The organism is Lysinibacillus sp. C5.1 (genome assembly GCF_016350185.1).
Lineage (GTDB): Bacteria > Bacillota > Bacilli > Bacillales_A > Planococcaceae > Lysinibacillus > Lysinibacillus sphaericus.
In genome coordinates this window covers 2,431,586-2,489,256 of the sequence record NZ_CP066226.1, presented here as the reverse complement: position 1 = coordinate 2,489,256, position 57,671 = coordinate 2,431,586, and the positions used below count along the sequence as shown (strand labels likewise).

Sequence of the window (57,671 nt, the reverse complement as noted above, 5' to 3'; positions counted from 1 at the left end):
TTTTTCCTTTGAGAGATAAGAGTGAACGTGATAATTATCCTTCTCATTCTTGCTCTTATGGAATGAGGGGGATTTTTTAATTTACATAGAGAGAAAAAAATGAAAGAAAAGGGGACAACAATATGCCAATTAATATTCCGAAAAACTTACCAGCTGGAGAACATTTACGTGAGGAAAAAATATTCGTCATGGAAGAAGATCGTGCCAAAACACAACAAATTCGTCCGTTAAATATTTTAATATTTAATTTAATGCCGGAAAAAGAGAAAACAGAATTACAATTACTTCGATTGCTTGGAAATACGCCATTACAAGTCAATATAACATTTTTAAATACGGCAACACACGAGTCTAAAAATGTTAGTAAATCGCATTTACAACTCTTTTATTCAACATTTAATGAGATACGCCATCGTCGCTTTGACGGGATGATTATTACGGGTGCACCAGTGGAAAAAATGGCATTTGAAGAAGTGAATTATTGGGAAGAAATCTCAGAGATAATGGATTGGTCTGCTAAGAATGTCACATCTGTCTTGCATATCTGTTGGGGTGCACAGGCTGCCTTATATCATCACTATGGCATCGGAAAATTTGAATTACCAGAAAAGTGTTCGGGTGTATATTCACATGTGATTACGGATTTAACGGTCGATTTAGTAAGAGGATTTAGTGATTTATTTACAGCACCACATTCGCGGTATACTTCTGTTTCAATCGAAGAAGTACGCAATCATCCGAAATTACGTTTACTATCGTATTCAGAAGATGCAGGCGTTTTTATTGTCCAATCAAAAGATAATAAAAATATTATGATTACTGGGCACTTAGAATACGATGCGACAACACTAGCCGATGAATATAGTCGCGATGTGGCAAAAGGAATCGACATTGCAGTGCCTGTTAACTATTTCCCGAATGATGACCCAGCTAAAGAACCTATTAATACATGGCGAGCACATACCCATTTATTATTCTCCAATTGGCTAAACTACTATGTTTATCAAGAAACGCCGTATGAATGGGATTTTGTTGATGAAATTGAATACCATATCTAATTTGTCGCTTTCCATTTGCTTTTGTGAAGATTTAAAAAATCCAATTTCTCAATCGAAATACTGAGAAATTGGATTTTTTATGGTGTTTCACTTGAGTTCAATGTACTTTGGTCAGTTTGTTGATTTGAACAATCACCAGCTGTTTTGCTTTTTATCTTTCGCATTTTTGCAATGACAAGTAATAATAAGGCTAACAAGACAGTGAATAAGCCTGAATATAGCGGCCAAATTTTTTGATTATAATTATTAGAATGCACAATATTCGGATGAACAATTTGAGACAACGCAATCATGCACATTCCTAATGGCAAAATCAATGGTCGTGGATCTTTAATATTTAGGATTTGTGCTATACCTATTACAGAAGCATAAAAATAGAGAAAAGTTCGAATATAGATGGAGATAATCCACATGACAGCCATAACAATTTCAACACGTTGAAAGAAATTGCCTATAGAAATCCGTTGAGCCAGTGCATAGCTAGGAAATGACTCAATGGAAGTATTCGTTGGACCAATTACGAGTGTTGAGAGGGCGATAATGATAATTAATACAATTCCTCCGCAGAGCGTGCCGAAATAAAATCCTTTTTGTGCTGCTTTCGGTATATTAACAGCAGAAGGGAAAATCATAAGTAACATAACGAGCGGGAATGAAAAAATACTCATAAATTTAAGAATACCGGTTATTAAAGATGTTGTCTTTGTTTCAAAAATAGGTTGGATATTTTCAATATTAATTTGAGGCGAAATACAAACAAGAAATACAATAAATATAAATAGAAATATAGGAAATAGGATTTCTGCTGACCGTGCAAACACTTCAATGCCTAGAAACGATGCAAAAACAAGAATAATGGTAAATAATACAGCAAAGGACAAAGTAGGTGTCTCGGGCATTACTTCTGTTTGCATAAAGATGCCAATAAAATATAACAATTCACTAGCTGAAAAAAATGCGAGAGTGATAAACCCTAGAGAGGTCAAAGTTCCAAAAAATTTACCTAAAATTTTTCCATTTGCTTCGACAAACGTAAGGTGCGGTGTTTGAGTTCCAAGGCTTGTATACAATTTTACAATTAAAGAGCTTAATAAGACGCCAATAGTTGCGCCAATCCATGCATCTTGATGAAGCTGCTTTGTAATGCTCGCTGGCACAATTAATATGGCCGTCCCGATAGAATGGAGAAGGGTAATGATTGTAAATTGTCTGGCACTAAGTAATTGTTTTTCCATTAGTCACTACCCTTTCTAGTCATTCTTATTAAAAAAATGATAATAACATTTTCCTAATAGGTGTAAAAATAAATGTAATAAAATCTAATGGGCTAGGGATATTTATTTTTAAACCAATGGCGATATTTAAAATGGCGCCTATAAACAATAAAATAGAAAAGGCGAATATTGTTTTTTTTTCGCCTTTTTTCAACAATGGGGGAATCATAATATAAGCAATCATCAACGAAACAAGTATGACGATCATGCTAATGAACATCGTGAGTTACTCCTTTGAATTGTACAATAATGAGTTTTGGATTGTTCCTAATCCTTGAGTTGTGACCTGTACATCGATCGTAACAGGTACAGTTGGATAAAGTGTTGACCATTCTTTATGAATCTTTTCCCACTTTTTCGGATCGCTGCGATGGAGTGCCTCGCTAAAACCTAATAAATCGAGCTTATAATTTTTCTGAATAATAGCTAAAGTTTTTTCTGTATGTGCTTTTATCTTTTCTGCTGTCTTTTTGTCGATCTGTTGAATGGTGTGGTTTTGGGTTAAATTAATGGCACAATTCACTTCACCAATATTTTGCGTAACATCAATTTTTATCGTGATGTGCGGCGTACCATTTTTGAAAGTCCCTTTAATTTTGGAGGACGAACTCGTAATTTCAGTGGATAACTCTCCACCTTTAGGGCACGCGAGAACTTCTACTGTACTTTTAATTTTGTTATTCAAGTAATTAAAATAAATACTGTCATCTTCTGATAATAACCCGACTAATTTATCCTCTTTAAACATAGCGATACCCGCATATTTTAAAATAACAGGTGTTTTAATTCTTTCTACATTGGTTTGGTCAATCCCTAATTGCAAATCTCCTTGTATCTCAACTGCTGATAAAACGGCACTTTTTTCTTTACCACTAAGGGTGTTGAGCAATTCATCTGTGCGAACAGATAAGGTTGAGCCCCATGATTTTTCCGACACCTTGATCGAATTTAATAATTTATTGGCGGGCATTTTTTCAATGGGTGTTAAGACATTCAGCACTTCTTTTGCCGCTGTTTTATGAGATACTACAAGATCAAAGTCGTTTCTAAATTCATGATCTCTTGCAATAAAATCTAGTGGTTCGTTTAAGCCTGCCTCTGCTAATTCTTCACCTATTACGACAATTTGCAAATGAGCAAAATAAGGTTTCCGAGGTGTTAACGTTGTCATTCTTCTAATGGCCTCAAACACACTTTTTCCTTTAGCATGGTAGGTAACAACGGGTGCGCGTCCACTGGATGGTTGCTTTGAAGAAATTTGACTCGGATCTACTACTTGAATGGAAACTTCAAAATCCTCATCGACCTTATCGATACCTAGTGCCACGACGATTGCTAATTCGTTTAATTCTCGCTTACTCCAGCAACCACTCAATAATAAAGTGAGGATTAAGAATAACAAAATCATCTTTCTGTTTGACATGATGGATTCCTCATTTGCACTTTAATGTTTAGTTCTTTTTTTCGTGATATTGTTGTTCTCGAACATTATTTTTTTGACTAACCAGTCGGGGTCTTGTCAATAACTTTCTGCGTGGGAACAAGACCATCGCATCTTTTTGGTCTTTTACAATTAATGGCCCGAATGGACTCATATATGGAACACCAAAAGATCTTAAACTACATAAATGAAGGATAATCATCATAATGCCGAACATCACCCCAAATAAACCAAAAATCGCAGCTAATATCATAAGAGGGAAGCGTAGGACACGAATCGTATTTGATAAGCTGTAAGAAGGAAACAGGAAACTACAAATGGCTGTTAATGCCACGATAATGACCATCACCGCGGATACTACGCCAGCTTCCACGGCAGCTTGTCCTATTACTAACGTACCGACAATGGATACGGCTGGACCAATCGTTCTTGGCATCCGTAGACCTGCCTCTCGCAATATTTCAAAGGCAACTTCCATAATTAGTGCTTCAACGACGGCGGGGAAGGGCACGCCTTCTCGCTGTGAAGCGATACTAATAAGCATTGGCGTCGGAAGCATTTCTTGATGAAAGGTCGTAATAGCCACATATAAAGAAGGCATAATTAATGCAAGCGAAATACCAAAAAAACGTAAAAGGCGGATTAGGGAACTAATAATCCAATTTTGGTAATAATCTTCTGCAGCCTGTAAAAAGGATGTAAATACGACAGGGACGGTTAACACAAGAGGTGTTCCATCCACTAATATCGCAATTCGACCTTCTAATAATTCACCGGCAATAACATCTGGCCGTTCTGTATTATAAATCATTGGAAATATGGAATATTTCGAGTCCTGAATAAAATCCTCAATATAGCCGGTTTCTAATACACCATCAATTTTAATTCGATCTAGTCGGTCAAGCACCTCTTGTACAATTTTGTCATTGGCTATGCCATTGATATACATAACAGCTACATCTGTTTGGGTTACCTCTCCTATGACCCGAGATTTTATCCAAAGATTAGGGCTTTTTATTTTGCGACGAATGAGTGCTGTGTTGGTCCGCAATGTTTCAGTAAAAGATTCGCGGGGCCCTCTAATCACAGATTCTGTTTGTGGCTCGGTGACGGCTCGATCTTTTGCGTTTTTAGTATCTGTTCCAATTGCCACGGATTGCCCTGCTAATAAAATGACGGTCTCACCATTTAAAATGGACGTAAATAATGCGGTAAAATCAAAAAGATCTTTTACATCACCTACCGCTAAACAATGTTTTTTCATATAGTCATTTATGTTGTCAATTTTATTTTCCGGTTCGTTGTCAATTTCAAGCAGTAGATTTTCAAGTATAAAATCCGTAATAACAGTTTTGTCAGAAATACCATCAATGTTGATAATGGCGATAGCTAAACAATCAAGTTTGTCGATAATAATTTCACGAATAATCACATCATTACTATGACCAAGTGCTTCTTTGATTGTAAAAATATTTTCTGAAAGCGAAGTGTGCAGTAAATTCGATAATGGCTGTTGGGAGGTATTGTTGTTTTCTGAAACGGGCATTTATATTCCTCCTCAGAGTATAGATTGACTAGTATGAGGATGGTCAATTTTGCGGAGAGCTAAACCAAAACGAGTTAACTTAAGATGGTTTAGTTTTGAAAAAAAAACAGCATTTCCTTTCAATAGCGAAAGGAAATACTGTGTTATTTTTTATAGTCATACTTTAATTCGTGAAGTTGTTCGTCTACATCAACGTGTAAGGTATAATCGTTAAAAAACCATAAATCTTTTTCGTCAATATAGTATGTGACATCGTCTACTACAGTTTGAACGCCTATCTCAATTGGTTCTTCACGTGTCATCCCTAGGGAAAAACCTTCATGAAATGGACTTGAGCCACCATATCTAGCATAAAAGCGAATTGAATCACCTTTTTCGACTTCCATTTCATTTTTAAACCATTGTAAAGCTTGCGCTGTCAGTGCGATATTCATGCGAGAACTCCTTTCATTTTTAAAGCCATTTAACTTTTGGCTCCGTGCCATTTTTAATGCGCGAAATATTTGCTCGGTGTCGATAAATGATAAAGGTAAATAAAAAGGCTACTAAAATCCCTAATGCAAAGTCGCCTGTCACAAAATAATAGATTATCGAATAAATTAATGCGACGAGTGCCGCAATCATGGATGTGAGGCTGACAATTTTCGTGAGCTTTAATGTTACGATAAAAGTGATGAATAGTAAAATGAATAAAGGCCAAGAATAGCCTAGAAGGACGCCAGCTGAAGTAGCAACCGCTTTACCGCCACGGAAATTTGCAAAGATTGGGAACATATGTCCAATGACCGCAACAAGCCCTAAAATAAGTGAGTGGATCGTGACATCAGCAAATACTGGTAGCGTCACTAGTAACACGGCTGCTGTTCCTTTTAAAACATCCATCACCGTCACCACTAAACCCGCTTTTTTTCCTAATATACGGAAAGTATTGGTAGCCCCTAAATTGCCACTACCATGCTCGCGAATATCTGTTTTGTAAAATATTTTGCCAATCCATAACCCAGAAGGTATAGAGCCGATGAGATAGGCACATAAAATAATAAGTCCGTTTAACATAGGTGGACTCCTTTCATCCAAATAATAACACTTGGTACTAATAGTTTGTAACAAGTATTTTACACTTTTTCTCTTTAATCTACAATGATATGAAGGAGATTTCATCATGAGCCTTGAATTCAATACAAAAGGAAATAGTACTTCATGATTTCAAAAGTCACAGGCTTATGATAGCTTATGTACGGTTATTCGGAACTAGTATTGTATTAATACCTAAGTGCTTTCTTAAAATATAGGTAAAATGGCAATTTTGTCAATCATACATTCCTTTGGTAGAATAGAAGTCTATCTTTAATTTCTCTTGTGAAGCTATTAAAAATCATCACTCAACAGAAAACGCCTACCGATGATGTTTTGGTAGGCTGTAATGTTAAGTAATTAGAAGGCGTTCAATGCTCGCTTTAGTGAAGATAGCGCCTCTACAGTTGTCGTGGATTTTTGTTTGGTCGTACAAGGCAGTAAGCTTAAAATAAGTGCCGTCATTCATGACAGCAGCCTGCCCTTGATTGGCCTCTAAACAAAGTTCATAGAAGCAATTACGTTGTAGCGTAATTAAAAAAATATATATCTGTCACTAGCTATTGACAGGAAATGCTATTATTATTAGGATGAGAACGTAATCAGAACATGCGTTTGTTTTTTGGAGGGGAATCTTTTGGCGAATAAACAGTCACCTAGCGTCTATAATGATGACGCAATTCAAGTATTAGAAGGATTAGAAGCGGTACGAAAGCGACCCGGCATGTATATCGGTTCCACAGATGGCAGAGGACTTCATCACCTTGTATATGAAATCGTAGATAATGCGGTGGATGAAGCACTTGCTGGCTTTGGTTCTCATATCATTGTCACAATTCATAAAGATCAAAGTTTAAGCGTTCGCGATTTTGGACGTGGAATGCCAACAGGTATGCATAAAATGGGCAAACCTACCCCTGAAATTATTTTCACAGTCTTACATGCAGGTGGTAAATTTGGACAAGGCGGCTATAAAACGAGTGGCGGCTTACACGGTGTTGGCTCATCCGTTGTTAATGCCTTATCGACATTTTTAGAAGTGACGATTCATCGCGATGGCAAAAAATATAAACAGCGTTTTGAAAACGGTGGACATCCTGTGACGACTTTAGAAGAAATCGGACAGACAAAGCAAACAGGCACACTTGTACATTTCCTGCCAGATGACACGATCTTTTCCGTCACAAAATTTAATTATGATACACTGGCAGAACGTTTACGTGAGTCTGCATTTTTATTAAAAGGATTAAAAATTGAGTTAATTGATCAACGCGAGGAAGGCAAAGGTGATGTTTTCTTTTACGAAAACGGCATTGAAGCTTTCGTTGCGTATTTGAATGAGGAAAAAGATGTTCTTCATCCTGTCAAATATGTAGAGGGTGAGCAAGACGATATCGAAGTTGAATTTGCCTTCCAATTCAACGATGGTTATTCAGAAACAATCTTATCGTTTGTAAACAACGTCCGTACACGTGATGGTGGTACGCATGAAACCGGTGCAAAAGCTGCCTTGACAAGAGTTTTCAATGAATATGCACGGAAAATAGGATTACTAAAAGATAAAGATAAAAATCTTGAAGGGACAGATATTCGCGAAGGTTTAGCAGCAATTGTTTCTGTCCGTATTCCTGAACATTTACTACAATTTGAGGGGCAAACGAAAGGAAAGCTCGGTACAAGTGAAGCGCGTTCGGTAGTCGATAGTGTTGTCTCTGAACAAGTTTTATATGTGCTAGAAGAAAATGCGGAATTGTCTGCATCGCTTGTGCGAAAAGCGATTCGTGCGCAACAAGTACGTGAAGCGGCGCGAAAAGCACGCGAAGATGCTCGTAACGGGAAGAAAAGTAAAAAAGGAAGTACGATTCTTTCAGGAAAGCTAACACCTGCACAATCTCGCAATGCTGCGAAAAACGAATTATATTTAGTCGAAGGTGATTCTGCTGGCGGTTCAGCGAAACAAGGGCGAGATCGTACGTTTCAGGCGATTTTACCGTTGCGCGGTAAAGTCATTAATACCGAAAAAGCGAAGCTCCAAGATATTATGAAAAACGAGGAGATTTCCACAATTATTCATGCTATTGGTGCAGGAGTTGGAGCGGATTTCTCAGTAGAAGATTCAGCCTACGATAAAGTTGTCATTATGACCGATGCTGATACGGATGGCGCACATATTCAGGTGCTCCTATTAACATTCTTCTATCGTTATATGCGCCCATTAATTGAGGCTGGTAAAGTATTTATTGCGTTACCACCACTTTATAAAGTATCAAAGGGTGTAGGGAAAAAAGAGGTCATTGAATATGCTTGGACCGAAAATGATTTACAAAAAGCCATTAAAAAAGTGGGGAAAGGCTATATCCTACAACGTTATAAAGGACTTGGTGAGATGAATGCTGACCAACTGTGGGATACAACGATGAACCCTGAGACACGGACGTTAATTCGTGTCACGATTGAAGATGGGGCACGTGCTGAGCGTCGCGTGACAACGTTAATGGGCGATAAGGTAGAGCCGCGCCGTAAATGGATCGAAGCAAATGTTAACTTCGGCATGGAGGATGATTCGAATATTTTAGACAATGAATTCATCCAACAAGAGGAGGACCAAGCATGAGTAGTACGGAAAAGTTTCAAGATTTACCATTAGAAGAAGTAATGGGAGACCGTTTTGGTCGTTATAGTAAGTATATTATTCAAGACCGAGCGTTGCCAGATGCGCGCGACGGTCTTAAACCTGTACAGCGACGTATTTTATTTGCGATGTATACAGAAGGCAATACGAACGATAAACCGTTCCGTAAGTCTGCCAAAACGGTCGGGAATGTAATCGGTAACTATCATCCACACGGTGATAGTTCGGTATATGAAGCGATGGTGCGAATGAGTCAAGATTGGAAAGCGCGCCATATGCTGATTGAAATGCACGGAAATAATGGTTCTGTTGATGGAGATCCACCTGCTGCGATGCGTTATACAGAAGCAAGATTGTCAGCAATTGCAGCTGAAATGTTACGTGATATCGGTAAAAAGACAGTGGAGTTTGTACCGAATTTTGATGATCAGGATATGGAGCCAACAGTATTGCCTGCTCGCTTCCCGAATTTGCTTGTCAACGGGTCGACAGGAATATCTGCTGGTTATGCCACAGATATTCCCCCACATGCACTTGATGAGGTGTTAGATGCCGTTTTAATGCGTTTAGATCAACCGAATTCGACTGTCGATGAGCTAATGACGGTGATTAAAGGCCCTGACTTCCCAACAGGAGGGATTATTCAAGGTGTCGATGGTATTAAAAAGGCATATGAAACTGGACGCGGTAAAATTATTGTTCGAGCTCAAGCAGCCATTGAACCATTAAAAGGTGGGAAAGAGCAAATCGTTATTACAGAGTTACCTTATGATGTGAATAAGGCAAATCTTGTAAAGAAAATTGATGAACAACGCGTCGATAAACGCCTGGAAGGCATTGCAGAAATTCGAGATGAATCAGACCGTACTGGTTTACGCGTCGTGATTGAGTTAAAAAAAGACGTGCCAGCACAGGGCATTTTAAATTACTTATTTAAAACTACTGATTTGCAAGTAGCCTATAACTTTAATATGATTGCGATCCATAATCGTCGTCCAACGATGATGACATTGCCACTGCTACTTGATGCGTACATAGCCCATCAAAAAGAAGTGGTGACAAACCGCTCCATTTATGATTTACAAAAGGCAAAAGACCGTTCTCATATTGTTGATGGCTTGATTAAAGCACTGTCGATTTTAGATGAAGTAATTGCAACAATTCGTTCATCGAATGATAAGCGCGACGCAAAAACAAATTTACAGGTGAAATTTGACTTTACTGAAGTGCAATCGGAGGCGATTGTGAGCTTACAATTATACCGTTTAACGAATACGGATATTACAGAGCTACGTCGTGAACAAGATGAGTTAAATGCACTGATTGCGAAACTAGAAGGTATTTTGCATAGCGGGGCGAAACTTGTACGTGTCATTAAACAAGAATTACTCGACATTAAAAAACGTTTTTCTGAACCACGCCGTTCGAAAATCGAACAAGAGATTGAAGAAATTAAAATTACGTTAGACGTGCTTGTTCCAAGTGAGGATGTTGTGGTCACAGTGACGAAGGATGGCTATATTAAGCGTACATCCACACGTTCGCATGCAGCATCTAATGGACAAGATTTTGCCATGAAAGACTCCGATTATTTACTGTATGAGGCAACGTTAAATACCCAGCATCATCTGTTGTTGTTCACAAATCGTGGGAATTATATTTATCAGCCTGTACATGAATTGCCGGATATTCGTTGGAAAGATCTTGGTCAGCATATCTCAAGTATTGTGCCAACAGGGGAAGATGAAACAATTATTGCAGTCTATGGTTTTGATTCCTTTGACCAGCCAAACACCTATATTTTAACCGCTACAAAGGAAGGGCAAATTAAGCGCTCGCCACTGCCAGATTATGCAGTAACTCGTTATTCGAAGCCTATTAAGACGATGAATGTCAAATCAGGCGATGAAATGATCATGGCCGATATTGTTTCAGACGAGGCAGAGCTGTTATTGATTACTGATACAGCCTACGCTATCCGCTTCCCAATTGAAGAACTTCCTGTCACAGGTGTTAAAACGGGTGGCGTGAAAGGTATCACGTTAAAAGATGGGGAAGTACTTGTTGGTGTAACAATATTAAAGCCGTCTGATACAGAGTATGTCGTGATTGTTACCCAACGAGGTGCTGTGAAGAAGATGAATGTCGCTGAAGTCGATATGGCAAGTAGAGCAAAACGTGGTTTAAAAGTGTTAACCGAATTAAAAGCCAATCCACATCGTATAGTTGCGGTAGTAAAAGCAAGTGATAAGGAGCAAGTCATTGTTGAAACAGAAAAAGGCGTAAAAGAAATCATTGATGTCAAAGGTTTAACGCGCGCAGATCGCCATTCGAATGGCTCCTTTAAAATAGATATCGCTACAGACGGTACCATTTCTCATGTAATGAAAATGAAAAAAGAAGAGGAATAATTTATTATGCCCATGTTCTTATACAGAACTGGGCTTTTTTCATCTAGCAAAATGCTTTGGAAAACGAATTACTAATTAGAAAGAAGTTTGCTCGCTTATGATAGGCATCGACAGCAAGGCTGATTTTAAAGGTTTAAAAATACGAGCTTGTCATTTGAAGATAGATAGGGGTATAATAATCAACGAAAAGTTCATAAGTTAAGAATGTAGGGGGGCTGGAAGTTGCCAGCTGAGATTGCGTCCGTTCAGATGCTGACCCTTTGAACCTGATTTGGCTCGTACCAGCGTAGGGAACATCTATTCAAAAATATTCGTACACTATTTTTTGATACCGTTTGCAAACGCCTGGGATAATTCCTAGGCGTTTTTTGTTTAAGGATGAAGAATTCCCTTAAGCAGTTAGAAAACAATGAGCATCGTCTGCAAACGGATTAAAAACAGCATACGCTTTTCTTCTGGTGAAACATTCAATCATGAACACTTTCAAATTACTTGCTAGGAGGATATAGCATGAAAAAATGGTTAATCATTATGGTTGCTGCACTAATTACATTAGTTGGATGTAGCGCAAAAGAAGACAAAAAAGAGGAAGCCAGTTCAGAAAAAAAAATATCAGTTGTACTGGACTGGACACCTAATACGAATCATACGGGACTTTATGTGGCGCAAAAGCTTGGCTATTTTAAAGAGCAAGGCTTAGACGTAGAGATTATTTTACCAGGTGATGCAGGTGCTGATCAGCTTGTGGCGTCTGGGAAATCAGAGTTTGGCGTAAGCATCCAAGAAGGCATTACGCAAGCTCGTGTACAAGGTGTACCACTTGTATCGATTGCTGCAATTATTCAACATAATACTTCAGGTTTTGCATCACTTGCTTCAAAAGGCATTACATCACCAAAAGATTACGAAGGAAAAACCTATGGTGGCTGGGGTGCTCCAGTGGAACAAGCTGTTTTACAGTCACTGATGCAAACAGAAAATGCTGATATAAACAAATTAGATATCGTCAATGCGGGAGATATCGACTTTTTCACAATGATGCAAAAGGATATTGATTTTGCGTGGATTTATTATGCTTGGACAGGTATTGAGGCAGAACTTCGTGGGGAAAAGTTAAATATGCAGTATTTAACCGACTATAGTGAGCAGCTTGATTATTACACACCTGTATTGGCAACGAATGAAAAAATGATAAAGGATAATCCTGATGTCGTAAAGGCATTTGTCGCAGCTACTGCTAAAGGCTATGAATATGCGATAGCGCATCCGAGTGAAGCGGCTGATATTTTACTTGAAGCGGTACCTGATTTGGATAAAGAGCTTGTGCATAAAAGTCAGGAATGGTTAGCGGGTAAATATCAAGATGATGCGGCGCAATGGGGAGAACAAAAGTTAGCAGTTTGGGAAAACTATGCGGACTGGATGACACAGAATAACGTTTTAGAAGGCGACTTTAATGCACAACAAGCATTTACAAACGACTTCTTACCAAAGAAAGGAGCAAAATAAATGGCGAATTCATTAATTAGTGTACAAATCATACCTAAAACAGAAAAATATGAGGATGTGATCCCATTTGTAGATGCGGCAATAGCTGTAATCGATGCTTCCGGTGTGCACTATGAGGTGCATCCACTGGAAACAACAATGGAGGGTGAATTATCCACTTTGTTACAAATTATTGAAGAGATGAATAAAAAGATGATTGACTTAGGCGCTATCAATGTTATTACACAAGTGAAAATTTTATATCAGCCAGCTGGTATTACAATGGGAACATTAACGGAGAAATATCGAGGGTGAAACAGGTAATGCTGAAAGGAAGGTCGATTATTTTTATCGCCTTCCTCTTATTCATATGGGAACTTATTATACGTGTAGCTGATATCCCGCATTGGCTATTGCCAGCGCCAAGTGCCATTATGATTGAAGGTATTGAATCGTATTCAACGTTTATTCCCCATGTTTGGGCCACGATTCAGCTAGCATTATTAGGGCTTGCTATTGGTGTGATGTGTGGCTTAAGCGTTGCGGTATTTTTACATCGCTCATCAACCATTAGAGCGTTTGTTTATCCGATTCTTATTGTGTCTCAAAATGTGCCAGTGCTCGTTTTAGCGCCATTATTAATTATTTGGTTTGGCTTTGGCCTGTTACCCAAGCTGATTATTATTTGTCTCGTTTGCTTCTTTCCAATCGTTATCGCGGCGATGGATGGGTTTCGCCAAACCTCTCCTGAGCTCAAACATTATTTTGCAATGATTGGTGCTACGAAGGGGCAAACATTTTGGAAATTAGAATGGCCTTATGCGTATCCATCTATCTTTTCCGGTATTAAGATTGCGGCGACCTATAGTGTGATGGGAGCGGTCATTGCTGAATGGCTTGGTGCAAAAAAGGGAATTGGTGTTTATATGACGCTCGCACAATCATCGTTTCGAACGGATCGCGTCTTTGTAGCGATATTTGCGATTGTCTTATTAAGTTTATTGTTATTTAGTGTGATTCGTTTTGTAGAAAAGCTTGTTGTAAAGGGGAGGGGCGCACATGCTGAACATTCAAGACATATCTAAGTCCTTTGGCTCGCTTGAAGTAGTGTATAATTTATCCTTTACCGTACAGGAAGGTGAATTTGTGGCAATCATTGGTCCTTCAGGTAGCGGAAAAAGCACACTCTTTCAATTGATAGGAGGAATAACGCCTGTCGATCGCGGAGCTATTTTGTTAAATGGAGACAATATTCAACGAAAAACAGGTAGCATTGGCTATATGCCCCAACAACCTTGCTTATTACCGTGGCGGACGATTTTAGAAAATGTCATGATTGTTGAAGAATTGCAGCGTCGTCCGAATAAAGAGCTTGCCAAAGCGTGGCTAGAAAAGGTTGGTCTTGCTTCGTTTGAAAATGCTTATCCGCATGCATTATCAGGAGGCATGCAGCAACGTGTATCATTTTTGCGTGCTATCGTCAGTGGAAAACCGATACTATGCTTAGATGAACCTTTTTCAGCGCTCGATGAGTTTACAAGATTAGAAATGCAGGCATGGTTGTTATCTATTTGGGAGGAGCATAAAAAATCTATCCTATTCGTGACACATAGTATTGAAGAAGCGCTATTTTTAGCGGATCGTATTATTGTATTAACGAAACGTCCAGCGACGGTTAAGGAAGAAATCATTGTGCCGTTTGCACGACCACGTTCCGAGGAAATTCGTCATTCCACTCAATTTACACAGTTAAAACAACAACTTTTTCAGTATTTAAAGGAAGAAAAGGACGATGCATATGTTGATTGATGCACATATTCATTTAGATCAGTATCAAGAAGAAGAATTACCTTTGCTACTTGATGAGGCGCAAACGGTTATAGCGGTCAGTACGGACTTACAATCTTGTGAGAAAACGCTGAAGTTATCGAGAGCCTATGCGAAGGTCAAGGCAGCATATGGTTTTCATCCTGAACAGTCGTTGCCTAATGATAAGGAGAAAGAAGCTTTATTTAATTGGATACGACTGCACGCAAGTGAGATGATTGCTGTTGGAGAGGTTGGTTTACCTTATTATCGAAAACAGACGCATGTATTGGATGAGCGCCCTTATATAGCGTTATTAGAACAATTTATTTTGTTAGCGCAAGAACTTCACAAACCGATAGTGTTACATGCTGTTTATGAGGATGCACTAATCACTTGTGATTTACTTGAGAAACATGGTGTAAAGAAAGCTCATTTTCATTGGTTCAAGGGAAGTGATGAGGCAATTGTGCGCATGATACATAATGGTTATTATATTTCCATTACGCCTGATTGTGGTTATGAAGCGGAAATACAAGATTTGATTACAAAGTATCCATTGGAACTGATGATGGTGGAAACGGATGGACCTTGGCCATTTGAAGGACCTTTTGACAAGGCTCGAACATCGCCGTCTATGATGGCTAAAAGTATTGAAGTCATTGCAATGCTTAAAGGTATAACAACGCAAGAAGCGGCCAATACTTTGACACGAAACACAAAATTATTTTACGATTTATAAAGACACGACAAAAACAGCCACATTTAGAGCGAGTAATCGTCTCCGTGTGGCTGTTTCCTATGTTTTGTTCTATTGTGTTCTAATGTAGCATGCTTCGTTTTTGTCACGCGCTCATGCGTACTAAAAGGGGCAGTTTGACGTTTTTTTTCAACATCCTTACCTTGCGTCCGTTTTAAATGCATACGTTTCTTTTTAGCTTTGGATAGTGCCATGCTAATCCCTCCATTTCACACTACCAATATATTACCGAAAAGAGGGAGAAAAGTAAAACCCCGTAAGCATAAAGTTTACGGGGTTTTAGTGATAGTATTAGTGAGATACGTCTTGAACTGAAATACCAGTGTTTGCTTTTACATCAACTTCACGATATTTCGCATCATCAGATTCTTTAGAAAGTAACGTTCCGATGAAACCACCTAGGAAACCAAGTGGTACAGAAATTATTGCAGGATTCGTTAACATTATTAACGGATTACCTACGAAGATTGCTTTACCTTCAACTGGATTCCAAACGTTTGGAGATACAGCTACAAGTATTAAAGCAGAAATTAAACCTGTTAACATCGCTGTTACTGCACCAGCCGTATTAAAGCGTTTCCAATAAATTGTGTAAATAATTACTGGTAAGTTTGCTGAACCAGCAATACAGAATGCTAGTGATACTAAGAACGCAACGTTTAATGTTTGTGCACCAAGTGCAAGAAGGATTGATACTATAGAGATTGTAATAGAACCGATACGAGCAGCAAGTACTTGCTCTTTTTCTGTAATCTTACCTTTTTTAATAATTTGACCATAAATATCATGTGATAGGGCAGATGCACCTGAAAGTACAAGACCTGCTACTACCGCTAAGATTGTTGCGAATGCTACTGCACAAACGAATGAGAACAGAATGTCGCCACCAAGTGCTTCTGCAAGAAGTGGAGCAGCCATGTTACCAGCCGCGTTTGCAGCGATAATGTCTTCTTTACCAACGAATGCAGCAGCACCGAAGCCTAAGAAGATTGTTAATACATAGAATAGACCTACAATCCAAGTAGCCCAAATAACTGAAGAACGAGCTGTTTTTGCATCTTTTACTGTGAAGAAACGCATTAAGATATGTGGAAGACCTGCAGTACCTAATACAAGGGCAATTAAAACAGAAATTGTATCAATACCGTTTGTATACTTAAGTCCAGGGTTTAAGTATGCCGCACCGCTGTCAGTAGCAGTAGACATTTCTGTAAACATTGTTGAAATACTGAAGCCAAACTCTTTTAATACTAAGAACGAAATAATGACAGTACCTAACATTAATAGACAAGCTTTAATAATTTGTACCCAAGAAGTTGCAGTCATACCACCGAATAAAACATAAGTAGTCATCATAACACCAACGATTAATACTGCAACCCAATAGTCAATTCCTAAAAGTAATTGAATAAGTGCGCCTGCACCAACTAGTTGTGCAATCATGTAGAATAATACAATTGTAATGGTACTTAGAGCTGCTGTACCACGAACTTTAGAATTATTAAAACGTGCTGTAATCATGTCCGCTAATGTAAATTTACCAAGGTTACGTAATGGCTCAGCTACGATATATAGCACCACTAAGTAAGCTACTAAATAACCAATAGAGAAGAAGAATCCATCAAATCCGAATAATGCAACGGCACCAGCGATCCCTAAGAAAGAAGCTGCTGATAAGTAGTCACCAGCAATAGCTAGTCCATTTTGCCAGCCTGTTAAACCACCGCCTGCAGTGTAGAAATCACTTGCAGAAGAAGTACGTTTAGATGCCCACCATGTAATAACTAATGTAAGACCAACAATTGCTACGAAGAAAAATATTGCGATAAAGCTCATAGGCGGCCACCTCCGTTTTCATATTCAGCTATAATTGCTTTTGCTTCTTTGTCATAGCTATTTGCTTTCGCAACATATAGATGACATAAACTCCAAGTCATGATGAATAATCCTGCTGCGTAAATCCATACCCAAGTGACTTCCCCAATAGCCTTTTGGTGTAGGATTGTTGTGTAAGATGTAAGAATAGGTAGCAACATGTAAGCTGCTAAAAAGAATACAGTGATTGACCATAAAAAGGCATTCTTTTTTCTTACAAGTGCTTTAAACGATTCTTGTTTTGCAATTGCATCATAATCAATAACAATGCTTTTGCTTGCTTGATTGTTCGCCATAAACATTCCCCATTTTGTGTTTATTTTTACTGCTTAAATACTATTTTTTGCTACTTTAGTGAATTCACATCTTAATTTTATGAGACAGTTCACGAAATTGCAATACATTTCAGAAAAATTATGTAAAAAAAATTTTCTGAAAAATAGACTTTAAACAGAAAATACATGACAAAGCCTAGAAATTAAAGGGTTTTCGAAAATTCAGATAAATTTATAAGATGATGATATTACTAGGTTCTTGACAAAAAATCAGTTGTAATAACCGAGAAAAAATGCGTTTTTTCTAGAAAAAATAAACACTATTTATCTAGTGAAAATTGGTTATTTTCTTATTTTTGGAAAAAGAATAGTATTGTTCGATAAGTAAAATGTTTAATTTTTTATAATAAAAAAAGAAAAAACCCGACCGAAGTCGAGTCTTTTTTTACTATAAAAAGGGGTCGTTAAAACCTTAATCTGATTAATGGGAAATATCTGAAACAGATACCCCTGTATTTGCTTTTACACGGATTTCTTTGTAAATACGATCCGCCTCAGCCTGAGATACTTTGTTAGATGAAAGAACAGAACCTAAGTAGCCAGCAATAAAGCCAAGAGGAATCGTGATAATTGCTGGAACTGCAAGTGGCACTAGTGGATTTCCAACAAAGATTGCTGCACCTTCAACTGGACTCCAAACGTTCGGACCCATAGCACCTAGAACTAAACATGAAACTAAACCTGTTACCATGGCAGTTACCGCACCAGTTGAATTGAATTTTTTCCAGTAAATTGTATATAAAATAACAGGTAGGTTGGCAGAAGCCCCGATACAAAATGCAAATGATACTAAGAATGAAACGTTTAAACTTTGTGCAAATAATGCAAGGATAATCGATACAATGGCAATAGAAATTGAGCCTGTACGAGCAGCTAAAACTTGTTGCTTTTCAGTTAATTTACCATTTTTAATAATCTCACCATAAATATCATGAGAAATTGCAGATGCACCTGTTAATACTAGTCCTGAAACTACCGCTAAGATTGTTGCAAATGCAACCGCACAAATAAATGACATAAGTACATCGCCGCCAAGGAATTCAGCTAATAGTGGAGCAGCCGTATTTCCAGCTTTACTTTCAGCGATGATTTTATCAAGCCCTACAAAGTGCATAGCGCCAAAACCTAAGAAAATTGTTAATGAGAAGAAAATAGCTGTAATCCAAGTTGTCCAAGAAATAGAAGCACGAGCTGTTTTTGCATCTTTAACAGTAAAGAAGCGCATTAGGATATGTGGTAAACCTGAAGTACCTAATACTAGTGCCATCATCATTGAAACAGAGTCAATTGAACTTGAGTATTTCATACCTGGCACTAAAAACTTATCGCCGTGATCAGTTGAAATCGTATCAAACATTTTCACTAAAGAGAAATCGAATTTCATTAATACCAGTGTTGCTAATAAACCTGTCCCAAATAGTAAAAGTCCAGCTTTAATAATTTGAACCCATGAAGTAGCCGTCATACCACCAAATAATACATAAGTAGTCATCATAACGCCTACAATTAACACCGCAACCCAATACTCAATACCAAATAATAATTTAATAAGAGCACCTGCACCTACTAATTGAGCAATCATATAAAGAATAACGATAATAATTGTGCCTGTAGCAGCTACTCCACGAATACGTTTTTCATTAAAGCGAGCTGTTAACATATCGGCTAATGTATAGCGTCCTAAATTACGCATTGGTTCTGCAATTACATATAGTAAAACTAAGTTCGCAACAACATAACCTACTGAGAAGAAGAAACCATCAAAACCAGTTAATGCGATAGCACCTGAAACCCCTAGAAATGCAGCCGCTGATAAGTAGTCACCAGCAATCGCAAAGCCATTTTGCCATCCTTTTAATCCACCACCGGCAGTATAGAAATCACTGGCAGAAGAAGTACGCTTCGCAGCGATATACGTAACGATTAATGTTAAACCTACGATTCCTAAGAAGAATCCTACTGATACTAAATTCATTTATTTTCCACCTTTCGCTTGATACTCTGCAAGAACTGCAGCTGCAGCTTTATCGAATGAAGAAGCTTTTTTTACATATACTGTACAAAGAACAATTGTCATGATGAAAAGTCCTGCTGAGTAAATCCAAACGCCCGTAATACTACCAATAACTTTTTGTTGTAGTACAGGCTGGAAAGCAAGGATTGGTAGTAAAATATAAAGAATTAAAAACCCTGCTGTGATCGAAAAAAGGAAAGTATTTTTCTTTTTTACGAAGTTGTTGAACGATTCCATAGCTTCAATTGCATTATAGTCAACTGATTGTACGTTTTTGTTCTCAGTAATGTTAGCCATTATTATTCCCCCTAAAGTTATATATTGCTGTTTAAAACGACATATTTCTTTTTGTCTCGTCGTTATATTCACTTATTTTATGAGGAAGAATCCTATAATGCAATACTAAAATTTTAGTTTTTCAAATTTTTAGTCAAATTTAGATAGTCGAAATAAAGTAGAAATAATAAGGATTTAATAGAAATTATCTGTATGAAAGAGAACCCATTTCACTCTTGAAATAGTATTGTTGAAATAGCTTATTGATAATAATTTTGAATGTAAAAGAAAAAATGAACTTAAAAGAGAAATTTAGTGTTTTCCTTATTTTTCTATAAAAGAGAGTCTATAAATGAATAGCAAAAAAACCTTGTTATATAACAATTATATGATGTCTTGGGAAATAAGAAAATTAGTAAAAAAATGCTGAAAAAATTTTTAAAAAAACTTTTAATAATATGGCATAAAATGGGTTTAAAGCTACCAAAAACATACAAATGAAGGAGTTTGACATAAAGAAGGAAAAGATTCAAGACCATTATCTTGTATTTGTAATCTATAATTTATACAATAAAAAACGATGATAAGTTGGAGGGAAGTGTACACTTTGTTAAGAAGGAAATGGATCGTACTAGTTGGATTACTAGTAATAAGTAGTTTATTAACAGCTTGTGGTAGTTATAAATTTGAACCTGAAATGAGTATTGACGTACAAGATTTTTCTTTTACAAATCAAAACAATGAGCAAGTGAACCTTGATAGCTTTAAAGGAAAGCCTTGGTTAGCCATGTTCATATTTACAAATTGCAATTCGATTTGTCCGCCGATGACATATAATATGACAGATGTGCAAAAGTCATTAGAAGATGAAGGCGTAAAGGACTATCAAATCGTAGCATTTAGCGTAGATCCAGAAGTTGACACACCTGAAGTATTAAAAAATTATTTAAAAACGTACTCGGTTGTTGATGATAGCAAATGGCAGCTGCTGACTGGTTATAAGCAAGTATATATTGAGCAATTTGCGCGAAAATCATTTAATTCATTAGTAAAAAATGATCCGAATTCTGATCAAGTAGTACATATGTCGAGTTTTTATTTAGTAAATGCTGATGGTGTTGTCGTAAAAGATTATGATGGCACGACAGATGTACCGGTTGAAACAATCGTAGCAGATATGAAAGCATTGTCTAAAAACTAAATACAACGCAAAATAAACTCAGTTGATTAAACAATTAGCTGAGTTTATTTTTTCTATTAGAAAAGGACATAAAGTCTATAAACCAATAAAATAAACGTATTTGATGATTTATAAATTGTGTTTAGATATTATTTGGATTTTTATATGAAAGTTAATTTCAAACAAGCTAGTTTTTTAACTCTCCTTGTTTTTTTAATACGGATAGTTTGTTCATAATTATTGATATTTCGGGATATACAACTATACTGAAAAACTCTTGATTTAGTAAAGTTGCAACAATTAAAAAAAGTTACGATTAATAACCCTGAATATTGGCTCAGTGGGCACGTACGGACGTTGCCAGGTACATGCTTTCCCTTGTTGATCGCCGTTTACAAATGGTCATTATTAGCTCTTCAGGCTGAGTTTGGAACGTTCTCTGTAACCTTATTCCCGCAAAGTTTTTCATCTTGTTCAAGAGCTGTTACTAGAAGATGAATTGCTTTACATTGAGAGAACGCTTGAAAAGCGCTTTGGTAGACCACAAGTGAAAGTAAACATGCACAAACGACGAAAAGAATATGAAATTGAAGGAATTTTAGAAATTGCATAAAATTTTATGCAGTTTTTTCTTTACTTTTAAATAATTGTTTTGTAAGATAAAGCCAAATCCAAAAGTGGCCAGACCACTTTTGGATTCATTCAGTAAGAGACGCCATCATCTAAAGGTGGTGGAGATTGTTTCTTTATAATTAGGTATCCAAACACCTACTGAATGAAGATAAAGCCTTTGGATGCATTGTTTATAGCGCGAAAGGAAAGCGACAACATAATTATGCCAAGGGAATAGATTGACCAAGGAGTTAATCGTATGGATAAAAAAACCGAACAAAGGAAAGTGTTTTTAGATATCGTCCAACAATTACGACAGCTTATAAAAATGGAAAAAATACAGGCTGATGAAAAGTACCAACCGAACGAGCCCTTTCAGAACGTCAGGGTGTCTGGCCATCCTCTATAAATAGAGGCATTGGGAAGTTTAAAGTTGTTAGGTCTTATTGAAACAAGACTTAGGGGAAGTACGTTTCTAGCTTCTACACAAAAGCATCAGATCGTAGAAATATTGTCAATGTTTATATTAGAAGATGAAAAATCAAAAAAAGGATGTCAAATTAACACGACAAATTCTTTTAAAGGAAGCCATTCACTATAAGTTATACAGTGATTCTGCGAACACTAGTGTGTGGGACAGTTTTTTTGTAAAGCTAGAGATAGAGGTACGACTAATTGTCTGGATGTTTTACGAGAAATAATCATCACGTCAGAAATAATCATTTTTCACTAAAAGTCTGCTTCAATTAGCAGTTTATGCCTGTGACCGTTTAAATCGATGCAGCTTGGCTATGAAAAAGAAGCATTAAAAGCTTACGAACAAAAATGCTGAACAAGGCATTTAGACAAACATAGGGGGAGTAAAACATGGCAATACGTAGCTTATTTAGTAAAAAGAAAGAGGACGGACAGGAAAAGAGATTTCCAGAAGGACTTATGACAAAATGTCCAGAATGCCGTCATATTCAGTTAACAAAGGAATTAGAAAAAAATCATAAAGTGTGTACAAAATGCGACCATCATTTCAAAATGACTGCACAGGAGCGCGTAGCCTATTTCTTAGATGAAGGTTCATTTGTTTCAATGGATGATCATTTACAAACAAGTAATCCACTTAATTTCCCTGATTATGTAGAAAAAATTTCAGTGGCTAAACAACAAACGGGATTAAGCGAAGCTGTACTAACTGGGTTAGGTACTCTTGATGGAGAAGAAATTGTTGTAGCAATTATGGATTCTCATTTCCGTATGGGCTCAATGGGCTCCGTTGTAGGAGAAAAAATCACACGTGCCGTTGAAAAAGCTATTGAATTACGTGTACCGGTTATTATCTTTACTGCTAGTGGTGGTGCGCGCATGCAAGAAGGTATTCTATCATTAATGCAAATGGTAAAAACGAGTGTGGCATTAAAACGTCATAGTGAAGAAGGACTATTATTTATTTCAATCATGACGCACCCTACATACGGTGGCGTTTCAGCAAGCTTTGCTTCTGTTGGAGATATTAATATTGCAGAACCACAAGCATTGATTGGCTTTGCTGGTCGCCGTGTAATTGAAGAAACATTAAGAGAAAAATTACCAAATGATTTCCAAAAGTCAGAGTTTTTACTAGCGCATGGTCAGCTTGATGCAGTTTTCCATAGGAAGGATTTACGAAACCAAGTAGCGATGCTTGTAAAAATGCATACAAATGGCGATGTGCAACATGTCTAAAAATTTAGCTTTTGAAGAACCGATAGTACAATAACGAGAAAAAATGGATGAATTAAAAACTGAGAAATAAATAAAGAAGACATCAAAGTCTAAACTTTTTGACACTGAAGTAAAGTTTAGACTTTGATGTCCAAGAACATCTATTCTGTCTCACTATCATAAGTATACTTAACTATGAAACATAACTTCCTATAATTTATATTATGTAAACTAAAATTATTTTGCGTGGAGGAGGGCTTGGATACGTCAACACGATACTGTAAAAGGACAAGAAACTTTAACTTTAAACTTTCCCTACTTTTAGACAATAATTTATAATGTATAAAATCGGATAGTTGTTGATGATATTCTTTTTCTAGAATAAGTACAACACGTTTGTTGAAGCAAACTACAAAAAGTTCCTGATTAATAAGCCGTACTTCGCCATTAATAGTAAAAGTAATTAATTCTATCGGTTAATATTAACTCTGCATTCTCAATGCCAAAAATATTGTAAATAGCATCTACATAGGAGTATGCATTCTTCTCGTTTTTAGAGATTGAAAAGTTCACATACGAAGAGGATTTGACGGTTGGTTTATAGATATCATAAAGTGGTTTCGTATTTGTGAAGCTTTCGAAATTGGTAAAGCCCGTTTCTGTATAGAATCCCCAATTTCGGCCTTCGGGCATAACACAGTAGGTTCTTCCATCTCCAATAAGAAATGATTGTAATAAAGCTATGTTATGGTAGCTATTAATTTATATGCAAAAGCTTCTCAATTGTATGTCCTATACTATAAAATATTTCTCAATCTGACAAATTGCAGAAACGTAAATACATTCAGTGCAAAAATCGCAATATAAATAGCTCTTTTAATATTAATTTTTTTGTTCTCATATCTGTTATCCTCATTATTAATTATCATCTACTACGTTTTTTGATAGTTTCACGGTATTAAAGTTATATTTTCTATTGGTTTGAAGATAAGATGCGATATCGTTCATTGTAGTCATATTACTCCAAAACGCAACTGAAGCAGTTAAAATCATTACTTTCACTTCCTGGCACCTCTATTACAGCTATTTTTTAAACAAAGAAAAAGGTGTATCTTAAAAATACACCTCGGTTAATCTGTATCAAATTTAAATGATACCTAGAATTTGTTTGATCAGTAATACTCAGTCAATTAAAAGATTTGATGTAGCCCACTGTGCACGAATTACAGATACTTCTCTAAATTTAGGTAAACGTAAACCAATCTCACTTTAGTTCCGAGAACCTTCTCCTGGTATGATAATTCAACAAAAATTTTCATGTCCTACACCAGATTAAACACTCTAATTTCATTATACTTACTTTTTTTATTGAAAGAAACTTCTGTACAGGATTCTTCACAGTATATTTTGTACTTTAATAATTGTAACATGGTCCATAATCACATCACTATTATTGACTGTTCCAATCTTTACTGAATTTGAACGCATAATTGTAATATCAATTTCTAAAGCCTCGGCAACCGCTTGATGTATATAGTTCTCCAACGATGAAGATCTGACATCCCAACTATCAATTGGCCAGTTAACAAATCTACCAGGACCAGTTTGGAGAATACCTGGTGTTCCTCCCTTATAAGTAAAAACGTTATCTGATAGGTTTATTTTACACTTATGTTCTGTTTCATAAATAGATATACTAGCATCATGTACGAAAATAATCTCACTAAATTCAGCACTTTTAATTAGTGAAATGATTTCAGAATAACTAAAGTATTCCAATTTATTTTTGGTTATTTTTAAGCTATTACATTCTCCCCCAAATGCTCTAATAGCATGTGCACATTTTATTTCAAATTCCTCTTCGCATTCCAGTCCAGCAATCAATTGGGACTGCTCACTTGCCCACTCAATCAACTTCTCACTTTCAACCAAAGGTATTCCAATATCCCTAGAAGCTCTCTCAGATTCGCCAATAAATACTCCTAGGATACTTGTAATTTGATTAGTGTTTGTACCACCTACTGTGACGCAACCACCAATTAAACCCTTATTTCCCATTCCTATTTCTATTGGGAAAATCAGCGCTCTTGCAATAATCTCTCCATCCTCATTTTTAATTGTCCTCATGTTCTTAGATAAGTTTTCTATTATTTCTTTTGAGCCATCACTTAATGTTTGATAGTTTTCTGTTGTTCTCCTAATTAAAGATAATGGACTAATATTTTTCCAATCATTTGCACTAATAACTTTAGTTTTTGTACTCTCTATTTCATTCTCATAGTATAGGTCAACATTTAGTGTTGGAAATTTCCCTTCTAAAAGCTCTTCGAAAGTTATTTTTTCCTTTCTTGAATCTCTTGTATCTCTACTATCTAATAATTTTTCAATTTCAACCTTACTAGATAACCATACTCTTATCTTTGTACCTCCTTTCTTAATGTATTCTTCAGGAAGTGCACTTCTGAGCAAAGGTCTATCATCCACTCCGTTTAGAAACTCAAGAATATTTGTTGAATCTCTGCCTTCGTCAAAGCGTCTTGTCGAGATTCTTACCTTCGAACCCCACATAAATACAGAGAAAAATCCAACCCCATATCTTCCTGTTGAACTAAAGGGTTTTGATTCTAAGCCAGGAAACTCTTCATGCATTAATTTAGTTGACCAAAATGATTGTCCAAAATCTAAAAATGGTCCAGTTAATACTTTGGGAGACATTCCAACCCCATTATCCTCAACTTCAATATAATGCCCGTCTTCATCTACGCCCGTTCTAACTATTACTTTACCCCAGTTCTCATCTTCTTCCTCAAGTATCCTTCTTGCTCGAATTGCATCAGTGGCGTTTTGAATTAACTCTCTAAGAGGAGCAAATAGATTATGCCCATATAATTGCTCGCCCCCTAGTTGTTTCACTAGTCTAGCTACATTTCCAACAGTTATTTTAGTATCAACAGGTTGCCATCCATCTATGGTTATTAATTTAGATAACCGTTCCATATTTGAAATAGATGCGACACCTGTTGCTATTAATTGTTTCCTATTGGTATCAGCAAGTAATGAATCAACTTCTCTAAGCTCTGAATCAATTAATTTAAGTGTTTCGTAACAGAGCCACCAACTATCTACTTCTTCTATTCTAAAAGGGGTCTTAGATGTATAAACAACTCTTCCTCTTTCCAATCTTGGTTGATATAACTTTTGTTGAAATGCCCAATGTTTATCAGCATAATTTGAAGGTTTTCTTACGGCCCTTAAAAAGCCTGGTGCTCTCCTATCATCAATATGACATACATCAGCCACTCTTAAAAGACAAGCAAGTTTTACAGGATCGACTACCCAATCCTGAGGAAACAGTCCAGGAGCTCCTAATTTATCTGGTAATTTGTCTTGTAGTTCCTCAATACTCCACCAATGACTATGAGCTATTTGTCCAATAAGCTTACCATACGATTCGCGTAGTTCTGAATTCTCAATTAAGTAATATTTATTATTATCAGGACCAGTCCATGAGACTTGTGCTAATTTCTCAGCATGTTTAGCGTGTAATAGCCTCAATATCTCTTGTGTCGCTTCTTTTTCAATTTCTTTACTTGGATTTTTTATTTCGTCATCCGTAACTTTCTTTCTTTTATTATCCCCTTTTATAATTGATGCAACAGTATCTACCCAAAGCATACTTTTCTTTAATTCTGAAATACCTTCCGGAAAAGCTGCTAAACCCATTCCCAGATCATGAATTAAAAACGCTCCACCAAGAACAAATACCTCAGGAGGAGTAAGCTCGTAGTCTCCTCCAGTAATTAAATCTGTCATTTCCCATAAAGCATCTATATGACTAATATCATGAACTGTAAAGTCAGGCAAAATCACGTTTATTTCAGCCGCTAGAATTTTTGCCCTTTCACGAAAGCTTTCAAACGATACTCTTAAAAGCTCTCTTTCTTTAGTATACAAATCTGTTTCATATTGAACGGCAAGATTTTGTTGCCAGACCGTTGTTTGTTCATAGCGATTCATGTCTTTTTTCCTCTTTTCTCATGCGTATTAGGATAATTTTACCACACATGTTTCGACATGAATATACTTCCTTATCTAGGATGATTAGTATCCTTAATTTTAAGAATTGTTACATTTTATGATCGGACTTGCTCTTGCTCGTGCGCGTCCATAAATTTTTGCTCCTACAATATAGAAGCCTTTTTCGGGCTGTCTTAATATTTCCTCTCCATTTGCTCCTACTGTTCAACAGCTATGCACACTAGGGTCAATTAGTGGTGCCAATGCTTGCATACTATCTGTTACAGTATCAATAGAAAGACGTAGTTTGCTGTTAATTGTAAAATCTGGTCGACTTCCTGCATTTACAATAAGCTCTTCGAATCCTGTTAATACTGTATGTTTGTCATTTAAAGTTCCAACAATTTTATTTTTCTATCCTTTTTAACCATTGAATTGGATTTGTTAAATATGTTAGCGTTTATATTCGGGCTGTTCTAAAATAATCGGATTCGGATTGCAAAGTACCCATTGCACTGCCAATTCGCATAGTCTCGCAGATTCCTCATCTCCATCGCCATTGTGAAGTTCTTTCGCTAAAGTGATAGACTCCTGAAGTTCAGAGGGATGTAATGGCGTACCTAAGCTAATGTAATGGTTCAAACTTTTGAGCATTTTACGAAAATCATTATCCCAGTTGATGCCGCCGTTATCTAAAATTTCCCAGTAATGCGAATAACTTCTCCTTGTATAGTTTGCGCATGTCCTTGCGAAGGAATTAGTAAATTCCAAAGTTCATTATGTTGCGCCTGCCAGCACTTTGTACATACTGTTATTGGAGACGTACCATCATGCGTTTTACGATTCTCTACTGGTGGAACATCAAATAGCTCATAAAGACGGGAAAGTGCCTCATCCGTTTCGTTCAAATATTCTTTATTAAAACCTTCTCTATAAAATTCGAAGTCTTTTCCAATTCGCTTAATAGAATTTTTCATTTCCGGCGTTACAGCTATACTTGCGCTCAGAAAAATCTCAGAAACTTCCACTAGATCAACAATATTCATATTTCTACATACTGCTAAAGCTTTGTCCAAAGGCGTCTCATTCATCATATTTACCGCGCTAATATTTGCGCCTTTAGAAACCAATGTGCGGCACCGCATTTGGTTTAAAAAAAGCAGCCGCAGCAAATAAAGGTGTTTCATTTTGATAATCCAAGGCTTCTATATCTGCATCTAACTCAAGAAGCAATTCAATATTCCCCCGCCAACTTATTGCCTGATTATGTAAAGCCGTTCTTTTGTAATTGTCTCTCGCATTTATATTTGCCCCCTGTTCCACGAGCCAGCGAACCAATTCATCCGGTACATTGAAAAAGCTTAAGGCTGTTGTTTTACTATAACCACCATATGCATCTAGCTCGCACTTTGTAAATACCTCTTGTAATGCCGTAATATCACCTGCTTTAATTAGTTCATTAAAATTTTTCGGTAACGTTTTTCACTTCCTCGCCATATGTATTTTCGCTCCTTACATTAGATTTTTGAATATAGTTCATCACGTCATTTACCATATATATACCAATCAGTATTTTACAATTTCTTAGCTAAAAGAGTTTACAGTTAAGAGGTTATACTTATGCAAACGTTTTGGGAAAATGACTAAAGAAGATGGATATTACGCTTAGGGTAATCCAAGCATTAAAGTGATCGAGCAAACAAAAAATTCACCTCTCAAAATCTTTTTCTTTGATGTTGCTACCAACCAATTTGACTAAACTATCCACAAAATCATTTCATGATAATAAAAAAGTTGATAGGAGAAATACTCCATATCAACTTTTTATCCTTTGTTAAAATAAAGTATCAACCAGCTTAGTTTGTTCACACTTATGAATAATTTTCATAAATATTGGACAAATCTACATTAAACGATAATTAGCATTATTTAAACGAATAATCCCCTTTTGAACGATAAATTATGTGAAACATCCGATAATTAGAAAGTTTTGACCAAGGTATTTATATTATGTAAACTAAAATTATTTTGCGTGGAGGAGAGCTTGGATACGTCAACTACCCATAAAGATCGGTTTTAATTACTAACGATACATAAAGTTTCTCACGCGTGACGGTGTGATTCTCTTTTCTTTTGTTTTTAAGCATTTGTAGCAACTGTTACGACCTTTGATGGTTCGTAACCTGCCCCTTACTGATGAGAAAATAAGTACCATTTTATATCTCCAGGCCGTATATAGAACTGCTTTACAATAAGGAAAACTAAATGTTCCTCTGCGTTTAACTAACTAATGGAAACAACCTCGTAAGCTATAGTTACGAGGTTGTTAGGATTAAACTTTTCAGTTTGACTGGTAAGGAATTCCGTCTTTTAGAACAAAAGCAGTTTTACTTTCCACACCTGTAGCAGATATAGACTTTATACCATATGTGTATACTTTACTCTTATTTGCCTTCGTATCTACATAAATCGTATTACCTTGTGTGTTATAAACCACGTCCACTATATTTTTAGCGTCTTCATATGATCCTTCTTTTGTTCCATCAAATCGATATATTACATATTTCCTTGGTTGAGTACTATTTTCATCTGTAATAGTAAGCTTCATGCCGAAAGACTCTTTACTCAATTTAACATCAGTTGGACGTAAAGGTATTGCAGAGTCTTTCCAATAAATTGAAGGTGTTAAAGCTTTATAATTGTATAGTTGCTGATTTAGATAAGAAGCATGTCCAAGAGCGTTATTGTTAATACTTCTTAGAGAAAAATGCATTTGTCCTTGAGCATTATTATTTGCTCTGTTGGCGTTTACTTGGCTGATAATTTCCGTCTTATTATTCCACGCAGTATCAGAATCATTTCCAACTTTATGATTGGCCATGCCAATATATAGATTAACAGGATGGACTTTTGCGTACGTTTGAACTTCTCTTCCCCACCAATCTAATAAAACCGAGTAATTTGCTGCTTTATGATTTCTAGACCAATAGATTTGAGGCGCAACATAATCGATACTACCATCTTTAATCCACTGTCTTGTATCAGCATAAAGATCATCGTAGTTACTCATTCCATTCGTGTTACTACCAGTAGAATCTTGCTTTTTGTTTCGCCAAATTCCAAACGGAGATATTCCGTATTGAACATGTGGTTTAATTGCCTTAATGCTTGCATAAATCTTTTTTACTAATTGATTAACATTATTTCTGCGCCAGTCTTCAATATTATTGAATGAGCCACCATACTTTTTAAAAGTTTGTTGATCTTGAAAAGTCTCTCCTTTTATTTTATAAGGATAGAAGTAATCATCCATATGTACTGCGTCGATATCATAGTTGCTTACTAATTCTTCTATGGTTGATAATAAGTAATTTTGAACTTCCGGCAAACCAGGATCTAAATAGTATTGTTTACCGTATTTCACTACCCAATTAGAATTTTTACGGGCTACATTATCGGCAGCAAGATTAGACAAAGATTGCGATGGCATCGTGACCCTATATGGGTTTACCCAAGCATGAAGTTCTAATCCTCGCTTATGTGCTTCGTCCAGCATTATTTGCAATGGATCAAAACCCGGATTGGTCCCTTGTGTCTTGCCAGTTATATACGATGACCATGGAGCAAGCTTAGATGGGTACAGTGCATCATTTAATGGCTTAACTTGAAAAATAACTGTATTAAAGTTATTAGCTTTTAATTTGTCTAAGGTACTTTGAACCCATTGAGTATATTGGGTTTTACTCATACCTGCCTTCATATCAATATTAGAAACTGTTGCAATCCAGGCTGCACGCATTTCATTTTGAGGTAGTGAATTAGCTGTAGCCTTTTGATTTGTAAAACCAGGGATAAGTAAAAGTAAAACAAAAAAAGTTACTAAGCACTTTCCGAAAAAATTTTTAAACATAAATATTGAAATCTCTCCTTTTAATTCTCAGCTATTCAAACCTAGCTGTTACTATAACCTAAGTAAATACCATTTCAGCCTATTCTATAAAAGTAGGAACTGATTAATCCTTCTAAATTTTGTCGGCAGACCCCCTATTGGTAATTTTAATTGTTTGCGAAGCTCGGTGGAATATTTTATTCTGTTTCTTCGCTCACTATATAATACCACAAATACCCAATTATTCTTCCTTCACTGGTAATTTCCATTTCCAATCATTTGGTCAATTGTTAAGTTTGTGTGATAAAGTGGATCATAAAAAGATTGATTATTTCGGAAAGTGAATATTCAACTAACGCACCCCGTTAGTTGAATAGGAAAAGAAACGCTTAGTCCACAATCGCACCCTTTAACGGAATAACACATGAGCTTCTATTAGCTAGTTTTTTAAGTACGAGGCGCTACTGCTTGGTAGAGGGTGACTGGCAGCCATAAGAGTATGCAAGACATAGAAAACCACTCTTTTCTAGGATAGGCCTACTCATTGAACTGGCGTCAACAGTAAGGAAAGGATGCCCGTTTTCATATGCCTTTTTTGCACGAGTAGCTAAAAGTGCTGTATAATAACCTTTTCCTCGGAACAACGGTAGTGTTGAACCTCCCCATAAGCTGGCGAAAGAGGAATTTTCCTCTAAATACATCCAAGCTGCACTTACAAGCTGACCATCTTCATAAATTCCATAAAGGTATAGGGATTCAGGATTATTCTGTTTATCTCTCCAAAGTCTTTCTCCCAGCTCAGCATGCGGTACATTCCAGATGGCATCTTCTAGAACAATAATGTCTTGAATGCCTTGTTCATCTGTTATTTCCTTTAAGTTGAAGTTTTGGTCATAATTAAGCAAGGGATGCTGTTCATCTAACTTCATGACCATTAGTGCTTCAGGGTCATCTACTGTGAATCCTTCTTGTTCAAGAATATCTTTCAAACTAGTAGGCTTGTCATAGTTATACACCTTCCACTCAAAATCTTGCTCAAGGTTACTAAAATAGTTTAACTCGTTCTTAATAATTTCTCTTACATCACTTTCGTTTACATTAGATGAGATAATGAACCCTTTTTCACCAAACTGTGAAATGTGACGCACGACATGTTCTGTTTCCTCTCTTATGTAACCTTTTACTCGAGCCTCTTGTCGAAGTTCTTTGTGGAATAGTGAGATTAATGCATTTTTATCCATGGGCGACCCCCTATATTTTAAAAATTCTTTTCTAACGAATCTTAATCCTTTAATTAGATTAGTACCAATTATTTCAAAAGAAGACGTTAAACTCAACCTTTTTTCGTAAAAAAGACGTTTTTCCTTGTTCCATAATCGCGCCCTTTAATTGAATAACAACTTCTTTATCTTTTCTTAATGCTTCAACTGATGTAATTTACTAATTTTCAAAATAATATTAGAGCTATGAGACGTATCGAGATTCAGAAACGCGTACCGTTGCCCATCTCGATTACTCTCCCAGCGCATAATAAAAGTCTTTATCCTTTGTCAAGATAAGGGTAATTACATGCCATGCGTAAAGAGCAATACTTTGTTCAATTCGCATTTTACTACCTTAGGATACGGATATACATTCTCATCTGTTAGTACTACTATTTTTTATTACCAAATTAGCCGTTTCACTCGGATGGTTAAGAGGAAAATGATGTCCATATGGAACAAAATCAACCTTACCAAGATGCGAAGGAGCAGAATAGCCTCTGTCATAATCCCCCCAAATAATGTGAAGATTATACTTTGTTACTTCATTGAAATCACCTTGAACGTTTTTCAATAGTAAACTGTTAAGCTGAACTGTAGTATTTAAAATTCTAGGAGAAGTAAAACTGCTAGTAATTTTTTCAATGTAATGTTCAGGGATACTCTCCGTACTTTCAAATAAACCATTACTTAATAAATAACGCTCTATCAATTTAGTAGTTGCCAATTTCAATGTCCATTTGTTCATAAATTGAGGAACATTTATCGATTTAGCCTTTTTTATAGCAACAGGTGGCTGAAGTAAAGTAATTGTATACTTCTTATCTATGTGCTTTTGTACTAATGCTTCCAAAAGAATATACGCACCAAATGAATGGCCAATTAGATGGGCACCATTAGTAGCTTTCTCCAATAACTTTTTCAATACATTCAAATAGATATTTAAAAGATTTTTCTCTCGTTTAAAAGGAGAACGTCCCAAACCCGGAAGGTCCATAATCCATACAGGTCGACCCGTTTTTTCATGAAGCTCTTTCCCTAAAGGAAATAAATCCTCTCCATCACTTAATAAACCATGTAATAAAATAAACGGTTTACCCTCTCCTTGTGATTGGTAAATGGTAGTATTGTAACATAATGTTCGTTTAAATAAATGACTGTGCTGGCCATTTTGATACATCATGCGATAATCCAGATCAGCTATTACGGCTGGGGAAAATTTCATTACATTTGTCTCCTTAAACCAATCTTCTCCCATAATCTTTTTCACTGAACCATTTGAAAATGTTCGATTTGTAATAAAGTTTAGCCCATCAGCAGGAATTTTGGTAATTTTGCTTACGCCACTATTCATAAGTGCTTTCATAAATGGCAATGGGGCAGAAATTTTAGGTGCAGTCATATTCATACTTTCTGACACAACATCTAATAATTGTGAAATATTTTGATCGTGTTGTTTATCTTCAACAAGTGTATATGTTTGTATAGCTGGTTGTTCCAATCTGAAAACCTGCACAATAAACTTTGCTAGTTCATCGTTTGCAATAAGTGGTAATCTATATTTCTTACCTCCAGGAATCACTGGCATGAGCCCTTTTCGCATACTCATCACAAGCAAGCCTAAGCCTCCTGTTTGCTCCGTACTCCCTGTTTTACTACTACCAACTACAGTTGGTGGATTAATTACTGAAAGCGGATAACCTATTGTTGATGCCTGCTGACGGATATAAAGATCTGCTAAAAACTTTGTTCTCTCATATGGATTTTTTATTTTCAAAAAATTGTTTCCTTCTTTAAACACATCTATCGCAATTTTGCTATTTTTATCATCAAAGGGACTCATATAGCCTACAACATGAATAAATTGTTGCAATCCCTTCAATTGGTGGATGTTTTTAGCGAATTCACTAATATGTTTGGCACCATTCAAAAATACGGAAGCAGCCTCTTTGCTTGTCGCTTGAATATCCATGGGGCCTCCTGCGTGAATAATTACATCCGTTTTCAATACCCACTCCCTATCTTCAGCACTTAGACCTAAGTCTATTTTCGTCAAATCACCTTCAATAAAGTGCATAACTGCCTCATTTAAGATGCCTCTTTCTTGATACATGCGTGTTGCTTTGCTTTTCGATCTCACTAATAGAAGAATTGTAACCTGCTCTTTGGCTAATTCCTTCACTAATTCCTTTCCAATAAAACCTGTTCCGCCAGTTAAAAATACTGTTCTCATATAAATCCTCCTTTTAGTACTATTTAGTACTAATTTGGTGTAAAAAAAATGCTTCTTTTATCGAAGCAAGTTAAACAAATGATCTGCTGTTTTCATGATTACAGTTGCATCCTTTAGTGTTTCTGAAATAAATAGCGCTCCTTCAAGATTTGTAATAAAAAGAGATGCAACCTCGTCAATATTAATTGTCTTTTTAAATTCACCATTCTCTACCCCTTGTTTAAGTAATAGAGAAACTTTCGTTTGTAATCCTACGAAAAAAAGACCTATTTTTTCTTTTACTTTTGAGGCATTTGTAGGGCTTTGAATATAAAGCGTAATAAATGGACAGCCCCCCTTATATTCTCTCGTCTGTACTCCTTGTGATAATTGCTTTAAAAAAAGTTGGATACGATCTTCAACTAATAATTGGTTTTGAGATAGTAAGCCATCAATTGCAGCTTGATACATTGCAATCCAATAATCGACGACCCCATCCAACAATTCTTCCTTATTAGAAAAGTGATAATACACATTAGACTTTGAAACTTTGCTTACACGAACTAATTCATCCATGCTTGTATAAGCAAACCCTTTTTCTAAAAATAATGTTGCAGCTACTTCAATCACACGTTTTTGATTCATTAATTTTCCTTTTGTCATAATTAGTACTATATAGTACTAAAACAGATGTTGCAAGTATTTTTGTTAGTTTAATAAAAAATTGATAAAAAAAGCTATACTTTAATTGTTTTTACTTTGCATAGTGGTTTTTTGTATAGAATTACAAAGAAATTGGGTGGATACACTAAGCGAACTTGGGCTTCACGATGAATGGACTCAATCGCCGGTAGCACTGTTTGCTGGACAACATCTAAAGCATCCTCCTCATCCCTCTTTTATCCATTATCCTACCTCCAATTTTATTTCTGTCTTCTACTTTTAACCTAACCACTTCCGATCGTTAAGCTTTATAATATCTATTTTGCTTTAAAATCATGTATAAACGATAAAAATGAACAATTCGAAACCCCCCTTGAGCATCAAGGGGGGTTTTGATTTCGGAACTTCCCAAAAAAATGGACCTTAAGAGAATTCATTGTTGTTTTAGCGTGTTCAACACGACCTCGTTAGGTTCAACTAGGTAATCTTTAATCAGTATCTTTATTGGTTTTATAATTCAAATTAATTGTGGTAGCCTTTAGCTGTTCAATAAACATACGTGTAGCAGCACCCATATATTTATCTTTCCTATAGACGATTCCTACTTCTCGGGAAAGATTAGAATTTACAATTGGAATGACTCTTATTTTATTATTGCTAAGGCACTCTAAATAAGGTTTAGGCAATATAGTCACTCCTACTCCTTTTTCAACCATGTCAATTAACGATTCCATCGTTGTTATTTCAAAAGCGGGCTGAGGGAGAAATCCCAAGTCATTGCAAGATTTATTGATAAGTTGTCTTATAAAGTAGTTTTCAGGAAATAAAACGGACGATGTTGTCCGCAAAACATCCAAATGGACCATTTCCTGTTCTTCTAATGGATGCCCATTGGGTACCGCAAGAGCCAGTTCCTCCTTGTACAAAGAAATCGATTCTAATTCTCTATCTTTCATAGGTAAAAAAACAATCCCTATATCCAATTTATTTTCTAACAAGCTTATCCTAATGTCTTCCGTGCGTAGTCCAAACACAGAAATTTTAATAGCAGGGTATAAACGATGAAAATTAAGTAATGTCGGTGGAATTAGGTAATTTTCAACTGTTAACAATGTTCCGATAGAAATATTTCCTCTTTGGAGTCCGTTTAATTCCTTTATAGCAGTTTGTGCTTGTTCTATTTCATGGAAAATATTCTGAGTATACTTCAGAAGTAGTCTTCCTGATTCTGTAAGTGCCGTCTTTTTACCAATTCGATCAAATAAAGGTGCTCCAATCTCATGCTCCAATAGGCGAATTTGTTGGCTTAAAGATGGTTGGGAAATTCCAATCTTTTCTGCAGCTCTTGTAAAGTGAAGTTCCTGGCATACTGAACGAAAATATTCAAGTTGTCTTAATTCCATTCTAGGGTCCCCCTCATAAATCAATTTATGGCAATATGTATTGTATCATAGTTTTAACCTATTATTACTATATAAATAATTGAATTGAACTATGGTTTGAGGTGCCCTAAACTGTAATTACAAGCCCAGTTTATAACAGTATTTAATAAAGTGGGTTTCCCTTTCCAACGCTGTATTGCTTTAAATTCACTTAGTCCTGAAAGGAGGTGCCTTTAAGATTTGATAGGGCGATGGAAGCACAGGAAGGTTAAAAAATTCTCAAAAAACCTAGGAGGTTATTAAAATGAGCGATCAAAGAACGGATATTATTAGTTACAAAGATTTTTTACAAAAAAGTACCAAGTCGACTGTTCGTCCTTGTATTTGGAAAGGAACAGATATAAAGGCACAATTAGATGATTCATTGTCTAGCGATTTTATGGGTGATGGCAGAGGCGCAGTTTCGCTGATAAATAAAGATACTGGTGATAAATACGGTGTGACCCCTACTATAAACGCAGTGGTCCAAGTATTGGCGCCAGGTGAACATAATAACCCACACAAACACAGTAATTTGGCTATCTTTATTGTATTTGAAGGAGAAGGCTATAGTATCATTAATGGCGAGAAAATTGAGTGGGAAAAAGGCGATGTATTTGTATCTCCTGCTTGGCTTTCACACGAACATTGCAATACGTCTGATCATGATAATGCTGTTCTTTATACTATCCAGGATGTACCTACTGTCTCCGGTATGGGGACATGGTTTTTGGAAGAACCTGTTGGGTCAGGAGCAAAACATGTTGTTAAAGAAAATATCACTAATAAGAATGATATTTTACCAGAAAAGTAAAATAACAAGCTCCTGCCAGCAATGAATTTACTCATACCTCTGACAATAAGTTTGTACAGATTCGTGAACACACGTGGAGAGATAGTTCATCCTCTTATCCGTACAAAGTGGTGGTATTACGTTGGTTCTATATTAATATTATTGGGTAAATAATTGGAGGATATAATTGATGAAAAATCTAAATGTTGCTATTCCAACCCCCTTTCATGATGATGAAAGCTTATATTTAGAAGGTTTCAACCCCATTGTTGAACATTTAAAGAATAACGGAATTGAGTCACTACTTGTATCTGGTTCTACCGGTGAGCAAAATTCAATGAGCATTGATGAACGATTGCAAATCATTGATTACTTTAATAAGCAAAACTTTCAAAATATTGAACTAATGTTTGGTGTTTCAGGTGCGAGAACGAGAGATGCGATAAAACTAATTCAAGCACTTGAGAAATCTGTTTTTGATGCCATTCTTGTCCAGTTTCCACTTTATATTCAACCATCACAAAAACAAGCCATTGCTTATGTTAATGAATTGCTAACACATACTACTAAAAAAGTTGTGCTATATAATAATCCTGCCCGAACTGGATTTAACCTAAGTGTTGAATCCCTGAATGAACTTGTTTCTCAACAACACCCGAACCTTATCGGCCTTAAAGAAGAGTACAATGTGAAGCGTCATAAAAATACACAGTTACCCGATGATTTCATTATGTTTGCTGGAGGAGATGTTGACCTCATAGAAAAAATACTCGGTGGCTGCAATGGACTTTCCAGTATGGTAGGCAATGTTTACCCTAAAGAAATTAAGCAAATTTTAAATGACCTACTAATGAAAAAACCAGTTGATGTTCATAAAATAAATCAACTAATTGACGAAGTGACACATTATCAAGCCGTTATCAACATAAAAAAACATTACAATTCCCTTGGTATAAAGGTAGGTCCTTGTCGATCGCCCATTAATTAGTAACTAGTTTTCAGCTACTATACACAGTTGATTCAAACAAACGACTTTTTTGAAATAGCCGCATTTTTCAACATGAGAATGCGGCTTTATGCTGTACAAAACAGAAATGGATTGCGAATGCTTAGTAGTCAATACACCCCCTGAAGCTGGTCAGGGGGTTTCAATACGAAAATCTAATTTTGTCTCGCCCTGTAATCGTTTGTTTAACGTAAAAAAAGCCCGGAGCAAATAAAGGTGTTTCGCTTTGATAATCCAAGGCTTCTATATCTGCATTTAACGCAAGAAGCAATTCATATATTCCCTCGTGGGTATTATATTTGATTTGCCGAGAATGAGGATTTAAATTCGTGCACTAGCACATACAATGTTCTCTTTGCCCTTATAAACGGACGATAAATGAAAAAAGACTAGGGTCTACTGATGTAGAATCTAGTCTTTTTTCACTTCAACTAATATTTCCATCAACTTACGCCCTCATTACTTAAAGAAAGAATTGTTAATACTCTTTAGGTTTTTTCCCAGTTGGGCTTATTTAACTTTTATCATACGTATCATTATGCTTTCACTTTAGATTCAACGAACTGATTCAAAAATGACAGGATTTTTTGATAAACAGCAATTTCATTTTCTTTTTTAGAAAAGCCATGTCCTTCGTCTTCAAGAAGCATATACTCGACCTCACGACCTTTATCTTTTAAAGCCTGCACGATTTGATCAGATTCCTCTTTTACAACACGCGGGTCATTGGCTCCTTGGATAACTAGCATTGGTTTCACCATGTTTTCTAAATAAGTAATTGGTGAGTATTCAATGAGTTTTTGCTTGTCTTTTTCCGGGTTTCCCACCCACTGATCCATAATGGGCTTCCAGTCTTCAGGAACTGAGTTGATAAATGAGAACAAATCAGATGGCCCAAATATATCCACGACGGCTTTGAAATAATCAGCGTGTCTACCGTGGAGCAATAAGGCCATGTATCCTCCGTAACTTCCGCCCATCAATAAAATATTGCCTTTTTTCGCGTAATCATTTTCTATGAGCCAGTCGAGACCAGCTACATTATCAAGTCTTGGACCGTGTCCCCAATCTCCCTCTACCATTTTTGTGAAAGCTAATCCATAGCCTGTTGATCCACGGAAATTTGGCGCAAAAATGCTATACCCATTATTTAAAAAGAATTGGAAGGAAGCTCTAAAAAATTTTCGTTCTGCGGCTTGCGGACCACCATGCGGCCAAAAAATGATTTCACCATTATCATTTTCTTTGTTAGCTTTGAAAAATAAGGACTCTATTTCAAGTCCATCAAAGGAAGAATACGTAATCACATCTGGCTCCACTAATTCACTTTGATCTACGCCTGGAACTGTGTATTCCGTTAAAGAAGTCCATCCATTTTCCTTAAAATAATAGATATTATGTGGCTTCGTCGCACTTCTTCCTAATAAATACAAATTACCGGATTTTGTGACGATAAGTTTTTCAATAATACTGCATGGTGAATCGAGTTCTTCCCAATTATTCGATAACAAATCATGCTTATACAAATGATCTTCTACACCTTTTTCACTGATGACATACAGACACTGCTTTTCTTTGTTATATTTCAACGTAGTAAAGCTTTCATTCTCTAAATCTTTCAATTTTACAAACTCATTTGTCTCTAAATTATAGGAAGCCAAATACGTAAAATCAGCATTGTAATTTGTTAATAAATAGATGAGGTTATCGGATACAAACACTGCGTCACCGACCGTATGTTGCTGATCTGTTGGCGGAGTCAGGAGAATATGCTCCTCTCCTCGTTTAGCGTATAGTAGTGTATTGGTATTAGCAAAATGTTTATAGTAAAGGGCTACCTCTTCATTCGGGCTAAAATCGAGTAAAAAAGTGGGCGCATCTTTTCCCACAAGAACTGTTTTTTCCTCACCTGTCACCAAGTCATAGACATATGCATTTAAATATGTTGGATTTTCTTTCGAAGATGTATAATAAAGCTTGTTCCCATCTTCAGATAAAATGGGCACAGAATTGCGAGTTCCTTCTTCATAAATAATTTTTTTCATTGTTCCACCTTGAAGTGGAATTCCATAAAATTGCGTATTTTCGTCCCCATTCCTGTCAAAACCAGCAATGATAAACCGTCCTTGTTTGTCATAGATAAGCCCTTGGCAGCTTTGGTCAATGAAAGTAAGCTGTGTCGGGAACGTATTTGGTAAATTCATCGCCCATAAATTATACTTGCCACTTAAATTTGTACTGAAAACTAGCTGTTTTTCATCTGGACTCACCGCAAAATCACCAATCGAAAATGTTCGTAAAAACTGTTCTACATCTGGTTTAGAAAAAGATATCAAATTCAACACTCCTTACTTATTTTAAATTGAGTGAAAAGTCTATCTATTTATAAAATATCATTATTACACTTCAATGTATAATATATATGATAAGAAAATGTACTATATGCTATGATTTTACCTTCTGTTTATCATAAAAAAATAAAGAAACTTCCTGATTGATAAATTTCATAGGATTATCTTTAAAGATAACTGCTTCTCCTCAAAAAGCTTCATATTCCCTGAGTAGTAAAGCTTATCTCCATTCTCTTCCCTACAATATTTTAGAAATCTGTCCCTAGTTTTTCTCAATATTGCGATCTACTACATAACTTGTAATAGCTTTAACACTCGGAAGAGTGGGATATCTATCGGTTTCTTCTTGCGATTATAACTTATATACATAAACAAAAATAATGGAGGTAACTCCATTATTCGATAAGGAATATCTATCCTTTTTATTTAACTATTTGGAAAATGAGGAAAATATGTTAAACTAAACATCAAGTGAATAGCAATTGCAGAATAAAGGTGCTCTTTTAAGAGCTTAATAGGGAATTCGGTGCAAAGCCGAAGCTGTTTCCGCAACTGTAAGTGTAGATGACTACAGAAAATACCACTGTCAAACGGGGAAAAATGCCCCCAGTAGATGGGAAGGTTCTGAATAGGATACACGAGCCAGGAGACCTGCCTTTATTCCATCGTATTAACTCTCTTCGGAAGCTAGGAGAACTTACGGCAAATAGATGGACAGGCATATTATTTTATTATGCTCCTTTTCTGTTTACCTTGGATGCTTCCCTTTTTTAAGAGAAGCATCTTTTTTATTGGAGTTAATCGCAAAAACTTTCACTACAATAAAATTAGGAGGTTTTCAAAATGGTTACTTTTAAAAAATGGTGGCATATAGCTTTCGCTTTTCTTTTAGCTGTTTCGCTATTATCACCGACAGCAAGTGCAACAACAGTATTACAACCTACAAATCAAGAGGCACAAACTGCAACATTCGATGTCCAATTATCTGTTGACGGTTTGCATGGTCCCATCCTACCAGCAACAACGGAAATTGCCTCAACTGGCACTACGGCATTATCACTAATGGAAAATACATTAACAGCAAACGGTATTCCATATATAGTTACTATTCATCCTATCTATGGTCCTTATCTTGAATCCGTTGATGGGCGAGCTAGTGGCAGCTTAAATGGTTGGGATGGTTGGGTATACACTGTAAATGGTATTAGCCCAACTGTTGGTTTAGATGCTTATAAATTAGAGCCTGATGATAAAGTTCATATTTATTATACGACATGGGCTAAGCTGGGCACTGCTAGCACAGTGGATGTAGGACAAATAAATCCAAAGGTTACTGTGGATTTAACGGGTGACCTATTTCTAACAAATGCCTCTAATATTGCTAATTGGACAATTAACACAGGTACTACAGCGCTAACAGCTCAATCAATTACTGTCAACACAGATCAACAAGCAGTTATCACATTTTTTGGACAAGCTGAAGAAGGTAATATCTCGATTACAGCCTCTGCAAATGCACTACTTGGTGGTTCAACAAGTGAACCATTAACAATTGACGTAACACCCAATAACTAAGTAATTAAGTACTGAAAAAGTGAATCCATTTTAAAGAAATGCACTTTTTCAGTACTATTTTTTAGATATTACTAGCAACATCTCTAAAGGAAGTGAGTTTTCAAATGGATATTTTTAAAAAGCAAATACATTTAGTCATTATCTTTATTTTAATATTTTCGCTATTATCCCCTGCTGCCACTGGCAAAGCACAGCATCTTGAAGGAGAAACATACGAACAAAATACTTCAGACATAAATAACACAGAAATAGACAATCCAAATGAACAATTAACTATGACGCCATTAATAGAGAATGCGCCGAATACAATTAGTGATATTCAATTAAATACGACAGAACCTTTATTTTTAACAATTGGAGAAACATCGCAACTTGCTGTAGCTAGCTCAACAACAGAAGATAGTACCCTAATTGAATGGTCATCGAGTGCTCCTACAATTACAACAGTTGACAATCAAGGATTAGTTACAGCGATTTCAATTGGGGATGCTCAGATTAACGCAAAAGTTGGTGAAGTATCTAAGGCAATTTATGTATATGTTATTACACCTGAAGAACAAAACTTTATAAATTTGGTGAATAGCCTCCCAGAAATTATAGTTGCTGATGAGGTAACAGCTATACAATTAACAGCAGCTCGCAAAACATATAGTGCATTAACACTAGATCAAAAGAAAAAAGCATTAATAAGTAATTACAATAACAAACTTGGTGAAAAAGAAGGCCAACTGGTAGAAGCCTTCATTAATTCTATTCCTTCATTTGATACATTCGATGAAACAATTGCTCAACAATTAATAAATGCTCGTACGAAATGGAACGCTTTACTACTAAATGAAAAAAAGAAACTAGTGCAAATAGAGGCTATCTTAATAGAAAAGGAACTGAAATACGTCGGACTTTTAATTTCTACTATTTCGTCATTAGAAATAAGCAATGAAGAGTTAGGTTCACTATTCAATACTACTCGTAAAATATACAAAGGAATACCAGCACAGCAAAAAGTAAATGTAACAAATTACCAATATCTTGTAGATAAAGAAATCGAATATGTTATATATTTAATTGACTCTCTTCCTGAAACAATTCAGATTGCTGATGAGGCAACAAAAAAACAATTAGAAGAAGCTCGGACAACATACAATGCCTTAGATAAAAATCAAAAAACTAAAATAAATAATTATCAAGAGCTTGTAGATAAAGAAAACATTTTCACAACAGCCCCTCGGATTCAAGAAGTGATATTTAAAATAAACGTGCTCCCCCCTATAGCCTCGGTTACATGGGCGGATCATTTGAAAGTTAATGCAGCACAACAAGCCTATGATAATTTGTCAGCTCAAGAAAAACAATCTGTATCAAATTATAATAAGCTAGAGACTTTACAAAAGCGATTAGTAGAATTGAGACCAACAACGATTAAAGCCTATAACTCTGTTGGTCAATATTTAGTATCAAGCTCACCGCAGCCTGTCTATCAATCAGAGTGGACTATTTTAACACTTGCACGTGGTGGTTATGTCAATTTATCAAATAGTTATTATAGTAAATATTATAAAAATATAGAGAATCATGTAAAATCAAACAGTGGCGTAATCGCCTCTCAAGCAACAGATTACTCTCGGGTAATAATAGCTCTTACAGCTATCGGGAAAGATCCTACAAATGTCGCTGGCTATAATTTAGTTGAAAAATTAAAAGATTTTAATTTTGTAACACGTCAAGGCATCAACTCTGCCGTCTTCACTTTAATTGCACTCGATACATGGGACTTTGAATTACCTAAAACAGCTACAACAACACGTGAAAAATTAATTAAATATATTTTACAAAGACAATTAAACGATGGTGGCTTTGCCTATGCTGGTACTGAAGCTGACCCTGATATCACCGCAATGGTCATTCAATCACTCGCTCCATACTATCAAAGTAATGCAGAAGTAAAAACAGCCGTTAATCGTGCAATTGATACATTAGCAGCTATTCAATTACCTAATGGCGGATATAAGTCAGATAACTTTGAAAATGCTGAAAGTCCAGCACAGGTTGTGACTGCTCTAGCAAGCTTAGGGATAAATGCTAACAACGATAATCGTTTTAATAAAGTCATTTCTAATATCATGACATATAGCTCAGAAGATGGTGGCTTTAAACATGTATTAATCGAAAACAAAGCAAATGGCATGGCAACGGTTCAGGTTGGCTATACATTAGCAGCATACAACCGTTTATTAAATAATCAAACTGCTCTTTACGATATGTCAGATACAAAGTCAGATAATACTGGAAATAATCCAGGAGATATTGACAATGGAAGCGATGGAGAAGAACCTTCCAACCCTGATGATAAAGGAAATCAACCTTCTAACCCTGATGGACAACCTTCTGATAATGAAGAAATTGGTTATACGACATTCTCAATTCGAATTTCGTCTTCTGAAGTGCCATTAAAATCAACATCAACTAAATTATTTGCTGGTGAAACTGCTTTTGACGTTTTAAAACGAGTAACATCGGAAAACAGTGTTGCCTTAAGCTATCGTCAAACAGAATATGGAACATATATTGACGGAATTGCGGGTGTTTATGAATTTGACCGAGGTCCTTTAAGTGGTTGGATGTATCGTGTAAATGGTCAATACCCTTCTTATTCTGCGGCACTTTACACACTATCCCCTGGTGATTCAGTTGAATGGCTTTATACGACCGATTTAGGTAAAGATGTCGGTGGATATGTAGAAGATGGAAGCGAAAAAAGTGGCCCTCTAGCTGAAGAAAACAAAGAAAAATGCAAGGGTGAAAATACAGAAAATTGCAAAGAGACAGAAAAGAATTGTGCAGGCGCAGATACACAATGCGCTGAAGAAATGAATAAAGGGAATAAAGGAAATGAAGAAAACAAAGGAAACAGAGGAAATGTAGATAATCCAGTTGCTGAAATTACTATTGAAGATGGTAGTAACAAAGCAATTATTACATCCAAACATATTAAAGAATATCTTGAAAAGAATGTACAAAAGTTTGTTATTCAAAGCAAAAATAATTTCAAAATAGAAATTCCAACTTCTATATTTACTAGAATTAAGCTTACAGAAAGTGAGCAAATAATTGCCTCGGTAACGAAAGAAGCTAAAAATAAACAATTCACTGTCAAATTCGGTATTGAGGCTACTAATGGTAAAACAAAGTCAATTACTATAGATAAAGAATATTTAAAAGTTACGCTACTTGCCAACGAGTTAAAACCGAATATGGTCGTTTTACAGCTTGATGGTAGTGAATACAAGCCTGTTCCACATAGAATTGTGAACGGTGAAATTGTTCTCTTCACAAAATCTAGTGGTACATTCGTTGTAACAGAAAGTACAGTAACATTTAACGATATTGCCCATTTAGCTAATAAAGAAGAAATTGAATTTTTAGCGAGCCGTCTTGTAATCAAAGGAACTACACCAGAGACGTTTGAGCCATATAAACCAATTACTCGTGCGCAATTTTCAGTATTAATCAGCCGTGCACTTGGTTTACAGGCAAAAGGTGAAAATCCATTTAACGATACAGAAGGCAAATGGTATGCAACAGATATTCAAGCTCTGTTCGAGGCAGGTATTACAAAAGGCACAACTTCTTCAACATTTAATCCTGAAGCTCCGATTACACGTCAACAAGCAGCGGCATTTATGGCACGCATTTTAGAATATTTAAATGCTGATGTGAAAGCCACAGGAGAGGTTAATTTCACAGACGCTAGCAATATTAGCGCTGAATACTTGCCTTATATCGAGCTATTAAATAGCCTGGATATTATGACAGGTAAGCCGGATGGTTCATTTGATCCACGTGCTTCTTTAACACGTGGACAAACAGCAAAAATTTTAAAACGTACGTTAAATATCGCAGGCATCATGTAATTTTCCTTACTAACCCAAGTGATCACAGCATTTGGGTTAGTATCTTTTATAGAATGGAGGTTGTTTTTCAAATGAAACAAAAATTATCGATGTTTATAATGGTACTTGCTTTGTTGTTAATTGTGGTTCCAGTCTCTGCACAGCAAGTATCAACAGTAGATGCTTATGATACAACAGGTCAGTTTTTAGTAAATAAAGCAACAAACCCTTCTTTTGGTGATGAGTGGATTATTATGGCACTTACACGTGGTGAATATAATGTTCCGAAAGGCTATTATGATAAATATTATGAAAATGTCACGAAGCATGTACAATCCGTAAAGGGTAATTTACACAATCGTAAGTATACTGATTATTCTCGTTTAATTATTGCACTCACTGCTATCGGTAAAGACCCTACAAATGTAGGCGGCTTTAATTTAGTAGAAAAATTAAGTGACTTTGACAAAGTAGTATGGCAAGGCACAAATGGTGCTTTTTTTGCCTTAATCGCTTTAGACACATGGGGCTTCGAGCTTCCTAAAAAAGCAACAACTACACGCGAAAAACTTATTCAACATATACTATCAAAGCAATTGCCTGATGGTGGATGGAATTTATCAGGAGTGAAAGCTGATCCAGATATGACAGCAATGGCTATTCAAGCTCTTTCAACTTATAGGGATAGAGAGGATGTTAAGGCATCTATTAATAAAGCACTTGATACATTAAATAACTTACAAGGAGCTAATGGTAGTTACCAAAGCTGGGGAACAACAAACTTAGAAAGTGTAGCACAAGTTATTACAGCACTTGCTAGTTTAAATATTGATGCCAACAAAGATCAGCGCTTTCATAAGTTATTTACGAGCTTTTTCACCTTCTATAATGTAAAAGATGGCGGCTTCAAGCATGTATTAACAGAATCCGTATCGAATGGTATGGCAACAGAGCAGGCGTCTTATACATTAGCAGCATATAAACGACTGATTGAGAGCAAAACAAAGTTATATGATACGTCTGATAAAATAACAAATAAACCATCAACACAGGTTCAGTCAAATCATCCTAAAGCTCCCCCTACTAAAGTGAGCTTTAAGGATATTGAATTTCATTGGGCAAAGTCTGATATCGAAGCTGCAGTAGCTAAAGGATTATTAAAAGGCTATGACGATAATACATTTAGGCCAAATAACAATTTATCTCGTATTCAGGCTGTATCAATTTTAGTTCGCGCTCTTAATTTAACAAGTTCCAAAAATGCACCTTTTACAGACATTAGCTCCTATAATGATGAAACAAAACAGGAGATTGCTGCTGCTTACGAGGCAAATTTATTAGTAAAGTCGGAGAAGTTTGCACCTTCCTCCCCTATTTTACGTAAGGAATTAGCGGTTATGCTAGCAAATGCCTATACATATAAAACAGGCAGACCTTATATACCAACAAACATTGCACCATTAAATGATATTGCGGAGCTATCAAAGGAATCTCAGCAGGCAATTACTTTCTTGTATGATTTTGACATAGCACAGGGCGCAAATGGCTCGTTTAATCCTACTAATTTTATTACTCGTGCACATGCAGCTAAAATGTATATTAATTTCTTAAAGGTTGTTGAAGAATAATATGAATAAAATTTTACACTGCTTACTCGTATCGTTGTTAGCTCTATTTTTAACTGCGTGCAATATTCAAACAGTTGAGCAATTCGAGCAAATGGAAGATCAGGACCGAAGCGCTGACTCCCTCCCTCCCTCTGAACAACTTGAAGCGGAAGAACAAACTCCCTCAGTAGAAAATGACACTGCTGAGGAAAAGCAGGAAGTGAAGGAGTCTGAGATAGATGACAAGGCCCCACTGGAGGAAATAGATAAAAATTCCCAGCAAAAAGCACAGCAAGAAACGATAGATGGAAAACAACAACCAAAACATGAAGCGGACAAAAAGCAAGAAGACACCAAATTACCAAGTACAATAACTGATTTGTCTACTACTAAACAAGCTGATAATAAACAACAAACAAAAACACTTACTTCATCTACAGAAAAGCAAAAAAATGCAGAACCTAAAAAACGCACTGTAAAAATTTCAATCCGTGTTGATACATTACTAAAGCATTGGGAAAAGTTAGACTCTTCCCTACAAAGTGAGAGATATGTGCCCAAGAACGGCATCATTTTAAAGACAACAACATACGAGCTACTATCAGAGAAGGATACTGTTTGGGATGTATTACAGCGCGCAACGAAGGAGCATAAAATTCAAATGGAATATCAAGGAGCAAACGAAAATATTTATAACAGTGTTTATATAGAAGGTATTAATCATTTATATGAATTTAGTGCTGGTGAATTAACTGGCTGGATGTACAAAGTAAATGGTGTTTATCCAAATTATGGTTGCAATCAATACGTATTAAAAGATGGCGATGTCATTGAATGGAACTACACGGTCGATTTAGGTCGCGACCTAGGACATCATTGGGATGGTAACTAATGAAGACATTTGAAACATTTCACCCTATCGTACTTTTTTCTTTTTTTGTAGCTACTATCGGCTTATCCATGATTTTTATGCATCCAATCTATTTAACTATTACAATTTTCTCAGCAATCAGCTTAAATATAGCTTTACGCAGACAACTTTTCTTTAAGGACTGGAAGTTATATGTACCTTTGTTTTTCTTAATGGCGATTATTAATCCAATGATTAGCCATAATGGTCAACTCGTATTACTTTATGTAAATGGTAACGCCATTACTGTAGAGGCCATTTTGTATGGTATCGCAATCGCCACAATGATTGTAGCGATTATGCTATGGTTCAGCTGCTACAATGTCATGATGACATCTGATAAGTTTATTTATCTGTTTGGAAAAGTATCGCCATCTTTATCATTAACATTGTCGATTTCATTGCGATTAGTTCCGCGCTTTAGACATCAGTTAACGCAAATTGTACAAGCGCAAAAAGTAATTGGCATGGATTTTACAACTGGCTCACTATGGCACCGTATTAAATGTACCGTGCAAATTTTATCAATTTTGATTACATGGGCATTGGATAACGCCATTGATACGGCTGATTCTATGAAAGCTCGTGGTTACGGTGTCAAAAAGCGGACTGCCTTTTCTATTTTTATTTTCGAGCGTCGTGACGGCTTTGTTTTGGCAATGATTATATTGCTTTTTTTTAGCAATTTAGTTGCAAGCTTTATTGGTACAACCACATATTATTTTTATCCAACTTTCGGAGCAGTTAAATGGGATATAGCAAGCATTCTGTTTTATATTAGCTATGTCATTCTACTCTCTATTCCATTAGTATTTGAAATCTGGGGGGCATTAAAATGGCGATCGTTAAAATCGACAATGTAAGCTTTACTTATCCTAATGAAGCAATTCCTATTTTAAAAAATATTAATCTAACTATTCAGCAAGGCGAGTTTATCGTGTTAATAGGCCAATCTGGTTGTGGGAAAAGTACATTGCTTCGCCATTTCAAACGAGAATTGCGCCCACATGGCACGGTGACGGGTAATATTTTCTACAAAGATTGTGACTTGGAGAAGCTAAATGCTGAAGTAGCTGCTACTGACATTGGCTATGTATTTCAAAATCCTGATAATCAAATTGTTACAGATAAAGTATGGCATGAACTTGCTTTTGGACTAGAAAGCCTAGGTCTAGATTCACCAACAATTCGCCGCAGGGTAGCCGAAATGGCCAATTTCTTCGGTATTGAAAAATGGTTTCATCAAAAAACAATCGAGCTTTCTGGCGGACAAAAACAATTATTAAATTTAGCCTCCATTATGGTGATGCAGCCCAAATTGCTACTGTTAGATGAGCCAACATCACAATTAGATCCAATAGCTGCATTGGAGTTTATACAGACATTGCATCGTTTAAATAAAGAATTAGGTATTACGATAATTTTAATTGAGCATCGTCTCGAAGAAGTGTTGCCTCTTGCTGATCGCGTACTTATTATGGATGAAGGCAGTATTTTATTTGATGGCCCACCTAAGGAAATTTTAAACTCTTTACCAGCAAATCACGCGATGATTACAGCACTGCCGGCAGCTACAAAGATTTTCCACCTACTAAACGGTATAGGTCCTATTCCTCTTACTATTCGTGAGGGACAACGCTGGCTTAGTAACCAACAATATAACTGTTCTCCCTTACACACACCTCATACAATAACTCAAAATAAATCAGATGTTGTATTAGAGGCAAAGGATGTTGCTTTTCGGTATGAAAAGAAAGGCAGGGATATTGTCCATCATTTTAATTTGCAAGTGAAGGGACAGGAATTTTTAACGATAATAGGTGGAAACGGCACTGGAAAATCAACCGTTCTTGCTATTTTATCTGGGCTACAAAAGCCTTATCATGGAAAAATATTTTTGTTCAGTAAAGCCCTGAAAAGCTACAGTAGTAAACAATTGTACCAAGAATTTTTAACTGTATTACCACAGAATCCGAAATCATTATTTGTACAAAAAACAGTACTTCTAGAGTTAAATGACATGGCTCAATTACATAAAGTAACAGAAGCAAAAATTCAAGAAACTGTTCAATTATTCAATTTAACTCATTTATTAAATCGACATCCTTATGATTTAAGTGGTGGTGAGCAGCAAAAATTAGCGCTTGCAAAAATTTTATTAATAGAACCTAAAATACTGCTACTAGATGAGCCGACAAAAGGTCTTGATGCACATTCAAAGGAAGAGCTCGCAGAAATATTAAAAGATTTACAAACTAAAGGGACAACAATCATTATGGTGACACACGATATAGAATTTTCTGCACAATACAGCGATAGATGCGCTCTGTTTTTCGATGGTAGTATCGTATCAGAGGACGAACCACGAGCATTTTATAGTGGAAATAATTTTTATACAACTGCTGCGCATCGAATATCAAGAGATATATTGAGCAATGCGATTACATGTGAGGATGTCGTTACTCTATGCAAAAAAACATTCGATTAATTATTTCATTTATTGTCATTCTAGTTTTCATTCCACTTTCTTTATATACTGGTATTACAATTTTTGCTGATCGAAAATATTATTTTGTATCGATTGTCATTATGATTTTAGCGTGTGTCCCCTTTTTCCTTTCATTTGAGCGTAGAAAGCCACAGCCACGCGAAATTTTAGTCATAGCAGTGATGTCTGCTATTTCAGTGGCAGGTCGTGCTTTATTTGTTGTTACACCTGGCTTTAAACCTGTCGCAGCTATTACAGCGATTACTGGCTTTTCACTTGGAGCAGAAGCAGGCTTTTTTACAGGGGCAATTTCTGCGTTAGTATCCAATATGTTTTTTGGACAAGGTCCTTGGACACCCTTCCAAATGTTTATGTGGGGAATGATTGGTTTTATTGCTGGCTTGTTAGGTAAAACTCGTTTAATGCATAAAAAAATACCACTTATATTATTTGGTATTTTTGCAGGCATATTTTTTTCGTTTGGTATGGATGTTTGGGGAACAATATCAATGTACGGTGTTTTTAGCTGGAAAGCTTACGCACTTGCATTGACTTCTGCAGTCCCTTTTATGATAATCTACTGTATTTCTAATGTAATTTTTTTACTATTGTTAGCTAAACCGATTAGTGAAAAACTAGACCGAATAAAAAATAAATATGGGATTTTACAGTAATGCTTTGTAGAAAAAGTTTTTTATTTTTAACCAACTTACTTTAAATCCTTAGTAAGACCAAAACGTTTATATAATGACCTAACAACAAAAGAGCATGTTTTCATGCTCTTTTGATTTATACTTCACTATTTCATCTTGTTAATATTTCATTTTATTTCTTTCCCGTGGATGCGATGGCAAAATTGCATTGTAAAGTTCTTGAGAAACGGGATGTTGACATGTTTGTCCTTTCTGGATTTCCTCCATAAGCTGACCGTGTTGCATAACTAGTATTCGATCAGACATAAAATGTGTCGCCTGTAAATCATGGGAAATGAAAATATATGCTAGCTTTCTTTCTTTTTGTAGTGTTTGAAGTAACTGTAATATATGTTTCTGAAGTATCATGTCTAGACTACTAATTGCCTCATCCAATACGATTAACTTAGGATTTAAGGCAAGCGCTCTAGCAATGTTGATACGCTGCTGTTGTCCTCCACTAAGCTGTGCAGGATATTGTTGGGCAATGGTTTTCGCTAATTCCACACAGTCTAGTAATTCCATCACTTTATGTTTTCTTTCTATTTTGCTGTAATGTTCGAAATTAAGTAATGGTTCCTCTAATATTTCAAAAATCGTTTGCTTCGGATTAAATGAATCGTAGCTATTTTGAAAGACAGCCTGCAAATCTCTCCGTACCATTATTTTATCCTTGCTGGTTGCTTCATAAAGATTGACACCTTGAAATAAAACCTCACCATTTGTTGGTCGCTCAACACCTAAAATAATGCGACCTAATGTACTTTTTCCTGAACCACTTTGCCCAACTATGCCTAAACACTCGCCCTCTTGAAGTGAAAATGACACCTTTTGTATTATAGGTGCTTCCTGCTTTCTTCTAAACATAAACTGTCTTTGAGAATAGTACTTCTCAATATTCTTCACTTCTAGTAGTGTCATATTTTTCACCTCTAAAAAGTAATTCTTGATTGTAAAAGTTTTTTTGTATAAGGATGCTGAGGGGCATCAAAAAAATCAAAGACATTTGCCTGCTCAATAATTTCTCCCTTATACATTACGGCAACATCGTCAGCCAGTTCAGCAATCACACCTAAATCATGAGTCACAAGAATAATAGCAGCCCCCGTTTCTGAGCAAATACGATCAAATAATGTTAACACTTGTTTTTGATTGACTGTGTCTAGAGCTGTCGTTGGCTCATCTGCAATATATAGGGTGGATTGTATCGCCAATGACAAAGCAATCATCACTCGCTGTAACATGCCACCACTTAATTGAAATGGATAATAGTGCAATAGCTCATCTGCGTTGGGTAAATTGACCTTATACATGGTATCAATTGCAATCTGTCTCATTTCTTTTTTAGTCATCACAAAGTGAGCTTTTAATGTTTCTAGGAAATGCTTTTCAATTGTTTGAATACTATCGAAGGCAGTGGCTGGATTTTGCATAATCATAGACAAATGCCTTCCACGATAAGCTCTTAATGTAGAAGCTGTCATAGCCAGTAAATCTTTTTGTCTATATAGAACTTGACCTTGTGTAATCTGCGCCAAAGATGGGAGTGTTTGCATCATGGCATGGCAAAGCATTGTTTTTCCACTACCACTTTCCCCGATAATTCCTAAGACACGCCCTTTATAGGCAGTCATATTAATAGAGGACAATACATTTTTTTCGCCGATTTTCACCGTTAAATCTTTCACTTCTAACACTTTCTCTTTGTCCATAACTTCCCCTTTACTCAAATTTCTTTAGACTACTTGCTAAACGATTAAACAATAGAACAACCAGAACAATGGCAAGTCCCGGATAAAGCATTAATTCAGGATGTTGGCGAATGTACTGCTTCCCTTCGTTCACCATCATTCCCCATTCAGGGATGGGGGCCTGCACGCCAAGTCCGATAAATGAAAAGCCGGCAATTTCCAAAATGACTTTCCCTACATCCAGTGCAACCATTGTTACGATGATAGGTAGCACATTGGGGACATAATGACGTACGATTAAACCGACTCCTGTAGTTCCACTAATTCTAGCTGCTTGAATAAATTCTTTTTCATTCATCCCTATAAATAAGCTTCTTATCATTCTTGAATAATAAATAAGCTGCGTAAAAATAAGTGCAATTAACACATTTTTCAAACTTGGACCTAATAAACCTAAAAGCCCAAATGCTAGTACAAGTGTAGGAAAAGCTAATAAAATATCACATATCCGAATGAATAGGAAATCTATCATACCTCTTTTTAAAGCAACAAATGCTCCTAGAAAGATAGCTAGTATAATCGCTATTATTTGAATTAAAAGAGCTGATCCTAAAGAATAGCGAATACCTAAAAGTATTCGAGAAAAGACACATCTTCCTAAATGATCTGTTCCTAATGGATATTGCCAAGTAGGAGCTAAAAATCGCCTTGTAATATCGACTGCAAAAGGGTCATGGGGCATTAATAATGGTGCAAAAATCCCCAACAAACCAATGATTACAAGTATTGTTAAACTAAACGATTTTTTATAATTTACATGACTTAGTTTCTTTACTAGACTCACTTCAATCTCTCCTGCCCTTCATCATCAGGTGAGGATCCAATACCCGATGTAATACATCGGCGCATAAATTAGAAAGTACATAGATGACGGCAATAATTAGAACATAGCATTGAACAACCGGGTAATCCCGATTAATAATCGATTCAATTAAAAACCTACCGAGTCCTGGCCAACTAAAGACTTGCTCCACAATTACCGCACCACCGAGTAAATTACCAAGTGTCAAGCCCAGCATCGTAGTCAACGTTATCGCAGCATTTCTCATTACATGTTGCATGAGTATGACAGAATTTTTTAATCCTCTTAACTGAGCGTATTGAACATAATGCTTATGTAATTCTTCAATAATCGTTGCACGAATTAACTGAACAAATAATCCAATTGTCGGTAAGGCTAGTGTTAGCGCAGGTAAAACAAGATGAGCAAGTGTCCCCTTCCCATTAGTCGGGAAAATACCAAATTTTAAGCTAAATAGATACAGTAATAAAAAACCTAACCAAAATGTTGGAATTGATACACTCAAGATAGAAAACAATCTAATTATTTTATCGATTATGGCACACTTATACAGTGCGCTTATCATACCTAATGGGATACTAAAAACAAGAATGAGCACAAATGCAGCAACAGCCAATTCGATAGTTGCTGGTAATTTAGCGAATAGCTCATGTGCCACTGGTAATTTACTAACAAAAGAAGTACCAAAATCAAACTGCAAAACTCCTATTAACCAAAGCAGATATTGAATAAGTAAAGGTTTGTCTGTCCCAAGTTCCTCACGTAATGCCTGGATTGCCTCTTCCGTTGGCGTAACTTTAGCCAATCTTAAAATAACCTCCGCAGGCTCTATTGGAACGAAGCGAATAAATACAAACGTCAATATAGATACCCCTAATAATACAAACGGTAACGTTAAAATTCTTTTTAAACAAAACATCCATGTCGATTCGTACATGCTGTCACCTCCTACCCAATCCTATGATAAAGAGAGAGCTGTCTTTGTAAGACACTCTCTCTTCTACTTGTATTACTCTGTATCCATTTGTGCATATGGAATATCATATTCAGATGCACGAGGCACAAAATCCTTCATATATGGTTGATAAATCACGTTATTTGTTTCATAAGATATCGGATAGAATAGTGCTTGATCATGGAACATAGTTAAAATATCCGTATAGAGCTGCACTCGTTCCTCTTCATCTGTTCCAACTAATAATTGGTGAATTTTAGTATCAATTTCTTTGGTGTTTGGTAAACCTAATTTTGCTTCATAAACACCACTAGCATTTGGTGTAGCTGATTCATTAGCAAAGCCATGTGGATCTGTTGGTGGTCCGTTTGTACGCCAAAAATTAATATCCACCTGATTATCCATTAATTTTTGAAGGCCAACCATTACATCTGCACCTTCTAGATTCAACTGTACCCCTATTTTTGCTAGTTCACCTTGCATCAACTCAGCCATTGGTTTTTGAATGGCATCTGTTGCGATATAGATTAAATCTAATGATAATGGTTGTCCGTTTTTCGAACGAATTTTATCGCCCTTTTGTAATGTCCACCCAGCTTCATCAAGTAGCTGTTGCGCTTTTTCTGGATTATACAAGATTGGTTCTAAATCAATATTGGCAAAAGGAATTGCATCCCAAAATAGTGTGTCGGCCACTTTTTCTGTACCATGTGTAATACTATCAACCATTTGCTCCTTATTGATAGCATATTGAATGGCTTGACGTACCTTTAATTCTGCTAACGGTCCTGACTGCGTATTGAATAATAACGCTTTTGTAGACAATGGTTCAGAGGTAGCTGTTTTATATTTGTCACTATCTTTTAAATACGAATAGTTATCTAAACTAATGATGCCACGACCATAAATTAAATCTAACTCTTCGTTTTCAAATGCCAACGAAATCGATTCAGAATCAGGGATGATTTTTACTTTAATTTGTTCTAAGAGAGGTTTTTCCCCCCAATAGTTTTCGTTGCGACTAAATAAAGCATATTCATCTTTTTTGTAATCTGTTAATACCCATGGACCTGTCCCAACTGGTGCTTTGATGGAATCTTGCGTCGCATCTCCTTCAGGGAATCCGTTATCCCCTAAAAAACGGAATGGACGTACAAAGGCCAGTTCGTTTAATACTGGATAATAAGGTTCATCTAATTGCAAACGAATTGTATAATCATCTTCTTTTACAACCTCAACAATATGGTTGACCATGCCCATCCAAAAATGTATTTCCCGATTTGCTAATATGGCATCGAAGTTACGAATGACATTATCCGCATTAAAAGCAGTTCCGTCTGAATACTTAACGTCTTTTCTTAAATGGAAAATGTAAGAAGTCTTATCCTTTGAAATGTCCCAACTTTCTGCTAGCTTAGGCGTAATAGTCCCATCATCGTTATACTCAACCAAAGATTCGTAGACCATTGCTTGTGCAGTCATTTGATTAGGTAAATATGTATGAGGGTTTAATGGACCGACATCTAAAGGCCATCCAATCGTTATCATTTTTTCGTCATTTGTTTGTGTTGTTGTTTTTCCCTTTTCTGTATCAGTGTTTGTACAACCTGCAAGAACACTGAAAGTCAAAAAAAGTACAAACGGAAGTAAATACTTTGTCAATCTCATTTTCTGTCTCCTATCTCCTATCTTGGTTCAAAAGCATCTACTACTAGATAAAAGAAAGCATAAAAAAACCTTATTCAAAAAGAATAAGGATAGATAAGCCTACAAAAAGTAAGTCTCCATCCATCTCCCTATCTTTCGTAGATCATCAATGAATCTTCTTACAAGCAGGCATTCTGGCTCATGAATCATTATTTTGTTTCACCTTCACGAGTAATAACTCTGTGTCAATGGAAACAAAACTC

At 36.1% G+C, this 57,671-nt stretch carries 46 protein-coding genes, 1 pseudogene and 4 riboswitches (2 of these 51 running past the window's edge); of the genes and pseudogenes, 20 read left to right on the top strand and 27 right to left on the bottom strand.

The window, feature by feature from the left end; genetic code table 11:
- Nucleotides 1–22: riboswitch (SAM riboswitch) on the top strand; it begins 88 nt to the left of the window's first position.
- 100 nt (nucleotides 23–122) lie between these two features.
- The gene (gene metA / locus I5435_RS11995) at nucleotides 123–1,058 is read left to right on the top strand and encodes a homoserine O-acetyltransferase MetA (RefSeq protein ID WP_337982308.1); all 936 of its coding nucleotides are present in this window, start codon (nucleotides 123–125) and stop codon (nucleotides 1,056–1,058) included.
- A gap of 77 nt (nucleotides 1,059–1,135) precedes the next feature.
- On the opposite strand, the gene I5435_RS11990 is transcribed toward metA, so the two are convergent.
- The 6 genes from I5435_RS11990 to plsY form a co-directional block, all read right to left on the bottom strand.
- Nucleotides 1,136–2,293: a GerAB/ArcD/ProY family transporter gene (locus I5435_RS11990; RefSeq protein ID WP_337982307.1), complete on the bottom strand. Its 1,158-nt coding sequence runs from the start codon at nucleotides 2,291–2,293 to the stop codon at nucleotides 1,136–1,138.
- 28 nt (nucleotides 2,294–2,321) lie between these two features.
- Complete coding sequence (locus I5435_RS11985) at nucleotides 2,322–2,552, bottom strand: hypothetical protein (protein ID WP_024361789.1); 231 nt, start codon at nucleotides 2,550–2,552, stop codon at nucleotides 2,322–2,324.
- A gap of 6 nt (nucleotides 2,553–2,558) precedes the next feature.
- On the bottom strand, nucleotides 2,559–3,755 hold the full coding sequence (locus tag I5435_RS11980; RefSeq protein WP_337982306.1) for a Ger(x)C family spore germination protein: 1,197 nt from the start codon (nucleotides 3,753–3,755) through the stop codon (nucleotides 2,559–2,561).
- A gap of 28 nt (nucleotides 3,756–3,783) precedes the next feature.
- Complete coding sequence (locus I5435_RS11975) at nucleotides 3,784–5,319, bottom strand: spore germination protein (RefSeq protein WP_337982305.1); 1,536 nt, start codon at nucleotides 5,317–5,319, stop codon at nucleotides 3,784–3,786.
- Nucleotides 5,320–5,462: 143 nt separating this feature from the next.
- On the bottom strand, nucleotides 5,463–5,753 hold the full coding sequence (locus I5435_RS11970; protein ID WP_024361786.1) for a HesB/YadR/YfhF family protein: 291 nt from the start codon (nucleotides 5,751–5,753) through the stop codon (nucleotides 5,463–5,465).
- A gap of 19 nt (nucleotides 5,754–5,772) precedes the next feature.
- The gene (plsY, locus tag I5435_RS11965) at nucleotides 5,773–6,375 is read right to left on the bottom strand and encodes a glycerol-3-phosphate 1-O-acyltransferase PlsY (RefSeq protein ID WP_024361785.1); all 603 of its coding nucleotides are present in this window, start codon (nucleotides 6,373–6,375) and stop codon (nucleotides 5,773–5,775) included.
- 655 nt (nucleotides 6,376–7,030) lie between these two features.
- Here plsY and parE point away from each other — a divergent pair.
- The 7 genes from parE (at nucleotide 7,031) to I5435_RS11930 (ending at nucleotide 15,472) form a co-directional block, all read left to right on the top strand.
- Nucleotides 7,031–9,007: a DNA topoisomerase IV subunit B gene (parE, locus tag I5435_RS11960; RefSeq protein WP_024361784.1), complete on the top strand. Its 1,977-nt coding sequence runs from the start codon at nucleotides 7,031–7,033 to the stop codon at nucleotides 9,005–9,007.
- On the top strand, nucleotides 9,004–11,436 hold the full coding sequence (gene parC, locus I5435_RS11955; protein ID WP_337982304.1) for a DNA topoisomerase IV subunit A: 2,433 nt from the start codon (nucleotides 9,004–9,006) through the stop codon (nucleotides 11,434–11,436). The genes parE and parC overlap by 4 nt, the downstream gene beginning before the upstream one ends.
- Before the next feature lie 198 nt (nucleotides 11,437–11,634).
- A riboswitch (TPP riboswitch) is annotated at nucleotides 11,635–11,746 on the top strand.
- 200 nt (nucleotides 11,747–11,946) lie between these two features.
- On the top strand, nucleotides 11,947–12,945 hold the full coding sequence (locus I5435_RS11950; protein WP_337982303.1) for an ABC transporter substrate-binding protein: 999 nt from the start codon (nucleotides 11,947–11,949) through the stop codon (nucleotides 12,943–12,945).
- Nucleotides 12,946–13,239: a thiamine-binding protein gene (locus tag I5435_RS11945; RefSeq protein ID WP_024361781.1), complete on the top strand. Its 294-nt coding sequence runs from the start codon at nucleotides 12,946–12,948 to the stop codon at nucleotides 13,237–13,239.
- Between the two features lie 8 nt (nucleotides 13,240–13,247).
- On the top strand, nucleotides 13,248–14,009 hold the full coding sequence (locus tag I5435_RS11940; protein WP_051147716.1) for an ABC transporter permease: 762 nt from the start codon (nucleotides 13,248–13,250) through the stop codon (nucleotides 14,007–14,009).
- Nucleotides 13,984–14,733: an ABC transporter ATP-binding protein gene (locus I5435_RS11935; RefSeq protein WP_024361779.1), complete on the top strand. Its 750-nt coding sequence runs from the start codon at nucleotides 13,984–13,986 to the stop codon at nucleotides 14,731–14,733. Before I5435_RS11940 ends, I5435_RS11935 begins: the two co-directional genes overlap by 26 nt.
- Nucleotides 14,723–15,472 (top strand): TatD family hydrolase, encoded by a 750-nt coding sequence (locus tag I5435_RS11930; RefSeq protein ID WP_337983868.1) that lies wholly within the window; start codon nucleotides 14,723–14,725, stop codon nucleotides 15,470–15,472. The genes I5435_RS11935 and I5435_RS11930 overlap by 11 nt, the downstream gene beginning before the upstream one ends.
- A 23-nt stretch (nucleotides 15,473–15,495) precedes the next feature.
- Here I5435_RS11930 and I5435_RS11925 read toward each other — a convergent pair whose 3' ends face one another.
- From I5435_RS11925 to I5435_RS11905, 5 genes are all read right to left on the bottom strand, one after another.
- On the bottom strand, nucleotides 15,496–15,684 hold the full coding sequence (locus tag I5435_RS11925) for a hypothetical protein (RefSeq protein ID WP_024361777.1): 189 nt from the start codon (nucleotides 15,682–15,684) through the stop codon (nucleotides 15,496–15,498).
- 97 nt (nucleotides 15,685–15,781) lie between these two features.
- Nucleotides 15,782–17,326 carry a solute symporter family protein gene (locus I5435_RS11920; protein WP_024361776.1) on the bottom strand — a complete coding sequence of 515 codons (1,545 nt, stop codon included), beginning with the start codon at nucleotides 17,324–17,326 and terminating at the stop codon, nucleotides 15,782–15,784.
- Nucleotides 17,323–17,661: a DUF485 domain-containing protein gene (locus tag I5435_RS11915; RefSeq protein WP_024361775.1), complete on the bottom strand. Its 339-nt coding sequence runs from the start codon at nucleotides 17,659–17,661 to the stop codon at nucleotides 17,323–17,325. Before I5435_RS11915 ends, I5435_RS11920 begins: the two co-directional genes overlap by 4 nt.
- Nucleotides 17,662–18,121: 460 nt before the next feature.
- The gene (locus I5435_RS11910) at nucleotides 18,122–19,675 is read right to left on the bottom strand and encodes a solute symporter family protein (protein ID WP_024361774.1); all 1,554 of its coding nucleotides are present in this window, start codon (nucleotides 19,673–19,675) and stop codon (nucleotides 18,122–18,124) included.
- Nucleotides 19,676–20,011 (bottom strand): DUF485 domain-containing protein, encoded by a 336-nt coding sequence (locus I5435_RS11905; protein ID WP_024361773.1) that lies wholly within the window; start codon nucleotides 20,009–20,011, stop codon nucleotides 19,676–19,678.
- 559 nt (nucleotides 20,012–20,570) lie between these two features.
- On the opposite strand from I5435_RS11905, the gene I5435_RS11900 reads away from it, so the two are divergent.
- From I5435_RS11900 to accD, 3 genes are all read left to right on the top strand, one after another.
- Nucleotides 20,571–21,191 (top strand): SCO family protein, encoded by a 621-nt coding sequence (locus I5435_RS11900; RefSeq protein ID WP_029747163.1) that lies wholly within the window; start codon nucleotides 20,571–20,573, stop codon nucleotides 21,189–21,191.
- 850 nt (nucleotides 21,192–22,041) lie between these two features.
- The gene (locus I5435_RS11895) at nucleotides 22,042–22,191 is read left to right on the top strand and encodes a hypothetical protein (protein ID WP_337982302.1); all 150 of its coding nucleotides are present in this window, start codon (nucleotides 22,042–22,044) and stop codon (nucleotides 22,189–22,191) included.
- 458 nt (nucleotides 22,192–22,649) lie between these two features.
- Nucleotides 22,650–23,498 carry an acetyl-CoA carboxylase, carboxyltransferase subunit beta gene (gene accD, locus I5435_RS11890; protein WP_025219471.1) on the top strand — a complete coding sequence of 283 codons (849 nt, stop codon included), beginning with the start codon at nucleotides 22,650–22,652 and terminating at the stop codon, nucleotides 23,496–23,498.
- 1,374 nt (nucleotides 23,499–24,872) lie between these two features.
- On the opposite strand, the gene I5435_RS11885 is transcribed toward accD, so the two are convergent.
- From I5435_RS11885 to I5435_RS11840, 10 genes and pseudogenes are all read right to left on the bottom strand, one after another.
- Entirely contained in the window at nucleotides 24,873–27,494 is a 2,622-nt protein-coding gene (locus I5435_RS11885) for an HD domain-containing protein (RefSeq protein WP_337982301.1), read from the bottom strand.
- A gap of 141 nt (nucleotides 27,495–27,635) precedes the next feature.
- Nucleotides 27,636–27,899, bottom strand: a pseudogene (locus I5435_RS11880) (flavoprotein); the annotation flags it as partial.
- Between the two features lie 48 nt (nucleotides 27,900–27,947).
- On the bottom strand, nucleotides 27,948–28,148 hold the full coding sequence (locus I5435_RS11875; RefSeq protein ID WP_337982300.1) for a hypothetical protein: 201 nt from the start codon (nucleotides 28,146–28,148) through the stop codon (nucleotides 27,948–27,950).
- 38 nt (nucleotides 28,149–28,186) lie between these two features.
- Nucleotides 28,187–28,540, bottom strand: coding sequence for a hypothetical protein (locus I5435_RS11870; RefSeq protein WP_337982299.1), 354 nt, complete (start codon nucleotides 28,538–28,540; stop codon nucleotides 28,187–28,189).
- Nucleotides 28,541–28,613: 73 nt separating this feature from the next.
- On the bottom strand, nucleotides 28,614–28,817 hold the full coding sequence (locus I5435_RS23175; protein WP_443136929.1) for a hypothetical protein: 204 nt from the start codon (nucleotides 28,815–28,817) through the stop codon (nucleotides 28,614–28,616).
- 1,018 nt (nucleotides 28,818–29,835) lie between these two features.
- A complete protein-coding gene (locus I5435_RS11860; protein ID WP_337982298.1) occupies nucleotides 29,836–31,404 on the bottom strand; it encodes a glycoside hydrolase family 10-like protein in 1,569 nt (522 codons plus the stop codon).
- A gap of 440 nt (nucleotides 31,405–31,844) precedes the next feature.
- Entirely contained in the window at nucleotides 31,845–32,624 is a 780-nt protein-coding gene (locus I5435_RS11855; RefSeq protein ID WP_258842165.1) for a GNAT family N-acetyltransferase, read from the bottom strand.
- 397 nt (nucleotides 32,625–33,021) lie between these two features.
- Complete coding sequence (locus I5435_RS11850; RefSeq protein WP_337982297.1) at nucleotides 33,022–34,878, bottom strand: alpha/beta fold hydrolase; 1,857 nt, start codon at nucleotides 34,876–34,878, stop codon at nucleotides 33,022–33,024.
- A 57-nt stretch (nucleotides 34,879–34,935) separates the two neighbouring features.
- Nucleotides 34,936–35,502: a TetR/AcrR family transcriptional regulator gene (locus I5435_RS11845; RefSeq protein ID WP_024361755.1), complete on the bottom strand. Its 567-nt coding sequence runs from the start codon at nucleotides 35,500–35,502 to the stop codon at nucleotides 34,936–34,938.
- Nucleotides 35,503–36,008: 506 nt separating this feature from the next.
- Complete coding sequence (locus I5435_RS11840) at nucleotides 36,009–36,923, bottom strand: LysR family transcriptional regulator (protein ID WP_229389690.1); 915 nt, start codon at nucleotides 36,921–36,923, stop codon at nucleotides 36,009–36,011.
- Nucleotides 36,924–37,206: 283 nt separating this feature from the next.
- On the opposite strand from I5435_RS11840, the gene I5435_RS11835 reads away from it, so the two are divergent.
- Complete coding sequence (locus tag I5435_RS11835) at nucleotides 37,207–37,755, top strand: cupin domain-containing protein (RefSeq protein ID WP_025219478.1); 549 nt, start codon at nucleotides 37,207–37,209, stop codon at nucleotides 37,753–37,755.
- A 169-nt stretch (nucleotides 37,756–37,924) separates the two neighbouring features.
- A complete protein-coding gene (locus I5435_RS11830) occupies nucleotides 37,925–38,722 on the top strand; it encodes a dihydrodipicolinate synthase family protein (protein ID WP_025219479.1) in 798 nt (265 codons plus the stop codon).
- Nucleotides 38,723–39,276: 554 nt separating this feature from the next.
- Here I5435_RS11830 and I5435_RS11825 read toward each other — a convergent pair.
- Nucleotides 39,277–41,076, bottom strand: a complete 1,800-nt coding sequence (locus tag I5435_RS11825; RefSeq protein WP_337982296.1) for a S9 family peptidase — start codon at nucleotides 41,074–41,076, stop codon at nucleotides 39,277–39,279.
- 491 nt (nucleotides 41,077–41,567) lie between these two features.
- A riboswitch (cobalamin riboswitch) is annotated at nucleotides 41,568–41,764 on the top strand.
- Between the two features lie 170 nt (nucleotides 41,765–41,934).
- Between I5435_RS11825 and I5435_RS11820 the strand changes: the two genes are divergently transcribed.
- The 7 genes from I5435_RS11820 (at nucleotide 41,935) to I5435_RS11790 (ending at nucleotide 52,235) form a co-directional block, all read left to right on the top strand.
- A complete protein-coding gene (locus I5435_RS11820) occupies nucleotides 41,935–42,666 on the top strand; it encodes a DUF4430 domain-containing protein (protein WP_337982295.1) in 732 nt (243 codons plus the stop codon).
- A gap of 104 nt (nucleotides 42,667–42,770) precedes the next feature.
- Nucleotides 42,771–46,577: an S-layer homology domain-containing protein gene (locus tag I5435_RS11815; protein WP_337982294.1), complete on the top strand. Its 3,807-nt coding sequence runs from the start codon at nucleotides 42,771–42,773 to the stop codon at nucleotides 46,575–46,577.
- Between the two features lie 71 nt (nucleotides 46,578–46,648).
- A complete protein-coding gene (locus tag I5435_RS11810) occupies nucleotides 46,649–48,184 on the top strand; it encodes an S-layer homology domain-containing protein (protein ID WP_337982293.1) in 1,536 nt (511 codons plus the stop codon).
- Between the two features lies 1 nt (nucleotide 48,185).
- Nucleotides 48,186–49,055, top strand: coding sequence for a DUF4430 domain-containing protein (locus I5435_RS11805; RefSeq protein WP_337982292.1), 870 nt, complete (start codon nucleotides 48,186–48,188; stop codon nucleotides 49,053–49,055).
- Nucleotides 49,055–49,936: an energy-coupling factor transporter transmembrane component T gene (locus tag I5435_RS11800; RefSeq protein WP_024361747.1), complete on the top strand. Its 882-nt coding sequence runs from the start codon at nucleotides 49,055–49,057 to the stop codon at nucleotides 49,934–49,936. Before I5435_RS11805 ends, I5435_RS11800 begins: the two co-directional genes overlap by 1 nt.
- On the top strand, nucleotides 49,909–51,561 hold the full coding sequence (locus I5435_RS11795) for an ABC transporter ATP-binding protein (RefSeq protein WP_337982291.1): 1,653 nt from the start codon (nucleotides 49,909–49,911) through the stop codon (nucleotides 51,559–51,561). The genes I5435_RS11800 and I5435_RS11795 overlap by 28 nt, the downstream gene beginning before the upstream one ends.
- Nucleotides 51,540–52,235: an ECF transporter S component gene (locus tag I5435_RS11790; protein WP_337982290.1), complete on the top strand. Its 696-nt coding sequence runs from the start codon at nucleotides 51,540–51,542 to the stop codon at nucleotides 52,233–52,235. The genes I5435_RS11795 and I5435_RS11790 overlap by 22 nt, the downstream gene beginning before the upstream one ends.
- A 138-nt stretch (nucleotides 52,236–52,373) precedes the next feature.
- Here the strand turns inward: I5435_RS11790 and I5435_RS11785 are convergent, their stop codons facing one another.
- The 5 genes from I5435_RS11785 to nikA form a co-directional block, all read right to left on the bottom strand.
- Entirely contained in the window at nucleotides 52,374–53,174 is an 801-nt protein-coding gene (locus I5435_RS11785) for an ABC transporter ATP-binding protein (RefSeq protein ID WP_337982289.1), read from the bottom strand.
- A gap of 11 nt (nucleotides 53,175–53,185) precedes the next feature.
- Nucleotides 53,186–53,965, bottom strand: coding sequence for an ABC transporter ATP-binding protein (locus I5435_RS11780; RefSeq protein ID WP_024361743.1), 780 nt, complete (start codon nucleotides 53,963–53,965; stop codon nucleotides 53,186–53,188).
- A gap of 10 nt (nucleotides 53,966–53,975) precedes the next feature.
- Nucleotides 53,976–54,788: an ABC transporter permease subunit gene (locus I5435_RS11775; protein ID WP_337982288.1), complete on the bottom strand. Its 813-nt coding sequence runs from the start codon at nucleotides 54,786–54,788 to the stop codon at nucleotides 53,976–53,978.
- Between the two features lies 1 nt (nucleotide 54,789).
- Nucleotides 54,790–55,743: a nickel ABC transporter permease gene (nikB, locus tag I5435_RS11770; protein WP_024361741.1), complete on the bottom strand. Its 954-nt coding sequence runs from the start codon at nucleotides 55,741–55,743 to the stop codon at nucleotides 54,790–54,792.
- A 72-nt stretch (nucleotides 55,744–55,815) separates the two neighbouring features.
- Complete coding sequence (gene nikA / locus I5435_RS11765; protein WP_337982287.1) at nucleotides 55,816–57,429, bottom strand: nickel ABC transporter substrate-binding protein; 1,614 nt, start codon at nucleotides 57,427–57,429, stop codon at nucleotides 55,816–55,818.
- Between the two features lie 146 nt (nucleotides 57,430–57,575).
- Nucleotides 57,576–57,671, bottom strand: a riboswitch (cobalamin riboswitch); it runs 97 nt beyond the window's last position.

What these genes read in the sequence shown, in the direction of transcription:
- I5435_RS11875 (WP_337982300.1), bottom strand. Translation starts at nt 28,148, where the DNA reads ATGCTCAAAAGTTTGAACCATTACATTAGCTTAGGTACGCCATTACAT.
- I5435_RS11800 (WP_024361747.1), top strand. Translation starts at nt 49,055, where the DNA reads ATGAAGACATTTGAAACATTTCACCCTATCGTACTTTTTTCTTTTTTT.
- I5435_RS11860 (WP_337982298.1), bottom strand. Translation starts at nt 31,404, where the DNA reads ATGTTTAAAAATTTTTTCGGAAAGTGCTTAGTAACTTTTTTTGTTTTA.
- plsY (WP_024361785.1), bottom strand. Translation starts at nt 6,375, where the DNA reads ATGTTAAACGGACTTATTATTTTATGTGCCTATCTCATCGGCTCTATA.
- I5435_RS11795 (WP_337982291.1), top strand. Translation starts at nt 49,909, where the DNA reads ATGGCGATCGTTAAAATCGACAATGTAAGCTTTACTTATCCTAATGAA.
- I5435_RS11975 (WP_337982305.1), bottom strand. Translation starts at nt 5,319, where the DNA reads ATGCCCGTTTCAGAAAACAACAATACCTCCCAACAGCCATTATCGAAT.
- I5435_RS11840 (WP_229389690.1), bottom strand. Translation starts at nt 36,923, where the DNA reads ATGGAATTAAGACAACTTGAATATTTTCGTTCAGTATGCCAGGAACTT.
- nikA (WP_337982287.1), bottom strand. Translation starts at nt 57,429, where the DNA reads ATGAGATTGACAAAGTATTTACTTCCGTTTGTACTTTTTTTGACTTTC.
- I5435_RS11845 (WP_024361755.1), bottom strand. Translation starts at nt 35,502, where the DNA reads ATGAATCAAAAACGTGTGATTGAAGTAGCTGCAACATTATTTTTAGAA.
- I5435_RS11780 (WP_024361743.1), bottom strand. Translation starts at nt 53,965, where the DNA reads ATGGACAAAGAGAAAGTGTTAGAAGTGAAAGATTTAACGGTGAAAATC.
- I5435_RS11945 (WP_024361781.1), top strand. Translation starts at nt 12,946, where the DNA reads ATGGCGAATTCATTAATTAGTGTACAAATCATACCTAAAACAGAAAAA.
- I5435_RS11810 (WP_337982293.1), top strand. Translation starts at nt 46,649, where the DNA reads ATGAAACAAAAATTATCGATGTTTATAATGGTACTTGCTTTGTTGTTA.
- I5435_RS11805 (WP_337982292.1), top strand. Translation starts at nt 48,186, where the DNA reads ATGAATAAAATTTTACACTGCTTACTCGTATCGTTGTTAGCTCTATTT.
- I5435_RS11970 (WP_024361786.1), bottom strand. Translation starts at nt 5,753, where the DNA reads ATGAATATCGCACTGACAGCGCAAGCTTTACAATGGTTTAAAAATGAA.
- I5435_RS11990 (WP_337982307.1), bottom strand. Translation starts at nt 2,293, where the DNA reads ATGGAAAAACAATTACTTAGTGCCAGACAATTTACAATCATTACCCTT.
- I5435_RS11850 (WP_337982297.1), bottom strand. Translation starts at nt 34,878, where the DNA reads ATGAGAACAGTATTTTTAACTGGCGGAACAGGTTTTATTGGAAAGGAA.
- parC (WP_337982304.1), top strand. Translation starts at nt 9,004, where the DNA reads ATGAGTAGTACGGAAAAGTTTCAAGATTTACCATTAGAAGAAGTAATG.
- I5435_RS11915 (WP_024361775.1), bottom strand. Translation starts at nt 17,661, where the DNA reads ATGGCGAACAATCAAGCAAGCAAAAGCATTGTTATTGATTATGATGCA.
- I5435_RS11855 (WP_258842165.1), bottom strand. Translation starts at nt 32,624, where the DNA reads ATGGATAAAAATGCATTAATCTCACTATTCCACAAAGAACTTCGACAA.
- I5435_RS11985 (WP_024361789.1), bottom strand. Translation starts at nt 2,552, where the DNA reads ATGTTCATTAGCATGATCGTCATACTTGTTTCGTTGATGATTGCTTAT.
- I5435_RS11905 (WP_024361773.1), bottom strand. Translation starts at nt 20,011, where the DNA reads ATGGCTAACATTACTGAGAACAAAAACGTACAATCAGTTGACTATAAT.
- I5435_RS11920 (WP_024361776.1), bottom strand. Translation starts at nt 17,326, where the DNA reads ATGAGCTTTATCGCAATATTTTTCTTCGTAGCAATTGTTGGTCTTACA.
- I5435_RS11910 (WP_024361774.1), bottom strand. Translation starts at nt 19,675, where the DNA reads ATGAATTTAGTATCAGTAGGATTCTTCTTAGGAATCGTAGGTTTAACA.
- I5435_RS11930 (WP_337983868.1), top strand. Translation starts at nt 14,723, where the DNA reads ATGTTGATTGATGCACATATTCATTTAGATCAGTATCAAGAAGAAGAA.
- I5435_RS11925 (WP_024361777.1), bottom strand. Translation starts at nt 15,684, where the DNA reads ATGGCACTATCCAAAGCTAAAAAGAAACGTATGCATTTAAAACGGACG.
- I5435_RS11815 (WP_337982294.1), top strand. Translation starts at nt 42,771, where the DNA reads ATGGATATTTTTAAAAAGCAAATACATTTAGTCATTATCTTTATTTTA.
- I5435_RS11835 (WP_025219478.1), top strand. Translation starts at nt 37,207, where the DNA reads ATGAGCGATCAAAGAACGGATATTATTAGTTACAAAGATTTTTTACAA.
- I5435_RS11980 (WP_337982306.1), bottom strand. Translation starts at nt 3,755, where the DNA reads ATGTCAAACAGAAAGATGATTTTGTTATTCTTAATCCTCACTTTATTA.
- I5435_RS11790 (WP_337982290.1), top strand. Translation starts at nt 51,540, where the DNA reads ATGCAAAAAAACATTCGATTAATTATTTCATTTATTGTCATTCTAGTT.
- I5435_RS11870 (WP_337982299.1), bottom strand. Translation starts at nt 28,540, where the DNA reads ATGAATATTGTTGATCTAGTGGAAGTTTCTGAGATTTTTCTGAGCGCA.
- I5435_RS11885 (WP_337982301.1), bottom strand. Translation starts at nt 27,494, where the DNA reads ATGAATCGCTATGAACAAACAACGGTCTGGCAACAAAATCTTGCCGTT.
- I5435_RS11950 (WP_337982303.1), top strand. Translation starts at nt 11,947, where the DNA reads ATGAAAAAATGGTTAATCATTATGGTTGCTGCACTAATTACATTAGTT.
- I5435_RS11900 (WP_029747163.1), top strand. Translation starts at nt 20,571, where the DNA reads ATGATAAGTTGGAGGGAAGTGTACACTTTGTTAAGAAGGAAATGGATC.
- I5435_RS11830 (WP_025219479.1), top strand. Translation starts at nt 37,925, where the DNA reads ATGAAAAATCTAAATGTTGCTATTCCAACCCCCTTTCATGATGATGAA.
- accD (WP_025219471.1), top strand. Translation starts at nt 22,650, where the DNA reads ATGGCAATACGTAGCTTATTTAGTAAAAAGAAAGAGGACGGACAGGAA.
- I5435_RS11895 (WP_337982302.1), top strand. Translation starts at nt 22,042, where the DNA reads ATGGATAAAAAAACCGAACAAAGGAAAGTGTTTTTAGATATCGTCCAA.
- nikB (WP_024361741.1), bottom strand. Translation starts at nt 55,743, where the DNA reads ATGTACGAATCGACATGGATGTTTTGTTTAAAAAGAATTTTAACGTTA.
- I5435_RS11785 (WP_337982289.1), bottom strand. Translation starts at nt 53,174, where the DNA reads ATGACACTACTAGAAGTGAAGAATATTGAGAAGTACTATTCTCAAAGA.
- I5435_RS11940 (WP_051147716.1), top strand. Translation starts at nt 13,248, where the DNA reads ATGCTGAAAGGAAGGTCGATTATTTTTATCGCCTTCCTCTTATTCATA.
- I5435_RS11820 (WP_337982295.1), top strand. Translation starts at nt 41,935, where the DNA reads ATGGTTACTTTTAAAAAATGGTGGCATATAGCTTTCGCTTTTCTTTTA.
- I5435_RS11935 (WP_024361779.1), top strand. Translation starts at nt 13,984, where the DNA reads ATGCTGAACATTCAAGACATATCTAAGTCCTTTGGCTCGCTTGAAGTA.
- metA (WP_337982308.1), top strand. Translation starts at nt 123, where the DNA reads ATGCCAATTAATATTCCGAAAAACTTACCAGCTGGAGAACATTTACGT.